The sequence below is a fragment of the Pseudomonas sp. BN607 genome, from assembly GCF_029871175.1.
Lineage (GTDB): Bacteria > Pseudomonadota > Gammaproteobacteria > Pseudomonadales > Pseudomonadaceae > Aquipseudomonas.
In genome coordinates, this window is sequence record NZ_SSOE01000066.1 from 218,256 (window position 1) to 273,306 (window position 55,051).

Below are 55,051 nucleotides of genomic sequence, written 5' to 3' on the forward strand. Positions count from 1 at the left end.
TCACCTTTCCGCCCTTACGGCGGGTCACTTTTTGTCAAACGCGACAAAAAGTAACCAAAAAACGCTGGCTCCCATCATCCGGCCCCTACGCTACGCTCCGGGGTCCCCTCGCTACGGGCATGCTCCCGGGAGTACGCGCCGAAGGCCCCATCCATGGGGCCTCAGCGCTTGACGGGCATCCATGCCCGTCACCTCCCTCCGCATGCCCTTCGCTCGGCCTACTGAAGTCGCAATCTGTGTCGCCTGAACTATCGCGCGCTTAAAAGCAAAAGCAAAAGCAAAAGCAATAGCAGCGGCAGCGGCAGCGGCAGCGGCAAAGCAAAAACGGTCGCCAGACCTGGCGTTACTTACGTAGTGGGTCATCCCAGAAATGCCGGTCGGCTTCTTGCTGGATATCCGCCCGGCTCAATCCCAGATCGTGCAGGGTCGCATCACTGAGGCGGGCCAGTTCCTGCCGTTGGCGGTACAGCTGCAGCCAGCGCGCAAGGCGCTGCAGGGTCGCATGCCACAGGTGGTTCAGGGTAAAGGCAGGTTGCTGGATGCTGCTGACATGACCTTTCATCGTGAAGCCCTCCGTGTTGATGGCCTCAGTTTCACGCCAGGCTTAAGATCAATCCAACGAATGTTTCTGATGCGATGCATCTCGGAGATTGATGCAATGTCCCTTTATCAGAGCCTCGATGCGGACGTGCTGCGTACCTTCGTCGCCATCGCCGAGCAAGGTGGCTTTACCCGCGCCGGCGAAGTGGTCAACCGCACCCAGTCGGCGGTGAGCATGCAGATGAAACGGCTGGAAGAAGATATTCTGCAGCGCCGGCTGTTCGAACGCGACGGCCGCCAGGTCCGGCTGACGGCCGAAGGCCAGGTGCTGCTGGGCTATGCCAGGCGCATCCTCAAGCTGCATGGCGAAGTGTTCAATACCCTGCGCATGCCGCACATGGTCGGGCTGGTGCGCATCGGCACGCCAGACGACTATGCCATGCGCTTTCTGCCCAGCATCCTGTCGAGCTTTGCCCAGGCATACCCGCTGATACAGGTGGAAGTGCATTGCGACTCGTCCAAGCAGCTGATGCTGCGCCAGGACCTGGACTTGACCATCGTCACCCGCGAGCCTGGCAACGAAATCGGCCAGTTGCTGCGCCAGGAGCGCTTGGTGTGGGCTGCCGCCGAAGGCTTCTGCCCCCAGGAGCAACGGCCGATGCCGGTGGCACTGTTCAATACCGACTGTTTCTGCCGCGCCTGGACCTGCAATGCGCTGGAGGCTCAGGGCATCGACTACCGCATTGCCTACACCAGCCCCAGCCTGGCAGCGATCTTTGCCATCGTTACGGCGGGGTTGGCGGTGACGGCGCAGTTGCAGAGCCTGATTGGCGGGAACATTCGGATTCTGGGCGAAAGCGAAGGCTTGCCGCAGTTGCCCATGGCCAATGTGATGCTGGTGCGCAGTACGCATAACCCCTCGCCAATTACCGACTGCATGGCCGATTACATCATTGAAGGTTTCCAGTAGGCCAAACGCACCCCATCACCTGCAGGGGCAGCCTTGTGCTGCGAATGGGCCGCAAAGCGGCCCCACACATTCAAAGCTCAAAACCGAGCATGACCGCGCACACCACCAAAAACACGCAGAACATCGCGCGCAACACCTTCTCGGGCAACGCATGGGCCAATTTCACCCCCCAGCTGATACTGAGCAAGCCACCCACCGCCAAAGGCAGCCCTACACCCCAGTCAACACTGTGATGCGCCCCATACGTCACCAGGGTGACCAGCGTACTGGGTGCCGCCAGCGCCAACGAAAGGCCTTGCGCCACCACCTGCGTCGTGCCAAATACGCTGGTCAGGATCGGCGTAGCGACCACCGCCCCGCCCACCCCGAACAAGCCGCCCATAGTGCCGGCAAAGCTGCCAAGCACACCCAGCCACGGCCAGGCATAGCGCATCTCGGCACTGGCCGGCGCCGCCTTCATGAACATGCGCGCCACATTCCACACCGCCAGGGCTACCAGGAAGCCGACAAAGCCCAGGCGCATGGAATGCGCATCCAGCCCCACCGCCCAGATAGACCCCAGCCAGGCAAACACAAAGCTGCACAGCGACAGCGGCACGGCATGGCGCAGCTCGATGCGGTTGCGCTGGTGATAGCGCCACAGCGCCAGCAGCACATTCGGCACCACCATCACCAGCGCCGTACCCTGCGCCAATTGCTGGTCCAGACCAAAAAGCACGCCCAACGCCGGAATCGCGATCAGCCCACCGCCAATGCCGAACAAGCCCCCCATGGTGCCCAGGGCTGCGCCCAGCACGATATACAACAACCACTCGATCATCAGGGCCTCGTCCGCCTGTACAAATAATGCGAGCATGCTAACGATTGTACGCTGGCGGGGAAACGCACAGCAGCGCACAATGGCTATGCGTTTTTCGCAAAAGCCAGGCAGCCATGAGCCCCGATACCCTGACCGATCAGTTGAGCCTGTTCCTCGACGTGCTGGAAACCGGCAGTTTTTCTGCCGCCGCCCGCCGCCATCCGCTGACGCCCTCTGCCGTGGCCCGGCGCATCGACAACCTGGAAAGCGCAGTCGGCAGCCGGCTGTTCACCCGCAGTACCCATGCCGTGCGTGCCACACCGGCAGGCAACGCCTTTGCCGAGCGGGCCAGGCGCATCATCGAGGAACTGCGCCTGGCGCGCGCCGAGGCGGTATCGTTGAGCAATGCCCCGGAGGGGTTGATCCGCATCGACGCGCCCGCCGCGTTCGGCCGCCGCCACCTGGCCCCGGCCATCGCCGACTTTCTGGTGGCCTACCCGGGCCTGGACGTGCAACTGCGCCTGATCGACAGCTTCGTCGACCTGCATGGCAGCCACCTCGGCGAGGTCGATCTGGTGCTGCGCGCTGGCCCGTTGGCAGATACCCGCCTGGTCGCTACGCCGCTGGCCTACATGGTGCGCATCGCCTGCGCCAGCCCGGCCTACCTGGCCAGCCGTGGCATCCCCACCTGCCCCAGCGAATTGCCCGGGCACGATGGGCTGGACTGGGATGGCCTGGCGCCACCGTTCGCCTGGCGCTTCAACGTGGCCGGGCAAACCCGGCTGTACCGACCCACGCGCATGCGCATGGCCGCCAACAACGCCGAAACCTTGCTGTTCGGCGCTCTCGCCGGCCTGGGTATAGCTCACCTGCCCACCTGGCTGATCAGCGAATACCTGCTACGTGGCGAGCTGGTGCCGTTGTTTTGCGACGGCGGCCTGCCCAAAGCCGAGACCAGTGGCATCTATGCACTACGCCTGGAACATGAAACGAACTCTCGCAGCCGTTTGCTGCTCGAATTCCTCAAGAGCCGCTTCAGCCCGATTCCACCTTGGGACCTGGCCTTGCGCAATGAACTGCGTGAGCTACACACGCACTAATGATCAGCATGCCAGAATTTCCCTTTGATCACTTTCAAGGACCTGCATGAACGCCGACACCCAAGTTTCCTGTGACGAGCTGCTGCTGGACAACCAGGTCTGCTTTGCCCTGCATTCCACCTCGTTGCTGATGACCAAGGTCTACAAACCGCTGTTGCAGGCACTGGGGCTGACTTACCCCCAGTACTTGGCCATGCTCGTGCTCTGGGAGCGCGACGGCCTGACTGTGGGTGAGATCAGCCAACACCTGCTGACTGACCCGGGCTCGCTCACCCCGCTGCTCAAACGCCTGGAAAGCGAAGGCCTGCTGCAACGCAACCGCAGCCGCGAAGACGAACGGGTGGTGCTGGTGCAACTGACCGACAAGGGCCGTGCGCTGCAGCAACAAGCCAGGGAAGTGCCGCAATGCATCCTCAAGGCCAGCGGACGCAGCCTTGAACAGTTGCAGCAATTGCAGGCCGACTTGCTGAAGCTGCGCGAAAGCCTGCAAAAAAACCTCTGATGACTATGCTGGGCAATGGCCGCTCGGCCAGAAGGTGAAAATTTATCTTGCGCGCTAACTAATTGCGCGCTAATTTAAATCCCACACCAACCCGCGCCTCCCTGCAGACGGGAGCGCACAGCACATTAGCGAGGCTCAAGATGCAAAAGGTGACTCCGCTGTACATCGCAGAAGCTACCTCCACCGGTGGGCGCGACGGTAAATCCCGCTCCAGCGACGGCAAGCTGGAAGTCAAGCTCAGCACCCCCAAAGAGCTGGGCGGTGCAGGCGGTGACGGCACCAACCCCGAGCAGCTGTTCGCCGCCGGTTACTCGGCCTGCTTCATCGGCGCCTTGAAGTTCGTGGCCGGGCAAGAGAAGAAAGCCCTGCCGGCAGATGCCTCGATCACCGCCAAGGTCGGCATCGGCCAGATCCCGGGCGGTTTCAGCCTGGACATCGACCTGCACATCAGCCTGCCGGGCCTGGTCGAGGCCGATGCCAAAGGGCTGGTGGAAAAGGCGCATCAGGTTTGCCCGTATTCCAATGCCACCCGCGGTAATGTGGATGTGCGCCTGCACGTAACCGTTTAAGCCGCGAAGGCTTGCGCTTGCTTGAGTGGGAGCGTTGAGTATTGGCTTCACCTCAGGCACAAAAAAACCCGGCGAGGCCGGGTTTTTTTGTGGGCATTGCAAGAAGAATTACTTCTTGGAACGGCCTTTGAAGCTGTTGTCGCGAGTGTCGATGTCGATCCACTCGTCGATCTGGATGAAGTCGGCAACCGAAATCTCGGTACCGTTCGCCAGCTTGGCAGGCTTCATGACTTTGCCGGAGGTGTCACCGCGAGCAGCGTTCTCGGTGTAGACAACTTTACGGCTGATGGTGGTCGGCAGTTCAACCGATACCAGGCGGCCTTCGAAGAACACGGCTTCGCAGACGTCTTCCATGCCTTCTTCGATGTACGGCAGAACGGCTTCGATGTCTTCGGCGTTCAGCTCGTACATGGTGTAGTCGGTGGTGTCCATGAAGGTGTACTCGTCACCATTGATGAACGACAGGGTCGCTTCTTTGCGATCCAGGATCACGTCGTCCAGCTTGTCGTCCGCACCGTATACGGTTTCGGTCTTGTAGCCGGTCAGCAGGTTCTTCAGCTTGGTCTTCATGATCGCGCTGTTACGGCCCGACTTGGTGAACTCAGCTTTTTGAACCAGCCACGGGTCGTTGTCGATCCGCAGTACGGTACCGGGTTTCAGTTCTTTACCAGTTTTCATTACGAAGTATCCGAATCTGGATGGATTTATAAAAATCGAGGCCGCATATCATAGCCAATTTCGGTAAAACTGTACCAGCGTCATGGCAAGGTCCGGCTGAGCGGCCTGTCGCGCGGCCCAAAGCCGGGCATGTTGCTGCAGTTGCGGCCAATGCTGGCGGGCCGCCTGCCAGGCCTGGGCCATGTCCGAATCCATGTTCCAGGCGCGCCACAGGCCCATGAGTGCGGCGTCGGCATCGCCTGACAAACCCCGTCGATAATGCGCCAGGAACGCTTCGAGCTTTTCCCAGTGGGCGTTCTCGTCCTGCACGTAGATATGCCACAGCATCGGCTGCGCGGCCCATTGCGCACGCACAAAGGAGTCTTCGCCACGCACCGCGTTGAAATCGCAGCTCCACAGCAACCGGTCGAAGTCATCCTGGCTGACGAAAGGCAGCACCTGTACGGTCAGGGTACCGCGCTTGCGCACATCCCCCACTTGCAATGGCGCCTCGCCAAGCCACTGGCTGAGGCCGGCGACGATACGGCCTTGCGGCACCAGGAGGTGACAAGGTTGATCCCCTGAGGCCAAGGCATCGAGCCAGTTGGCCAATTGTGGGTTTTCATAAGCGAACAACGAAATCAGCAATGCCCCGTGCTCGGGGCTTACGCCCAAGCCTTGCAGAAACGCCTGCCGTGCATCGGCCGAGTGCTGGAACGCGTCACGCCGGGCCAGCAGCTCACCCTCACGCAGCAGGCCACCGGTTTTATCGGTAAAGCCGGGGAAGAAAAACACCTTGCGCAGGCCATTGGGCTGCGGCGAAGGCAGGCCATGGCAGCCTTCCACCCAGTCCTCGGCACTGAGGTATTCAAGGTTGAGCCACAGCGGCGGCCGCGGGCAGGCACGCATGGCCTCGACATAGGCGTTGGGCAACTGGCAGGCAAAGGCACCGATCACCACGTCGGCAGGCGCCACCGGCAGCCACGCCGCCGGCCACTGCCGCACCTCCACACCTTGCTGCCATTGCTGCGCGGCAGCGGCATCGGCGCCGGGGCACATGGGCGTGAAGGCGTTCAGGTCATCCACCCACAGGCGCACCGCCAGGCCATGCTCGGCCACCAGCTGGCGGGCCAGGCGCCAGGTAACGCCGATATCGCCGTAGTTGTCGACGACGCTGCAGAAGATGTCCCAGGTGGCTTTCATGCGCCGCTCCCCTTTACCTGCGGAAAAACGCGGATTCTGCCCGACAGCATGCGACAATGCACCCTGCCCCACCCTGCCAAGGAGGTTGCCATGCGCCGCACCCGTGAACTGAAGATCACCCTGAAGCCGCTGCAGTTGGTCCTGTGTGTTGCCTTCGGCCTCTGGCTTGGCGCCGTGGCCATCGCCCTGAGCCTGTGGCTGGCCCTGCAACTGTGGCCCGCCCAGGTAGCGCCCATTGCCCAGGCTGTGGCGCCAGCCCTGGTAAAACCGGCAACGCCAGTGGCGCAGCCGCAGGATGCGCAAGCGGAGATGTTCGAACGCTACCAACACATCCTGCACAAACAGGAACAGCAGCAAGCCGCCGAGGCAGCCCAAGGCAACCCGCGCAACCTCAACAACCCCAAGTGCCAGTTCTGGCTGCAACAGAACCGCACTGCACCCACTGACAAAAGCCAGGCCAACGTGCTGGAGTTCTGTTACTGACCATGGACAAGCCCCACCTGCTGGCGCAGATCGTCGCCACCCTCGAGCATGACCTGGACGTGCTGACCCGGGCGGCGCAAACCGCCTACGAAGCTGCCACCGCGGAAGAAAACATCGCCGAGAACAAATACGACACCCTGGGCCTGGAAGCCTCCTACCTGGCCACCGGCCAGGCGCGGCGCAGTGCCGAGATACGCCAGGCGGTGCTGATTTACCAGCAACTGCTGCTGCGCGCCTACGACCCTGCGCGCGGGGTGCAGGTGAGCAACCTGGTGACGCTGGAGGATGAAGCTGGCGAGCGACGCCGAGTGTTCCTGGGGCCCGAGGCAGCGGGGTTGAAGATTGGTGACGGCGACGAGCTGGTCACGGTAATTACCCCTCGTTCACCGCTGGGGCAGCTGTTGCTGGGCAAGCGGGTCGACGACGAGGTGAGCCTCGGGATGCAGATACTGTTCATTGTTGATGCTGCCTGAACCGGCCTCTTCGCGGGCACGCCCGCTCCCACAAGGCCCCCACTGTCTTCAGGGCTGTGATATCCCTGTGGAAGCGGGCGGGCCCGCGAAAGGGTCGGCACTGGCAATAATTCGCTAAAGGGCCTGCAAGGCATCGAACCGCCCCGCCAGCCCCTGCTCGGCAAACTGCTCCACCACAAAATCGATAAACGCCCGGGTCTTGCCGGGCATCAGCTTGTGCTCGGCGAAATACAGGCTGATATGCCCATCGTCCACATACCAGTCCGGCAGTACCCGCTGGAGCCGCCCGCCCTGCAAATAGGGCACTGCAAACGGCAGGCTCACCAGCGCAATCCCCAGCCCCTGCTCGGCCACCGCACACGCGGCATCCGAATCGCTCATGGTCATCGCCTGGCGTAACTGTAGCGGCTGCTGCGCCTGCCAGCGGCTGGTCAACGGCCACGAACGCACCCGCCCGGTCTGGGGTGAGCGAATCAGGATGCCGTCATGCCGCTGCAACACCTGCGGGTCTTCAATCTGCGCATGCCGCTGCAGGTACGACGGTGCCGCCACCAATACCCGGTGGGCCGGTGTCAGCTTGCGCGCGACGACCCCCGGCGGCAGCTCGAAACCACCCCCGATCGCCGCATCGAAGCCTTGGCCGATCAGGTCGACCTGGCGGTTGTCAAAATGCCAGTCCGGGGTAATCGCCGGGTAGCGGCGCAAGAACTCACCCAGCAGAGGCAACACATACAAACGCCCGAACACCGTGCCCATACTCACCCGCAGCAGCCCGGCCGGCTGCCCTTCGGCGCTGGCCAGGTTGGCCACGGCGTACTGGATGGTGCGGAAGCTGTCACTGACTTCACCCAGAAAACGCTGCCCCGCCTCGGTCAAGGTCAGCTTGCGCGTACTACGCTGGAACAACCGCACGCCCAGGCGCGACTCCAACTGGGCAACATGCTTGCCCACGGCGGCGGGGGTAATGCGCAAGCGCCTGGCAGCCTCGGCGAAGCTGCCGACCTCGGCACTGCGGATGAAGCATTCCAACGCGTTGAACGATTCCATGGCCATGATTGGCAACCAAAGGTTTACTCTGCTGATAGTGATTGCCATCTTATCAGCAGGTAATCGAGCGCCGATACTGCGCCCATCCAAGGCATTTCGGCCTGGCTTCCAGCAGGAGATCAGCATGTCCAAGCAACTTACACTCGAAGGCAAAGTGGCCCTGGTACAGGGCGGTTCCCGCGGTATTGGTGCGGCCATCGTGCGGCGCCTGGCACGCGAAGGCGCACAGGTGGGCTTCACCTATGTCAGTTCTGCCGGTCCGGCAGAGGAGCTGGCACGGGAAATCAACGAAAACGGCGGCAAGGCCCTGGCCCTGCGCGCCGACAGCGCCGACGCCGCCGCCGTACAACTGGCCGTGGATGACACCGTAAAGGCCTTCGGCCGGCTGGATATCCTGGTCAACAACGCTGGCGTACTGGCGGTGGCACCACTGACCGAATTCGACCTCGCCGATTTCGACCGTACCCTGGCGGTGAACGTGCGCAGCGTGTTCGTCGCCAGCCAGGCCGCTGCACGCTACATGGGCCAAGGCGGGCGCATCATCAACATTGGCAGCACCAACGCCGAGCGCATGCCGTTCGCCGGTGGCGCGCCTTATGCCATGAGCAAGTCGGCGCTGGTTGGCCTGACCCGCGGCATGGCGCGTGACCTGGGGCCGCAGGGCATTACCGTGAACAACGTGCAGCCAGGGCCGGTGGACACCGACATGAACCCGGCCAGCGGCGAGTTTGCCGAAAGCCTGATTCCGCTGATGGCGATCGGGCGGTATGGCGAGGCGGATGAGATCGCCAGCTTTGTGGCTTACCTGGCGGGGCCGGAGGCTGGCTATATCACAGGGGCCAGCCTGACTGTGGATGGTGGGTTTGCAGCCTGATTGACGGGCTGCCTGTACCGGCCCTTTCGCGGGCAAGCCCGCTCCCACAGGCCCCCACAGGTCCAGGGCTGCAGTGAGCCTGTGGGGCGGGTTTACCCGAGACGCTTGCGCGGGCTCACCCGTTACCTCACTCAGAAAGGCCCTGGCAGCCGGCGCGCCACCATCGATCTATCCGCTTTCAAGAGGGATAAATTGAAAACGCTACATTGGCGTCATCCCTGACACTTCCTGATAATTACCCCCCACTCACTCCTGCCGCCACGAGAACCTAATGAACACCCCCCTCAGCCGCGCCCTGATCCTGCTGATGGCAACCGCCACCGGCCTGGCGGTGGCCAGCAACTACTACGCCCAACCGCTGTTGCACAGCATCGCCCAACAGTTCGGCCTGAGCACCGCCAGCGCCGGCAGCATCGTGATTGCCGCGCAGCTCAGCTACGGCGCCGGCCTGTTGCTGCTGGCACCGCTAGGCGATCTGTTCGAGCAGCGCCGGCTGATCACCGTGATGACCGTCATTTCCACCGTTGGCCTGGTCATCAGCGCCTGCGCACCCAGCCTGCCCTGGCTGATCCTTGGCACGGCGCTGACCGGGCTGTTCTCGGTGGTGGCGCAAATTCTCGTGCCGATGGCCGCGACCCTGAGTGAACCGCATCAGCGCGGGCGGGCGGTTGGCACGCTGATGAGCGGCCTGCTGCTGGGTATCCTGCTGGCGCGCACCGCTGCCGGCTTCATGGCCGAGCTGGGCGGCTGGCGCAGCATCTACGTGCTGGCCGCTGTGCTGATGGGGATCACTGCCGTGGCGCTGTACCGCAGCCTGCCGCAGCACCACAGCCATGCCGGGCTGAAGTATCCGGCCCTGATCGGCTCGGTGTTTCGGCTGTTCCTCGAAGAGCCGGTACTGCGCCTGCGCTCGCTGCTGGGGCTGCTGGCGTTCAGCCTGTTCGCGTTGTTCTGGACACCGCTGGCATTCCTGCTGGCAAAGGGCCCCTACCACTACTCGGATGCCGTGATCGGCCTGTTTGGCCTGGCCGGTGCCGCGGGTGCGCTGTCGGCCAACTGGGCCGGGCGCCTGGCCGACCGCGGCAAGGGTTCACTGGGCACCACCGTTGGCCTGGTGGTATTGCTGCTGTCGTGGGTGCCGCTGGGGTTTGCCGAACAGTCGCTGCTGGCCTTGCTGCTGGGCGTGCTGATGCTCGACCTGGCGGTGCAACTGGTGCATGTGAGCAACCAGAATGCGGTGATTGCCTTACGACCAGAAGCACGTACGCGACTGAATGCCGGGTATATCACCTGCTACTTCATTGGCGGGGCGCTGGGGTCGCTGCTGGGCACGCAGCTGTTCCAGCGCCAGGGCTGGATGGGCATTGTGGTGGCGGGATTGGTGATTGGAGCCTTGGCGTTGCTGGCCTGGGGGTTGGCCGAGCGCAAGCGCAAGAACGCCTTGCAGGTAGCCTGAAAGTCGTCGCCGTGATTCGCGAGCGCGCCCGCATCAGCCAGGGTGACAACATACCGCACTACCCTCCGTCGCCTTGGCGTTGACTTGCCTGCCCCGGCAGCGCTCAGTAGGCCCTGGTCAAATGCCAATACCTGACAGGACGATTTTATGACAAGACTCACGGTTCAATCCGGCGATTTCTTGCAAGGTGAAGGCGAGTATCGCAATGGATCGCTCACACTCAAGACCCCGCGCAGCCCGTCCCCGGGCGAGCGGATTTCCCTGGCACGTATCAGCGACCTGCGCCTGGCCAGCCTGGAATCCAACCGCAGCCTGGGCACTGCCCTGGGCTGGGGCGTGGCTGGCGCACTGGTGGCCGGGCCGGTAGGGTTGCTGGCCGGGCTGTGGCTGGGCGGCAAGGAAGAAGAAGCGACCTTCCTGGCCACCTTCAAGGACGGCCGCAAGCTGATGGCCGTTACTGATGGCAAGACCTGGTCGAAGATCGATGACAACTGGCGCCAGCATAAGCGGCCAGTCAGGGCAGGCTGACTGAATATCGCCAGGCCTGGATCGTTTTATGTTGAAGGCGGCTGGTAAGATGCCGCCTTTTTTCATGGCCTGTGCCGCGCCTCCAGGAGCCCCACCGCATGCCCCCGGTTCACCCCCGCCTGCCCCTGAGCCTGCTCAGCCTGGGCCTGGCCCTGCATTGCCCCCATGTGCTTGCCGAAGACAGCGTGCTCCTTGACCCGGTGCAGGTTTCCGACACCTACGCCAACGACGGTTACCAGGCGCGCCAGGCCACAGTGGCCGGTTTCCAGCCCGCGCCGCTGCTCGACACCCCGGCCTCGGTCAGCGTGTTCGGCCAGCAACTGCTGGAAGACCGCCAGGTACGCAAGCTCAGCGAAGTGCTGCAAAGCGACGCCTCGGTCGGCGAAAGCTATGCACCCATCGGCTACTACGAAAACTTCAACGTGCGCGGTTTCGAGCTGAACGCTGCCAGCAGCTACCGCATCAACGGCCAGACTATCGCCGGCGAGCAGAATGTTGCCCTGGAAAACAAGCAGCAGGTGGAACTGCTCAAGGGCCTGTCCGGGCTGCAGAGCGGTGTGTCAGAGCCGGGCGGCCTGATCAACTACGTGACCAAGCGCGCCGAAGACGTGCGCAGCATCACCCTATCGACCAACGAACAGGGCGAACGCTACCTGGCCACCGACCTGGGTGGCTGGTTCGGTAGCGAAAGGCAGTTTGGCCTGCGCGCCAACCTGGCCCATGAGGACATCCGCTCTTATGTGGACCATGCAGACGGCAAGCGCGACTTCGCCTCGCTGGCCTTCGACTGGCAGATCAGTGCGGACGCCACCTTGCAACTGGACGCCGAATACCAGCACCGCGAACAAGGCTCGGTGCCAGGTTACCAACTGCTCGGCGGCACCGAACTGCCCCATGGCATCGACCCCAGTGACCGTCTGGCCTATCAGCATTGGGCCAAGCCGGTGCAGAACGACTCGCTGAACCTGGGTGGGCGCTTCGAGTACCGCTTCAACGAGGCCTGGACCGGCACCCTGAGCGCGTCGCGCAGCAAGGTGGTGATCGATGACTACAGTTCGTTCGCCTGGGGTTCGAGCGAAGGCGCGTTCTTCGGCAGCAATGGCGACTACGACATCTACGATTTCCGCAGCCCTGACGACACCCGCCGCACCGACGAGGCACAGGCCATGCTCAACGGGCGCTTCGATGCGCTGGGGGTGGGCCATGAACTGACCGTGGGCAGCAGTGCGCAGCGCCGCACGCTGGACCAGCGCCCGTACTACAACGAATGGCTAGGCACCGGCAACATCTACACCGGGGCCCCGCCCCTCGCCCCGTCTGACAAGCCGGTCGGCGCCAGCGAGCGACGCCTGGACAGCCGGCAGTATGGCCTGTTCGTCAGTGATCGCATCAGCCTCAACGAGCACTGGCAGACCGTGCTGGGCGCCCGTGAAGTGCGCCTGGACGAAAAGACCTGGGACGAGAACGGTGTTGCTGGCCGCCATACCCGTCAGTACGAATTGCTGCCCAATGCTGCGCTCATCTACAAGCCGCAGGCGGATACCACCGTGTATGCCAGCTACTCCAAAGGGCTGTCGGCTGGCGGCACTGCGCCCTGGTTCGCCAGCAATGCTGCGCAGATCCTCGCGCCTACCACTTCACACCAGCTGGAACTGGGCATCAAGCACGACTGGCAGGGCCTGACCCTGAGCGCCGCGTTGTTTCAGATTCGCCAGGCTTACCAGTACGCGCGGCCAGAGGGTGCCGGCACCTTCACCTACGTGCAGCAAGGCCAGCAAAAGAACACCGGGCTGGAACTGGGCGCCAGCGGCTGGGTGACCCCGAAGCTGCAGGTACAGGCCAGTGCGGCAGCCATTCGGGCGCGGGTGCAGAACAGCGGTACCGATGACTATGAAGGCCACCAGGCAATCAATGTGCCCCGGTTCCGCGCGGCGTTGCACGCCGAATACAGCTTGCCAGTAACGGGCCTGGCGCTGCTGGGCGGAGTGCGGTACAGCGCCAGCAAGTATGCGAGCCAAGCGGGTAATGTGGAGGTTGGCGGGTATACCGTGTTCGATCTGGGTAGCCGCTACCGCACGCGGGTCGGTGGTTATGACACGGTGCTGCGGCTGACGGTGGATAACGTGTTCGACAAGCGTTACTGGCGCGATGTAGGGGATTACCTGGGGGATAACTACCTGTTCCAGGGTGCACCGCGTACCGCTCGGCTTTCGGCTTCGGTCAGCTTCTAGATCGCCGGGGCCGCCCCCACAGGAAATCGACCATCCTGTGGGGCACCTGTCTTACTCAATTTCTAGAATCTAGCGCAATCCCTGTGGGAGCGGCTTTAGCCGCGAACACCGGCGCAGCCGGTGCCATCCACCGTGTTGGATGCTTCGCGGGGCAAGCCCGCTCCCACAGGTCCAACCCCGCAGGCTTGAGGCTGATGCAGTACCTGGGGAAACAACTGGCCTGCTCAATTTCTAGAATCTAGCGCAATTGGACTGTGGGAGCGGGCTTGTCCCGCGAACACGGGCGAAGCCCGTGCCATGCACCGTGTTGGATGCTTCGCGGGGCAAGCCCGCTCCCACAGGTACCCCGCAGGCTTGAGGCTGATGCAGTACCTGGGAAACAACTGGCTTGCTCAATACCTCAAAACTGGCGCGATAGGCTGCACAGCAGCCCCCAATGGCACTTGAAAACAAAAAGCCCCCGAGCTTTTCAGCGCGGGGGCTTTTCGTAGAATGTGGCGGTGAAGAAGGGATTTGAACCCTTGATACGATTTCTCGTATACACACTTTCCAGGCGTGCTCCTTCGACCACTCGGACACTTCACCGTTTCTCTTCAAGCCTTGCAGCCTGTCGAGGTGCGCTAATTTAGTGAAAGAGCTTTCCTTTGGCAAGCATTTTTTTCAAATTTTTCATGTATTTGCACCTGGACCCGACTGGACGCTGACCGACCAGTCAGCCTTGCTGCTTTACCTCGCCCATTGCGCTGGGTAACGTCTTCGCCACGCCAACAAAAGGACTCTGCCATGAGCGAGCTGATTACCTACCACGCCGAAGACGGCATCGCCACCCTGACCCTGAACAACGGCAAGGTCAACGCCATCTCGCCGGACGTCATCACGGCCTTCAATGCCGCGCTGGACCGCGCCGCCGAAGAACGGGCGGTGGTGATCATCACGGGGCAGCCGGGCATCCTCTCGGGTGGTTACGACCTGAAAGTGATGACCAGCGGGCCCAAAGAAGCCATCAGCCTGGTCACCGCTGGCTCCACCCTCGCGCGCCGCCTGCTGTCGCATCCGTTCCCGGTCGTGGTCGCCTGCCCGGGCAATGCCGTGGCCAAGGGTGCCTTCCTGCTGCTGTCGGCCGACTACCGCATTGGTGTCGAAGGGCCGTACAAGGTGTGCCTGAACGAAGTGCAGATCGGCATGACCATGCACCACGCAGGCATCGAACTGGCCCGCGACCGCCTGCGCCGCTCGGCCTTCCATCGTTCGGTGATCAATGCCGAGGTGTTCGACCCGCAAGCAGCGGTGGATGCCGGCTTCCTTGACAAGGTGGTGCCGGCCGAGCGGTTGCAGGAAGCGGCGCTGACCGTGGCGCGGGAATTGAAGAAGCTGAACATGCTGGCGCACAAGAACACCAAGCTGAAAGTACGCAAGGGGTTGCTCGAAGCGCTGGACAAGGCGATCGAACTCGACCAGCACCACATGGGTTGACCGCTCGAGCCCTTTCGCGGGCAAGCTCGCGAAAGGGCGCGAGCAGTCTCACACACAGGTTTGCTCCAACCAGTGCACACCCGTACACTGCCTGGCGACTGTCTGGTGTGAGTCGTACCATGCTTTATTCGTTGCGCATGTTTCTGCTGGCGCTGCATTTTCTGGCCGTCGGCGCCATCGGCCTGCTCATTGGCCTGTGCCGGCCCTTCAACCCCGACAACAGCCGCGTATTCGCGCGCCTCTATAGCCGCCCGGCCACCTGGCTGATGCGCATCAGGGTCAAGGCCGAAGTCGGCCCGCTGTGGGACCAGCCGCCAGGCTGCGTGATCGTCGCCAACCACCAATCCAACTTTGACCTCTTCGTGCTGGGCCAGGTCGTGCCACAACGCACGGTGGCCATCGGCAAGAAAAGCCTGGGCTGGATCCCGCTGTTCGGCCAACTGTTCTGGTTGGGTGGCAACGTGCTGATCGACCGCAAGAATGCCTACCAGGCGCGCAAGGCCCTGCAGAAAACCACCCGGGTGCTGCAGGACGATACGTCGATCTGGATTTTCCCCGAGGGCACGCGCAACCCCGGCGAGCATCTGTTGGCATTCAAGAAAGGCGCGTTCCACATGGCCATCGAGGCCGGTGTACCGATCGTGCCTGTGTGCGTCAGCCGCTATGCCGGGCGCATGCGCCTGAACAGCTGGCGTCAGCGCACGGTCATCGTGCGCTCGCTGCCGCCGATAGCCACGGCGGGCCTGACCCAGCAGGACCTGCCGGCGCTGATCGAGCAGTGCCGGGGGCAGATGCAGCAGTGCATTGACCGGATGGAAACCGAGCTGGCCTGATCCGGGTTGCTCTTGAGCCGGGTACAGCCCAAGCTGTACACCGTGTTCAACCGGAATAAGCGGGCAACCATGGGTCGAGTCGTGGCGTCAGCGGTGTACAGCGCCGGCAGGAAAGTCACCAACATCAGCATCGACGAAGGCAGCGAGTGGGCGCGCAAGCCGGGGCATTTCGTGTGGATCGGCCTTGAAGAGCCCAACGCCGAGGAACTGGCCAACCTGCAGTGCCAGTTCAACCTGCACGAGCTGGCCATCGAAGACGCGCTGGAAAAACACAGCCGGCCGAAGCTGGAAACCTTCGGCGATGCGCTGTTCATCGTCACTTACTCACCGGTACGCCACGAAGGCAAGCTGGAGTTCATCGAAACCCACATCTTCGCTGGCAACGGCTACATCATCACCTGCCGCAACGGCCACTCCAAATCCTACGCCATGGTGCGCCAGCGCTGCGAGGCGCGGCCTTTGCTGCTGGAGCACGGCGAAGACTTCGTGCTGTACGCCTTGCTCGACTTCGTTACCGAGAACTACCAGCCGGTCAGCGAAGCCATTCATGGCGAGATCGAAGCGCTGGAGCAGAGCGTGCTGGGTGGTTCACTGCAAGAAGACGACATCCGCCGCCTGCACAGCCTGCGCCGCGACATCCTGCGCCTGCGCCGCTACGTGGCACCAATGGTGGAGATCAGCGAGGAACTGCAGCGCCTGAGTTTCCCGTTCATCGACAAGAACATGCGCCCGTATTTTCGTGATGTGCAGATTCACGTGACCCGGCAGATGGAAGACCTGGCGGGCATCCGCGACATCGCCAGCCAGACCATCGAAATCGGCATGTTGCTGGAGTCGTCACGGCAAAGCATCGTGCAGCGCAAGTTTGCGGCATGGGCGGCGATTCTGGCGTTCCCTACGGCGATTGCCGGGGTGTACGGGATGAACTTCCAGAACATGCCGGAGCTCAGCTGGCATTACGGATATTTTGCAGTGCTGGGGGTGATTGCGGCGGGATGTACGGGGCTGTATGCCAGCTTCAAGAAATCGGGTTGGTTGTAAGACTTTTGGGGCCGCCTTGCGGCCCCCTAGCCATTATGCCGCGTCGTGCTTGTTCACAGGCTGCTGGATAAACCGCAACATCCACTCCCCTACCAGATCGCCCTGGTGCTCGGTGGCCAGGCTGGCCACGGCCTTGTGGTACACCTCGTCGCCCAGGTGTTCCTGACGGGCATCGAGCAGAGCCCTGGAATAGTCGTGGACGAACTCCGGGTGGCCCTGGAAGCACAGCACCTGGTCGCGAATATGGTACGCCGCGTTCGGGCAGAAATCGCTCGAGGCAATCACAGTGGCACCTTCCGGCAATTCGGTCACCTGGTCCTGATGGCTGATCAGCAAGGTCAGCTCCGACACTTCCGGGTCCATCCACGGCGCATGCGCCGCCAGCGAATAGCGATGAATGCCCACGCCCCAGCCCTTTTCGGCGCGCTCGGCCTTGCCACCCAGGGTCAATGCCAGCAACTGGTGGCCAAAACACACGCCCAGCAACTTCTCGCCACGCTCGTACAACTTCAGCAGGTAGGCCTTGAGCGTCTGGATCCACGCATCGGTGCCAAACGAATCGGCCTTGCTGCCGGTGACCAGATAGGCGTCGAACACTTCATGCTCGGCGGGGTAGTCGCCGTTCATCACGTTGTACACACAAAATTCGGCGGCGATCGGCTGACGCGAGAACAGCTGCTCGAACATCCTGCCGTAGCCCTGGTATTGCGCCGTCAACTCCGGACGCAGGACATCGGTCTCAAGGATGCAGATGCGTAACGACATAGGAATAGTCCTGAACGACATGGGTGGGAATCTGCTATAGAGACTGACGCGAAAGGCACGTACAAGCAAGTAGGCTGCACTGACGAACGGTCACATTTCGTCGGCGACCCGCTAGCAGCACTGCCAGTGTCTAACGAGAGCCTGCCAGCGGGCTGGCACATGGCCTCATAACTATAATGAATCAAGAGATCATGCAAATAGAACAAAGGGTTCTCAAATATGGATCCCGCACACCCTACTGTTGGTTGTATATCGAATTACTAGAGGCATGCAGTTCTGGCGTGATGCAACGCCGCTGCGATCGACCCGAAGCGCGACAAGGAAGCCAACGGGTATTCAGGAATAACAACAAGAAGGCGGTCCGCCATGTTCAGACAATCGAAAATTCGCCAAGCTGGGCTCATTTTATTCGCCACCACATTACTGCTGATACTGCCGAACCTGACCCGTTTGTTCGGCTGAGGCGGCGGTGGCGCCGGGGGTAGCGCACAGGTAACCTGCTGGCCTTGATGGTCGGAGAACGCCTATGCGCCGCTGCCTTACCCTGTTTGCATTGCTTTTGAGCCTGCCGCTGTCGGCGGCGCAACTGCAGCTTGAGCTTGGTGCCCAGGCGCGCCAATGGAGCAGCGCCGAACTGCTCAGCCACCCGCAGGCTCGGGTAATCAGCATTGAACAGGATGTTTCCTACAAACGGCCCATGCATTACCGCGCCGTGCCGTTGGCTGCGCTGTTACCCGGCGTAAGTGCCAGCGACCACCTGCAGGCCGTGGCGCTGGATGGCTTTGCGGCAGAGATGCCGGCTGCGCCGCTGCTGCAGCAAGGGCCGGCACGTGCGTGGCTGGCCGTGGAAGACCCGGGCAAACCGTGGCCACCACTGGGCCCTGGCAAACCAGGGGCCGGGCCATTCTACCTGGTGTGGACAGCCCCCCAGGCCAGCGGCATTCGCCCCGAGCAGTGGCCGTTTCAGATTTCGACGATTCGCAAACTCACGCCCGTAGCACAGCGTTTTCCAGCGCTACTGCCGGACCCGAAGTTGACGGCCAGCAGCCCGGTGCACCAGGGTTTTGCGCTGTTCCAGCAGAACTGCCTGGCCTGCCACCGGCTGAATGGGGCCGGGGACGCGCAGGTGGGGCCGGATTTGAATCTGCCACATAACCCGACCGAGTACTTTCAGCCGGCTTACCTGCGCAAATTGATACGAAACCCGCAAAGCTTGCGGCAGTGGCCGCAGGCAAAGATGCCGGGGTTTGACGAGCGCGTGTTGAGCGAGCAGGAGCTGGACAGTTTATTGGCCTATCTAAGCCATATGGCTGGGCGCAGGCCCTGAAGAAATGTGCGTTTCTTCGCGGGCGAGCCCGCGAAGAAAGCAGGGTGTAACGGTCAGGCTATGGGTCGCTCGTGCTTGACCCCCCATCCTTCCACCTCCCCCCCATAAGGTGTCACCAACTGCTCGAAGGTCTCTTCAAAATCGCCAATCCCGCCATGGGTGGCGTACATGACTTTGCTCAACTCCAGGTGCCAGGCGCCATCGCCCAGCTCCTTGACCTGGGCATTCAACGATTCCCCGCGAAACTGACCGGCCGCGCGGCGCGCCCCTGCTTCGTCCGGGAAAATGGCATAGAACTCGATGGGGTGGATCTGGGTGAAGTCGAAACCGCCTGCTTTCATCTGGCGCAGGACGTTGCTGCTGATGTCGTCGTTCTGGCTGCTCATGAAACGTCCTCCTGAATAATGCTATGGATAGACTTTCCGTGCACTACGCACCTGCCAGCATTTGCCGGGCAGTTCGAGCTGATGCAAGACGCGAATTGAAGCGGTGCCAACCCGCAGAATAGGCAGGCACCTTCCCTCATCCTAGCGCCTGAACAGACGCCACGCAAACGTGTGGGTCAGGGCGCTTCGTCAATGCGGGTGATGGTCACCCCGCTATGCTCCTTGAGCCAGCGGGCGGTCGGGGAAATGGTGCGGTCCTGGAAGTCGTTGAGGTCCAGCTCGTCCATTACCGGGAACAGTTGCGAACGGATGGCCCGCGCGGCTTCCTCTTCGCTGGGACGGTGCTCAGCCCGCAGCATCATGGTGGACGGTTCGCCTTTTTGATCGGCATAGGTGACTTCCCACTCTTTCATTGAACAAGTCCTCCACATCCAGGGACACCAAGGTGTGATGCCTGATCAACTGACCTTGGGGCGGGGAGAATGTTCAGTCTGTGAGGGCCTCTCGCGGGGCAAGCCCGCTTCCACAGCGATATCACCGGCCGGACTGCGATGATAACCCTGTGGGAGCCGGGCTTGCCCCGAGGAATGGGCCGCCAAGCGGCCCTTTTGCAGCCTTACTTCGGCGTGCCGTGCACCACCCCAGCCGTGTTGTCCAGCAGGCTCTTGGTCGCCGTCTGGATATACGCTTCGAGCTTCTTGAGCATTTCCGGCTGGTCCGGGCTTTCGATCAGCTCGGCCTTGAACTCGCTGCCCAGCTGGTAGCGGTACATGCGAGGGGTCATGTCCTTGGACTCGATCAGGATGCGGTCACCCTGCACCAGGCCGACGATCTGCTCGCTGCCAGACGGCTTGATCATGCCCACGCCCTGGTCGCCCTCAGGCAGGTTGAGCAGGTCGCGGCCCCAGCACTGGTGACGCGCCTGGCCACCCAGGCGGCCCATGATGGTCGGCACGATGTCGACCTGGGTGCCCACGGTGTGGTTTACCGCACCGAACTTCTCCTGGATGCCCGGGGCAATCAGCAGCAGCGGTACGTTGAAGCGGCCCAGGTCCAGCTCGGTGACCTGCTGGTGGTTGCCGAAGCCATGGTCGCCCACGATGACGAACAGGGTGTCCTTGAAGTACGGCTCTTTACGTGCCTTCTCGAAGAACTGGCCCAGCGCCCAGTCCGAGTAACGCATGGCGGTCAGGTGCTCATCCAGGCGGCCCTGGCCGGTAACCTTCTCGACCGGCAGGTCTTTCGGCAGCGCATACGGAGTGTGGTTGGACAGGGTCTGCAGCAGCGCGTAGATCGGCTTCTTGCCGTCGTGCTTGGCCAACTCCTCGTTGCCGCGGTCGAACATGTCCTGGTCGGACACGCCCCAGGTCGGGTCGGAGAACACCGGGTTGACGAAGTCGTTACGGCCGATGAAGGTGGTCATGCCCTGGTTGCCGAAGAACCCGGACTGGTTGTCCCAGGCAAAGTCGCCGTTGTAGACGTAAACGTCATCGTAATCACGGGCGCTGAGCAGCGCCGGCAGGCCCGACAGCTTGTGGCCACCTTCCGGGGTCTGCATCAGGTATTCGAAACCTGGCAGGTTGGGGAAGCAGGCCATGGTGGCGAACATGCCTTGGTGGGTATGGGTGCCATTGGAGAAGAAGCGGTCGAACAGCAGGCCTTCCTTGGCCAGCTTGTCGAAGTACGGGGTGATGTTGTTCGGGCTGCCCAGTGCACCGACCGAGTGGCCAGCGAAGCTTTCCATCAGGATCACCACCACGTTCTTGATCGGCAGGGTGCGCTCGGCCGGCGGCAGGAAGTCGCGGCGGATGGCAGCCTCGTCGGCGTCGACCAGGGTGTCATTCGGGGTGAGCAACTGCTTGCGTACGGTTTCGGTCGCCACGCCCTGCTCCAGCACCGGCTTCCAGATGTTGGCGCGGTCCTCGCCGAAGCGGCTCTTGGCAGCGTCGATCAGGGTCAGGGTGCCGTTCAGGCCCAGCTGGTTGACGAAGTTGGAGTCGGTGGTAAAGGCGTCACCCCAGCGCATCGGCGGGCCTTGGCGCAGGGTGCCACGGGCGGCAACCACGGCCACCAGCAGGATCACCATGAACACCGCCAGGCGGTTGTACCACGGCGCAACGCGCTGTTCGCCCTGGCCCCGGGTGATACGGTCGATGCCTTTGAACAGCAGGCTCAACAGCCAGGTGCCGAAGGCCCAGGCCAGCAGATAGCGCACCACCGGGAAGCCGTACCAGAGCATGCTCATGACGGTTTTCGGGTCTTCCTTGATGTACTGGAACACCAGGCCGTTGAGGCGCTGGTGGAACTCGCGGTAGAAGTCCATCTCCATCAAGCCGAGGAACATCACCACGCTCGAAGCGAGGGTCAGCCAGAAACGGAACACACCACGCCGGGCCATGGCCCAGGGGCTGAGGATGGCCAGCAGCAGCGGAATGCTGAGGTACACCACTACCCGCAGGTCGAATCGCAAGCCGTTGAGGAAGCCCTCGGCGACGGTCGAATAGGGCGTATCGCCGATCATGTCGCTGTTGTAGACCAGCAGTGCCAGGCGCACGAGGCTGAGCATCAGCATGATCACAAGGGCGCTTAGCAGCGTGTAGGCCAGGTGGGATTTCAGGGTCGGCGAGAACGATGCTCGCGCGCCCCGTTGCTTCAGGGCGTCCGTGTTAGCCATGAATGGGAAGGTCCTAGGATTGCGGTTTGCGGAGATGGCGGTGGCGCTAGACCAACGCAGCATTGTGCGGGTGCGGATTCTGTTTAAACCAATGTGAAAATTTTGTCACGGCCCCATTACCGCTTATGTCTGTGACAGCGGTTCGTGGAAGCGGGCTTGCCCCCCGAAACTGACGCCGTGGAGGATGGCACGGGCTTCGCCCGTGTTCGCGGGACAAGCCCGCTCCCACAGGGATTGCGCTAGATTCTGGAAATTGAGCAAGCCAGTTGTTTCCCCCAGGCACTGCATCAGCCTCAAGCCCACAGGGATTGCGCCAGATTCTAGAAACTGAGCAAACCAGTTGTTTCCCCAGGTACTGCATCAGCCTCAAGCCACAGGGATTGCACTAGATTCTAGAAACTGAGCAAACCAGTTGTTTCCCCAGATACCGCACCAGCCTCAAGCCTGCGCGGTACCTGTGGGAGCGGGCTTGTCCCGCGAAGAATCCAACACGGTGGATGGCACCGGCTCCGCCGGTGTTCGCGGGACAAGCCCGCTCCCACAAGGTGAACCGCGCTAGATTCTGGAAATTGAGCAAGCCAGTCGCTCCCGAAAGCACTGCACCGGGCTCAGATCCGCACATTGCCCCGCGGCCCGGCGATCGCCCAGATCACCAGCCCCACCACCGGTAGCAGTGCGATCAGCAATATCCACAACACTTTGATGCCCACCTCGCTGCTGCTTTTGATCACATTGAGGATGGCCCAGATATCCAGCGCCAGAATGATCAGCCCGACCAGGCTGTTGAATGTCGACCCCATGCCTAAACTCCTGTCCAGAGGCTTTGCTGCACAGCATAGTCAGCTATCGCGGCAATAGAAGGGAATCCTTGGCGGTTGGTGCAGGTCCCTGAGTAGACTGCCTGCATACATTGATTCGAGGTTCGCATGCCCCCGGCCCACACCCAAAGCGCCCACACCCCCTCACTGCTGAACGCCTGGCGCCAGCAGGTCGTGAACACCCCCTGGCTCAGCGCGGGCCTGGGGCTGAGCCTGTTGGCAGTGATCGTGCTGCTGGCGGCCAGCTTCTGGAACGCTGTGAACGGCGACCATGCCGACAACCTGCACCTGGCCGTGCTGGGCGGCTTGTCCGGCTTTGGCGCTACCGCCCTGGGCGCAGTCCTGGCGGTGGTGCTGCGCGATGTCAGCGCACGCACCCAGGACGTGATGCTCGGTTTTGCCGCTGGGATGATGCTGGCGGCCAGTTCGTTTTCGCTGATTCTGCCTGGCCTGGACGCCGCCCGCGAAATCACCGGCAACGGCCCGGCCGCGGCGTTTACCGTGGTACTGGGCATGGGCCTGGGCGTGCTGCTGATGCTCGGCCTCGACCGCTTCACCCCGCACGAGCACGAAAGTACCGGCCCATGCGGGCCCGAGGCCGAGCGCATCAGCCGGGTGTGGCTGTTCGTTCTGGCGATTACCCTGCACAACTTGCCTGAAGGCATGGCCATTGGCGTGAGCTTCGCCAATGGCGACATGAACATCGGCCTGCCGTTGACCAGTGCCATTGCCATCCAGGACATCCCCGAAGGGCTGGCCGTGGCGCTGGCCCTGCGCGCTACCGGGCTGTCGAACCTGAAGGCGGCGCTGGTGGCGATCGGCTCCGGGCTGATGGAACCGCTGGGCGCGGTGATCGGGCTGGGGATCTCCACCGGCTTCGCCCTCGCCTACCCGATCAGCATGGGCCTGGCGGCGGGGGCGATGATCTTTGTGGTGAGCCACGAGGTAATCCCCGAAACCCACCGCAACGGCCACCAGACAGCGGCGACACTGGGCTTGATGGGTGGGTTTGCGGTGATGATGTTCCTCGACACCGCACTGGGCTGAGGCTGAACACCGGCCCCTGCCACAAGGGCCCTGACAGGCGTTAGATGTGTACAGCGACTTTCAGGGCTTCCAGGGCCGGCTCCACCTTGATGCCCACCTCTGCGCCCAACTCCAGCACCCGCGCCAGGTCATGCTGCCCCACCATCACCATCTGCAGTTCGTCATCCAGCAACTGGCTGAAATTCAGCAGCACATACCCCCCGGCCTCTTTGTTCAGCGCGCCCATCTGTACCTGGATGCGGTTCAGCGCAGTCAGCGGCTCGGTGCGGGCAAGTTGCTTGGGCTTGAGGGTAAACGGCACGCTGTTGTCGAACGACTCGCTGATTTGCTGGAACAGGTCCTGGTAGCTGTCGGCCTGGAACACCACGGTGTCCGGCAGGCTGCCCAGCACCACCCACTCGCCCAGCGGGATAGGGAAGCTGTCGTCGTAGTAGATATCGGGGTTGGCGGCCAGGAAGGCGGCCGGGTCGGCGTAGGCCTGGGCGGCCTCGTCGGCGATGCGCTCGATGTCGGCCTCGCGCATGCAGCCAGCGCCAATGAGGCTGATGAATTCGAGCAACTGAGTTTTCATGAAGGGGGCCTGCGACGGGTGAAAAGTCGCCAAGGATAGCCGCAAATGCCCCCTGGCGGTTAGCCGGCCAGCACTTGCAGCCGCGCGGCAGCATCCACTGCACCCATGGTCTGCGCCGCCATCAGCGCAGTGGCGCCGCGGGCATCCTGGCGCGCCGGGTCGGCCCCCTGGTCCACCAGGTAGTCGAGGATTTCGCAGCGGTTGAACATGGCCGCCAGCATCAGCGCAGTTCGCCCGTCCTGTGCGGCAGCGTCCACCGGCACGCCGTGCTCCAGCAGCAGGCGGATCATCGCCAGGTCACCCTTGAACGCCGCACCGGCAATCGGTAGTTGGCCGTTGTCATTGGCAATCAGTGGGTCGGCGCCTTGCGCCAGCAGTACCCTGACCGCTTCATGGTGGCCGTGGTAGCTGGCCAACATCAGCAGGGTGTCGCCCTTGTGGTTACGCAAATTGGCTGGCAGGCCGCTGGCAAGCAGGCGCCCGAGCATTTCGGCATCGCCCTGGCGGGCACGTTCGAACACTTGCTCGGCAAAGGCGGCGGTCTCGTCATTGGTCATGGTGGCGGGCGCGGTTTGGCTGGACATCGGGAACCTCCTGGCAGAAATGATTGCCCAAGTGTTTGTCAGGCACGCCGATGCGGTCAAAGGTTCAGATTCTATTGCATCGATAGGTAAAGCCCCCCACCGTGCAAAATGCACTGTGCAAAATGCACGACCATGCAGCCTGCACGATACCGCTTCTGAAAAAAACACTTAAACCCCTGATTTTTCTGGAGTTTTAAGACCGCAAGGTTCTGGCACGGTCGCTGCAATATTCAACTCACGTCTGCCACATTACAGCCAGGAGTTGATATGGACCTCATTCAGCAAAAGTTCGTCTCGGTATTTTCGGCCTACCAGGTAAATACCCAAGCCCGCCCCGATGGCGGCGTGCTGCTGACCCTGCGCGCTGCTGATGGCAAGGTTACCCGCCGGGTGCTGACCTATGGCCAACTGCACAGTGCCGAGCAGCTGTCGTGGGCGATCAGTGCGATCCGCCGCGACCTGGCCGAGGAGGCCAGTGAACTGCCGGTGATCAACATGCTGCAAAGCCAGCAGCGCTTTGCCCTGCCGACTTACCGCTGAGCTTTATAGTGGCTGAACTGGCCTCCTTGCGGGTGAGCCCGCGAAGAGGCCGGCAATGCCATTACAACTCGTCGATTCCCAGAAACGCCCGTGAAGTCACATCCCCGGTAAACCGGGCCTGCACGCCCTGCTCGCTGCCATACAGGCGCAACGCCAGGCAAAACGGCGTCTGACCCAGTTCCACCCAGCGCCGGATCCCGGCCGGCACTGCCAGCTGGTCCCCTTTCTCGCACAGCACCGAATACACCCCATCCCCCAGACGCAGGCCTAGCTGCGCCCGGCCACTGACCACGGCAAACACCTCGTCGGCGTCATGCACATGCTCATCACGCACATCGACCTGCGTCGGGTCTTCACCGTCACGGTTGAGCAGCACGAAGGCCTGGCTGCCATGCGCCGTCATCAACTGGTCCAGATAAACACGGCAAGCCTCCAGCACTTCTTCCTGGGCAGTGCCCGGGCGAACCCGCAGCCCATGCTCGGCATGCGCCAGGCGCACGCCGTGCTCGGCGAGGGTGGCGGCAATGTCATCGTGGTGGGTCAGCACCTTGTTCGGCAGGTCCGGGCTGGCGGGGTGGAAAACGCAGAGAATGCTCATCAGGGGCGGGTCCTGGTCGGTTGCGCACAAAGGCCTATGATAACGGCTGCAGCCAAGGCTGCGGCACTGGCCATACCAAAGGTGAAGGTGGGCCCCAGCAGTTTCCAGCTGTAGCCCGAATACAATGCGCCCAGCGCGCCGCCGGTACCCGACAACGCAGCGTACAGGGCCTGGCCCTGGCCTTGCTGGCGGGCGCCGAAACTGGCCTGCACGAAGGCGATGCTGGCTGCGTGGAAGCAGCCGAAGGTGGCCGCGTGCAGCAGCTGGGCGAAGATCAGCACCGCCGGCTCACCGGCCAGGTTGCCCAGCAGCAGCCAGCGCCCGGCCGCCAGCAGGAAACTGGCCAGCAACACCCGCTGCACGCTGAAGCGGGCGAACAGGCGGCTCATCAGCATGAACATCAGCACTTCGGCCACCACGCCCAGGGCCCACAGCAGGCCAATGGCGCCACGGCTGTAGCCCAGGTGCTCCAGGTGCAGGGTGAGAAAGGTGTAATACGGCCCGTGGCTCAGTTGCATCAGCGCCACGCAGGCATAGAAGGCGACTACCCCGGGTGCCCGCAACTGCTGCAGGAAACCACCCGTATTGCTGCGCTCGCCCTGCTCCACCGGCTGGGCATTGGGCACCCACAGGCTGGCAGCGACGATACCGGCCATGATCGTGACCAGCGCCACAGGGTAGATGTCCAGGCTCAGCCACTCGAACAGCCGGCCCAGGCCGACCACCGTAAGGATGAAACCGATCGAGCCCCACAGCCGAACCTGGCTGTACCGGGAGGTCTGCCCGTGCAGGTGGGCCAAGGTAATGACCTCGAACTGGGGCAACACGGCATGCCAGAAAAACGCATGCAGGGCCATCACCAACGCTAGCCAGGCGTAGCTCTTGCCGAAGAAAATCAGCGAAAAGGTGGCCAGGGTACACAGCGCGCCCAGGCGCACGATCAGTAGGCGCTGACCGCTGCGGTCGCCCAGCCAGCCCCACAGGTTGGGGGCAATGCAGCGCATCAGCATAGGGATGGCCACCAGCTCGCCAATGCGCGCCGGGGAGAAGCCCAGGTGGTCGAAGTACAGCGCCAGGAAGGGGGCGGTGGAGCCCAACAGGGCGAAGTAGAAGAGGTAGAAACTGGACAGGCGCCAGTAGGGGATTGCGGGCATGGGTTCAGCCAATCAGGTTGTTTCCTGCACCGGCCTGTTCGCGAACTTGCACGCGAACAGGCCGGTGCAGACGAATCAGAGCTGGCCCAGCACCGGGGTATTCACGTGCACATCGGCATTCTGCGCACGGTGGCGCAGCAGGTGGTCCATCAGCGCAATAGCCATCATCGCCTCGGCGATTGGCGTGGCGCGGATGCCCACGCACGGGTCGTGGCGGCCTTTGGTGATGACGTCCACCGGGTTGCCATCGACGTCGATGGAACGGCCCGGGGTGGTGATGCTGGACGTCGGTTTCAGCGCCAAATGGGCAACGATCGGCTGCCCCGAGGAGATCCCCCCCAGGATGCCGCCGGCATTGTTGCTGAGGAAGCCTTCCGGGGTCAGTTCGTCACGGTGTTCGGTACCGCGCTGGGCGACACTGGCGAACCCTGCGCCGATTTCAACACCCTTCACGGCGTTGATGCTCATCAGCGCATGGGCCAGTTCGGCATCCAGGCGGTCGAAAATCGGCTCGCCAAGACCAGGCATGACGCCTTCGGCGACCACGGTGATCTTGGCACCTACCGAATCCTGGTCACGGCGCAGCTGGTCCATGTAGGCCTCCAGCTCCGGTACTTTGTCCGGGTCGGGGCTGAAGAAGGCGTTCTGCTCCACCGACTCCCAGGTTTTGAACGGGATTTCGATCGGGCCCAGCTGGCTCATGTAGCCACGCACGGTGATGCCCTGGCTGGCCAGGTACTTCTTGGCGATGGCGCCCGCGGCTACGCGCATGGCGGTTTCGCGGGCCGAGCTGCGGCCGCCGCCGCGGTAGTCGCGGATGCCGTACTTGTGGTGGTAGGTGTAGTCGGCGTGGGCCGGGCGGAACAGGTCCTTGATCGCCGAATAGTCCTTGGACTTCTGGTCGGTGTTGCGGATCAGCAAGCCGATCGAGCAGCCGGTGGTGCGGCCTTCGAACACGCCGGAGAGGATTTCAACCTCGTCAGCCTCCTGGCGCTGGGTGGTGTGCCGGCTGGTGCCGGGCTTGCGCCGGTCAAGGTCGTGCTGCAGGTCGGCGAGGGAAATTTCCAGGCCCGGAGGGCATCCATCGACAATGGCGACCAACGCCGGGCCATGGCTTTCGCCAGCGGTGGTGACAGTGAACAGCTTGCCGTAGGTATTGCCGGACATGGACGCTCCGCGAGATCTGCCTGAAATGGACGAAAGCGGCAGTATACAGATGCTTTGCTCGCCTGTGCTGGCTCTTGACGTGTGCCCGCTCTCACAGCACCGCCACCCGCTGCACAGCCCCAGAACCTTCCCGCAAACATTGGGTCAAATCTCCATCTCCCCATGTAGTAACCACATGATGTCGCGCCTCGTCGCCTTTCTCCTCCTGCTGTGCACCGGCCTGGCCCAGGCAGCAGCCCCTACCGTGCTGCAACGCCCGATCGACCTCGACACCGGCCAAGGCGTGCTGCACGGCAGTTTGCTGCTGCCACAACAAGCCACCCCGCCCCCCGTGGTGCTGATTATCGCCGGCTCCGGCCCTACCGACCGCGACGGCAACAACCCGGCGTCCGGCAGGGTCGACAACCTCAAGCGCCTGGCCCTGCTGCTGGCCGGCGAACACATCGCCAGCGTGCGCTACGACAAGCGCGGTGTGGCCGCCAGCCAGCCGGCGACACCCGACGAGCGTGATCTGACCGTGGAGCGCTACGTGGCCGATGTGGTCGCCTGGAGCCACAAGCTCAAGGCTGACCCGCGCTTCGGCCCGCTGATCCTGATCGGCCACAGCGAAGGCGCGCTGATCGCCAGCCTGGCCGCCGAACAGGCCGGCGCCAGCGCTGTGATCACGCTGGCCGGCAGTGGCCGACCCATGGCCGATGTACTGCGCGAACAGCTGGCCCAACGCCTGCCACCCGCGCAGCTGGCCAGTGGCAGCGCCCTGCTCGACCGCCTGCAGGCCGGGCAGACCAGCCTGGAGGTACCGGCACCACTGCGCCAAGTGTTCCGCCCCAGCGTGCAGCCGTACCTGATATCGCTGTTCCAGCAAAACCCGGCAGCCGCCTTTGCCCGCCTGCCTATGCCGGCGCTGATCGTGCAGGGGCGCAACGACGTGCAGGTGGACGTGGCCGATGCCGAGCACCTGAAAACGGCCAAGCCGGATGCGCAACTGGTACTGATCGACGGCATGAACCATATGCTGCGCATCAGCCCCAAGGACATGAGCCAACAACGCGACAGTTACCTCAACCCCGAATTGCCGCTGGCGCGCGAGTTGGGTGAGCAGATTGTGACGTTCATCCAACATTTGCCATCGGCCTGACCCTCAGGTCTTGGCCAGGACGGCCGATAATTGCGGTATTAGCGGCGCGTTGGGCCTGCTCACGCAGCCCCTGCCGCCTGCCCGTATCCAAGGACAAGCCCTGATGACCACCGCCCCCGTCGCCGCAGAACCGGCCGAAGAACCTCAGCAAAGCCCTGCCCTGCCCTGGGCCGAGCTAACCGCCGAACACTTCCAGTTGCTGCGCCTCGCCGCCCTGCCCATCGACCGCAGTACTGGTGCGCGGCCGCTGCGCTTTGTGCAGTTTGGCTACGCCGAGCGCCACGACAAGGCGCACAGCCTGCTGCGCATGGAAATCACCCTGCCTGGGCAGAAGGTACACAAAGAGCAGAACCGCCTCGACATCCGCGTCGACCATGCCGAACGCCGGGTACGCATTGGCAGCGAACACGGCCTGCAAATTGAGCCGGTCAACCGTGGCATCGGCCGCTTCATGCTGGCCCAGGCCGCGCAATGGTTGCAGCGCAAGTGGTCGCACTACCAGGTAGAGGGCATGGCGCTGCCGAGCAAGGATGCGCTGAACGAGGATTCACGCCTGCGTCGTGACAACTGCCTGCGCGGGGTGGGGATCGAGGTGGAGTACGAGGACAACCAGCACTTGAAGGGCCGCACCGTGGACATGCCGGCAGGCCAGTTGAAGGCGGCCTGGAACAGTGAGCGCTTGCAACGGGTAGAGATCCTGGATGCCGCCCACCTTCTGCAGCAGGCGGACCAGCAGCTGCAGGAAATGGAAGGGCAGCTGCGCGAGCGGGATGAGCGAGTGGCCAAGTACCGTCGCGAGGATGGCGGCTTGCGCTTCACCATTACCTGCCTGGTGGCGTTTGCAATGTTCCAGGCGGGGTTGCTGATCTGGATTGCCACCCGCTGACACCGCGTCGCCTGCTTGCGGGCAAGCTCGCGAATGGGCTGCAAAGCAGCCCCCCTTCGCAATCAGACCCGGGCTTTGAACAACTCCTGATGCCGGCGGCACTGCTCGGCCGTCAGCATGAACACCCCATGCCCGCCGCGCTCGAATTCCAGCCAGGCAAAGTCCACCTCAGGGTATAGCGCCTCGACATGGACCTGGCTGTTGCCCACCTCGACAATCAGCAAGCCCTTGTCCGTCAGGTGGTCGGCCGCTTCGGCCAGCATGCGCCGTACCAGGTCCAGGCCATCATTGCCGCAGGCCAGGCCAAGCTCTGGCTCGTGATGGTATTCGGCCGGCATGTCGTCGAAGTCTTCGGCATCGACATACGGCGGGTTGGAAAGGATCAGGTCGAAACGCTGCCCCGGCAAGCCGGCAAAGCCATCGCCCTGCACGGTGTACACGCGGGTGTCCAGGCCGTGGCGCTCGATGTTCTGGTTGGCCACTTCCAGGGCCTGGAACGACAGGTCGGCCAGCACGACTTCGGCCTCGGGGAACACGTCGGCAGCCACGATGCCGATGCAGCCCGAGCCGGTACACAGGTCGAGGATGCGCGCCGGCTCGCTGGCCAACCAGGGTTCGAAGCGCTTTTCGATCAGCTCGCCAATCGGTGAGCGCGGCACCAGCACCCGCTCGTCGACAATGAACGACATGCCGCAGAACCACGCCTCACCCAGCAGGTAGGCCGCTGGCACGCGTTCTTCGATACGGCGCTTGAGCAGGTGCTGCAGGCGTACCCGCTCGTCGTCCTCGAGCATGCAGTCCAGGTAGCTGTCGGCCACCTCCCATGGCAGGTGCACCGCGCCCAGCACCAGCAGGCGGGCCTCGTCCCAGGCGTTGTCGGCACCGTGGCCGAAGAACAGGTCGTGCTCGTGGAAGCGGCTGACCGCCCAGCGGATATAGTCGCGCAGCGTGCGCAGACGGGATGTGATCACGGGGTACTCCTAATTCAGACCGGACAAAAGTCTAACAGCCCGGGGCTCACATTTGTTCCATCGGATCGTCTGCGGGCTAGCCACAGGCCAGTAACCATGCCGCTTGCGTTGTCAACCATTCCCATTGGCGCCAATGCAAGGGAGAATAGGTGTACAAAAGCCCTTCCAAGGAGCCCTTGATGTCCGTTCCAACCACGATGTTCCGCCTCACTGGCCGCGACTACCCGCCGGCCAAGCTGAGCCACGCCAGCCTGATCATCATCGATGCGCAAAAGGAGTACCTCAGTGGTCCCCTGCAGCTGTCGGGCATGGACGAGGCCGTGGCCAACATCGCCAGGTTGCTCGACGCCGCGCGCAAAAGCGGCCGTCCGATCATCCATGTTCGCCACCTGGGCACGGTGGGTGGCCGCTTCGACCCACAGGGGCCGGCTGGCCAGTTCATTCCAGGGCTGGAGCCACTGGAAGGCGAAATTGTCATCGAAAAGCGCATGCCCAACGCATTCAAGAACACCAAGCTGCACGAAACGCTGCAGGAGCTGGGCCACCTGGACCTGATTGTCTGCGGTTTCATGAGCCACTCCAGTGTCAGCACTACCGTTCGCCGCGCCAAGGACTATGGTTACCGGTGCACGCTGGTGGAAGACGCTTCGGCAACCCGCGACCTGGCGTTCAAGGACGGGGTGATCCCGGCCGCGCAGATTCACCAGTGCGAAATGGCCGTGATGGCCGACAACTTCGCTTGCGTGGCCCCTACCTCCAGCCTGATCTGAGGCGCTGGCACGACCGCCCGGCAGCCGGGCGGAACCCGATGGGCGGCAGCAGGTCGAATTCCGGATATCCACAGAGGAGAGCGGAATGAAGCTCAAAGGCAGTTTCGACGCCAAGCGCCTGCGCCCGCGCCAACCGCGTAACTGGGGCGCGCGCCTGGCAGCCGGCCTGTCGGCCCTGCTGGCGACCCTGGGCGTGCTGCTGGCCATGGCCGGCGTCGCCGGGCTGCTGGGCAACTACCCTGCCCTGCAGGAACTCAATGCCAACAAACCGTTGTCCGGCATCCTGACCGTGGCCGGCCTGCTGCTGCTGTGGCTGGGCGTACGTTTCTGGCGGCGCAGCCGCATTCGCCTGCGCCGCGGGCGCGAGCTGAACCTGTCCCCCCACCTGATGAAAAAACACGACTGAAACGCTGCTTGCGCGGTGGTTGTGGGGGTAGGTTCACCCGCGAAAGGGCCAGCACAGGCTGCACACCGCCCCACAGTCGCGTAAACTACGCCGCCCACGTGGAGGCACCATGCAAGACGACGATTTTTCCCTGTTCAAGGCCGAAGTGCGCGGCGTGAAGCCGATCCGCCACGACCGCGCCGAAGTCGGCAAGCCCAAGGCCGACCGCCAGCAGCTGGCCGGCCTGCGCCAGGCCGCGACCGTACGCAGTGACAAGGCCCTGGTCATCGACGGCATGTCCGACCAGTTTGTCATCGACGTGGGCGCCGAAGACGAACTGATGTGGCGCCGCGACGGCGTGCAGGAAACCCAGCTGCGCAAGCTCAAGCTGGGGCAGATCCCGTTCGAAGGCAGCCTCGACCTGCACGGCATGACCGTGGAAAAGGCCCGTGAAACCCTGTGGGACTTCATCGCCGAAGCCACCAAGCTCGAAGTCCGCTGCGTGCGCGTGACCCATGGCAAGGCTGCGCGCCTTGATGGCAAGCGCCCGATGATCAAGAGCCACGTCAACACTTGGCTGCGCCAGCACCCGCAAGTGCTCGGTTTTGCCTCGTGCAGCGCCCGCCACGGCGGCACTGGTGCGGTCTATGTGATGCTCAAGCGAACCATGCTCGAAGGCCGCGACGAGTAACGCCGTGCTTGCAGCGCCGCGCGCAGCGCCGTACCCTTCGTTTTTGCGTTTTTTTCCCCACAGGTAGATCCATGTCCCTGGAACAGAACTACACCGAGATCCTCAGCCAGCTGGGCGAGGACGTCTCCCGTGAGGGCCTGCTCGACACGCCCAAGCGGGCTGCAAAGGCGATGAAGTACCTTTGCCGCGGTTATGAGCAAACCCTGGAAGAAGTCACCAACAACGCGTTGTTCAGCTCTGACAACAGCGAAATGGTACTGGTCCGGGACATCGAGCTGTATTCGATGTGCGAACACCACATGCTGCCGTTCATCGGCAAGGCGCACGTGGCCTACCTGCCCAAGGGCAAGGTACTGGGCCTGTCGAAGGTGGCGCGCATCGTCGACATGTTCGCCCGTCGCCTGCAAATTCAGGAAAACCTAAGCCGCCAGGTGGCCGAGGCGATCCAGCAGGTTACCGGTGCCGCCGGCGTGGCCGTGGTCATCGAAGCCAAGCACATGTGCATGATGATGCGCGGCGTCGAAAAACAGAACTCGACCATGATCACTTCGGTGATGCTGGGTGAGTTCCGCGAAAATGCTGCCACTCGTAGCGAGTTCCTCAGCCTGATCAAGTGATTGGCTGTTGACCCCGAGCCGACCCCTGCGGGTCGGCTTTTGCATTTCAGGAGTTGCCCATGATCGTCAAAGCCCTGCGGGTTGGCCTCGGCCAGCTCATCGTGTTCGGTGACTGGATCAGCCGCCCGGCCAAACGCAAGCGCGACGCCGCCGCCCAGGCCCGCGTCGAGCAAGCGGCCAAGGGCCTGGCGCTGTACCAGTTCCATGCCTGCCCATTCTGCGTCAAGACCCGCCGCACCCTGCACCGCCTGAACGTGCCAGTGGCGCTGCGCGATGCCAAGAACGACCCGCTGCACCGTCAGGCTCTGGAAGAAGGCGGCGGTCGGGTGAAAGTGCCGTGCCTGCGTATCGAAGACGCTGGCAAGGTGACCTGGATGTACGAGTCCAAGGCCATCATTGCTTACCTGGATGAGCGGTTTGCGTCGGCCTGACGGTTTGTAGGCATCCTGTTCTGGCCCTTTCGCGGGTAAACCCGCTCCCACAGGCACCCACAGTATTGAGCCCTGTGGTACCCGTGTGGGAGCGGGTTTACCCGCGAAGAAGCCAGTACAGGCTGAAGATAAACCTGGACTATCCCACCATCGGCACATGCCGGGGGTGGCTGCTGACCCGCTCCAGCCAGGCCCTTACCGCCGGGTACTCTGCCAGGTCGAACCCGCCCTGCTGCGCCACATGGGTGTAGGCGTACAACGCCACATCAGCAATCGAATACTGCTCGCCGACCAGATACGGCGTCATCTGCAACTGCCGCTCCATCACCTTCAGCGCCTTGTAGCCACCCTTGTGCAGCTTGCGGTATTCCTCCAGGCGCTCGTCCGGCAAGCCCAGGTAAAACTGGATGAAGCGCGCCACGGCAATGTAGGGCTCGTGGCTGTACTGCTCGAAGAACTGCCACTGCAACACCTGCGTACGCAGCCGCGGCTCGGCGGGCAGGAACTCGCTCCCATCGGCCAGGTAGTTGAGAATGGCATTGGACTCCCACAGGTAGCTGCCGTCTTCCAGCTCCAGCACCGGTACCTTGCCGTTAGGGTTCATCGCCAGAAACTCGGGCGTTTCGGTTTCACCCTTGAGAATGTCCACCGGGTGCCATTCATACGGCCGGCCCAGCAGGCTGAGCATCAGCTTGACCTTGTAGCAGTTGCCCGACTGGTAGTCGCCATAGACCTTGTACATCGCCCCTCCACTGCCAAGCAGTTTTGCAATTGCGCCCAATAGTTGGTGACTGTACGGCTAAATGCAATGGCCGCTGTATGGCAAGGATCAACCTTGCCCGCTGTAGTCTGAAAAAACTGCTTACACCTTTACAAGGATTTTGTTCATGACCGATGCCACTTCCGCACGCCTGCGGCCCTTGGCAGACACCTCCCCGTCGGCGGTGGTCGCCGGCTTTATCGCCATGCTCACCGGCTACACCAGTTCGCTGGTGCTGATGTTCCAGGCCGGCCAGGCGGCCGGGCTGACCACTGCGCAGATTTCGTCGTGGATCTGGGCGCTGTCGATCGGCATGGCGGTGTGCAGCATCGGCCTGTCCCTGCGTTACCGCACGCCGATCACCATTGCCTGGTCCACCCCCGGCGCGGCCCTGCTGATCACCAGCCTGGGTGGGGTCAGCTACGGCGAGGCCATTGGTGCCTACATTACCTGTGCGGTGCTGGTGCTGGTGTGCGGCCTGACCGGCAGTTTCGAACGCCTGGTCAAGCGTATTCCGGCCTCGCTGGCCTCGGCACTGCTGGCGGGCATCCTGTTCAAGATCGGTAGCGAAATCTTCGTGGCCGCGCAGCACCGTACCCTGCTGGTGCTGGGGATGTTCTTCAGCTACCTGCTGGTCAAACGCCTGTCGCCGCGTTACTGCGTGCTGGCCGCGCTGTTGGTGGGTACGGCGTTGTCCGGTGCGTTGGGCCTGCTGGACTTCAGCGGCTTCCACCTGGAAGTGGCCAAGCCGGTGTGGACCACGCCTAGCTTCTCGCTGGCGGCAACCATCAGTATCGGCATTCCGCTGTTCGTGGTGGCGATGACCTCGCAGAACATGCCCGGCGTGGCCGTGCTGCGCGCTGACGGCTATCAGGTGCCGGCCTCGCCGCTGATTTCGGCGACCGGCTTTGCCTCGCTGCTGCTGGCGCCGTTCGGCTCGCACGGGGTCAACCTTGCAGCGATCAGCGCGGCGATCTGCACCGGCCCGCATGCCCATGAAGACCCCGGCAAACGCTACACCGCGGCAGTATGGTGCGGGATTTTCTACGGCATTGCCGGGGTGTTCGGCGCCACGTTGGCGGCACTGTTTGCGGCGTTGCCGAAAGAGCTGGTGCTATCGATTGCGGCATTGGCACTGTTCGGTTCGATCATGAACGGGTTGACCGTGGCCATGAGCGAGGCGCGTGAGCGTGAGGCGGCGGTGATTACCTTTATGGTGACCGCTTCGGGGCTGACCTTGTTCTCGATTGGTTCGGCGTTCTGGGGGATTGTGGCGGGGGTGTTGGCTTTGGTGATTCTGGGGCCGCGTAGGGTATGACGGTAGAGTGGTGTCGAGGGTGAGACCGAGCGCCACCCGCGCGGCGCGCGATCTCAAAACCAACACACATCCCCCGCCAGGCCACCTAAAGCCTGAAATGCCCCACCATCCCCTTCAGGTCAGTACCCAGTTGCGCCAGTTCGATGCTGGAGCGGGCATTGTCCTGCATCGCCAGCGCCGCCTGGTCGGCACTGCCGCGGATCTGCGTGACACTGCGGCTGATCTCTTCCGCCACCGAGCTCTGCTGCTCTGCCGCCGCAGCAATCTGCTGGTTCATCTGCTGAATCAATGACACCGCCGCCGCAATGCTGCCCAGCGCACTTTCGGTCTGCAGCGCATCGGCCACGGCCAGGCGCACCAGCTCGGTACTGCCGCGGATCTGCGCCACCGACTGCTGCGCGTTACCGCGCAGGCTGGCCACGAGGGTTTCGATCTGCTCGGTAGACTGCCGGGTACGCCGGGCCAATGCACGCACCTCGTCGGCCACCACGGCAAAGCCACGCCCCTGCTCGCCAGCGCGGGCGGCTTCGATGGCAGCGTTCAGCGCCAGCAGGTTGGTTTGCTCGGCCACGCTCTTGATCACGGCCAGCACGTCACCAATGGTGTGGATCTCGGCGCTGAGGCTGTCGATGCCCGCACTGGCGGTTTCCGCCGCAGCCGCCAGCTGCTCGATGCGCTGCATGCTCTGGCGTACCACCTGCTGGCCAGCGTCTACCTTGTCATCGGCTGCCTGCGCCGCCTGCGCGGCCTCTTCGGCATTACGCGCCACATCGTGCACAGTGGCAGTCATCTGCTGCATGGCTGTCGCCACCTGCTCGGTTTCTTCTTTCTGGCTGCCAACCTCGCGGTTGGTCTGCTCGGTCACCGTCGACAACGCCTCGGCATTCCCGGCCAACTGCTCGATGCCCTGCTGCAAACCGCTGACAATGCCGGAAAGCCCGGCAGCCATCTGCTGCATGGCCTGCATCAGCTGCCCCACTTCGTCGCGGCGCGGCGCCTGGGCATCAAAGCTCAGCTCGCCAGCAGCAATGCGCTGGGCACGGGCAATCACGTGCTTGAGCGGGCCCACCACCGCACGGGTAATCAGCCAGGCCGCCAGCACACCTGCGACCAGCGCCAGCACCGTGGCCAGGCCGATGGCAACGGCATTGCGCTGCAGTTCACCCTGCAGGGCCTGCTGCTGGCCGAGATAGGCCTGGTCGACCCGCCCGGTGGCTTGTTCGGCGCTGGCTTGCAACTCTGCCTTCAGGCCCTGCTCGCGGGCCAGCTGGTCGGTGTATTCGTTGAGTTTTTCCGAGAAGCTACCAATGTGCCCGGCCACTTCGCCCAGCACGCTCTGGTAGCCGGCATCGCCGACCGCCCCCTGTAGCTGGCCAACCAGGCTGGCAGCTTCGACGGTTTGGGCAATGCGTTCCTGGCTGACGCCGTCCTCGCCCTTGCGGCTTTTCTCCAGGCGTACCCGGGCTTCATCCATGGCTTGCAGCATCAGCCGCGATACCTGGGCCACCTGCGCGGCCTGTTCCAGAAACTCGCCGCCCTGCTGCCCCTGTGACTGCTTGAGCGTGTAAACGCCATCATCGGCCAAACCGGCTTGCAGCACATCAAGGTTGTTGGCCACGCTGGAAACAGACCAGCTGGCCATGTCCAGCGCCAGCTCCTTGGCCTGCACGGCCTCGACAAACGCCTCGAAGGCCTGGCCGTAGGCAGCAAGGTCGGTTTGTGCCGCCGCCAGCGCTGGCAAGCCCTGGGCGCGGTCGACCAAGCCCTGCAGGCCAGTGCGCAAGGCCTCGACCTGCTGGGGGTCGGAGCGCAGGGCAAACGCCTGCTCGTGCTGGCGCAGGCGCAGCAGGTCGGTATTGAACTGGGCCAGCTGACGCAGACCTTCAAAACGCTGACTTACGCTGTGCAGCGCGGCAATGCCAATGGCCGCCACCGCCAGCGTCAGCAGCAGCACCAGGGCAAAGCCCAGGCCGAGTTTGCGGGCCATGCCCAGGTTGGCCAGCACGCCGTGCTTGGTTGCGCCCATCGCCAATTCCCCTTCTGCCTGCCAGGTTATCCCGAAGACCAAGGGTGGCAACGTTGCCAGCCAGTGAACAAGGGGCTGACGTCAGAATAGTGTCAAATAGCTATGTGCGTGTCGCTATCAGCTTGGTCGAGGTCGCCTCGTGTACTGGAGGACGGGCTGGGCGGGGGAAGTCTATCCGTACGCGACAGTGCCGACCGCGCACGGAGAGGGTAAGCTGCGAAGCCGGCGGCGCGTTCCCCTCAGATTGCCGTCGCGCCACCATCCACCGTCAGGCAATGCCCGGTGGTGAACGCCGCCCCGTCGCTGCACAGGTACAGCACGGCGCTGGCAATTTCCTCAACCTTGCCAATGCGGCCCACCGGGTGCATGGCGGCAGCGAATTCGGCCTTGCGCGGGTCGGCCTGGTAGGCCCGGCGGAACATGTCGGTGTCGATCACCGCCGGGCACACGGCATTTACCCGGATGCCCTTTTTGGCGTACTCGATCGCCGCCGACTTGGTCAGGCCGATCACCGCATGCTTGGAGGCGCTATAAATGCTCATCTTCGGCGCCGCCCCCAGCCCCGCTACCGACGCGGTATTGACGATCGCCCCACCCCCCTGGGCCATCAGCAATGGCAACTGGTACTTCATGCACAACCAGACACCCTTCACGTTCACGCCCATGATCGCATCGAACTCGGCCTCGCTGCCTTCGGCCAGGCGACTCTGTTCTATCTCGATACCCGCGTTGTTGTAGGCATAGTCCAGCCGGCCATACGCCGCAATCAGCCGCTCGTGCAGCTGGCGCACCTCAGCGTCGCGGGTAACATCACAGGCAATGAACGACGCTTCACCGCCCGCTGCCCGGATCTGCTCCACGGTCGCCTCGCCACCCACCGGGTCAAGGTCGGCCACCACCACGTTCAAGCCCTCGCGGGCGAACGCCAAGGCGGTCGCCCGGCCAATGCCGGCGGCAGCACCGGTAACCAGGGCTACCTGGCCAGAAAAGGTCATGCTCATCGCGTGCTCCAGTGACGGTAGGGTGGGGTGCTGAGCATAGTCAGCCGCCGCCTGGCCGGGCAGCATCATCACACCAACGGTTGGGCTACCATGCTTGTCAGTGATGTTAAGGACCTGCCTACATCAACAAGGTAGATTGAACGCCTGACTCCCTCCACTGCCCACAAGGACCCGCCATGACCCAGACCAACCGCCGCTTCCTGCTGGCCAAGCGCCCCGTCGGCGCCGTGCGCCGTGACGACTTCACGTTCGAGCACGTACCTGCCGAACAGCCCGGCGAAGGCCAGGTGCTAGTGCGCAACCTGTACCTGTCACTGGATCCGGCCATGCGCGGCTGGATGAACGAAGGCAAGTCGTACATCCCGCCCGTGGCCCTGGGCCAGGTGATGCGAGCCCTTGGCGTGGGCGAAGTGGTTGCCTCCAACCACCCCGCCTACAAGCCGGGCGACCATGTCAGCGGCGCCCTTGGGGTGCAGGACTACTTCACCGGCGAGCCCCAGGGCCTGCACAAGATCGACCCCAACCTGGCACCGCTGCCGCGCTACCTGTCGGCGCTGGGCATGACCGGCATGACTGCCTACTTCGCCCTGCTTGACGTCGGCCAGCCCAAGGCCGGCGACACCGTGGTGGTTTCCGGCGCGGCCGGTGCAGTGGGCAGCATTGTCGGGCAGATTGCCAAGCTCAAGGGCTGCCGCGTGGTCGGCATTGCCGGCGGGGCCGAGAAGTGCCAGTACCTGGTGGACGAACTGGGCTTTGACGGGGTGATCGACTACAAGGCCGAAGACGTGCTGGCCGGCTTGAAGCGCGAATGCCCGAAAGGCGTGGACGTGTACTTCGACAACGTCGGCGGCGACATCCTCGATGCGGTGCTGACCCGCATCAACTTCAAGGCACGCATTGTGATTTGCGGCGCAATCAGCCAGTACAACAACAAGGAAGCGGTGAAAGGCCCCGCCAACTACCTGTCGCTGCTGGTTAACCGCGCGCGCATGGAAGGCTTTGTGGTGATGGATTACACCAAGGACTACGGCAAGGCCGCGCTGGAAATTGCCGGCTGGCTGGCCAGCGGGCAGGTGAAGAGCAAGGAGGATGTGGTGGACGGGCTGGAGACGTTCCCCGAGACGTTGTTGAAGCTGTTCAGTGGGGAGAACTTTGGCAAGTTGGTGTTGAAGGTTTGATTGGGGGGTGGGTTTGAGGGTGCATGCCTTACGAGGTGTGGCGCCTGGGCGACCGAGCGCCGCCCGCGCGGCGCATCGCGAGCTGCGCTCGCTCCTACGGTTGTTTCGGGCCAGTTATTTCTGGGGGATTTGCGCGCGTACGCCTGGGCGCATGGCGCGATATTGCGTCGTACAAACAAGGCGGTCGCGCGCGCCTGTCACAGGCGTGACTGGCCAGAAAAAAACGTAGGAGCGAGCGCAGCTCGCGATGCGCCGCGCGGGCGGCGCTCGATTTACGCACCACCTCATACCCCAAGACGGCACCTGATAGCCTTGATCCCATTTCCCGACGCGCACATCCAACCCTTGCTCTGGTAGCATCCGGCGCGCATCAACATCTTCTTCGCCGGCTCAACCGGCAATCATCGGTAAATCAAGAACATGGGCCTTGCAAGCAGCAAAGGTCTAACGGGGGATTAATGGACTTATGGACTGCCTTCCAGGCAATCATCCTGGGAGTAGTTGAAGGGCTCACGGAGTTTCTGCCAATCTCCAGTACCGGGCACCAGATCATCGTTGCCGACTTGATAGATTTCGGCGGTGAACGCGCAATAGCATTCAACATCATCATCCAGTTGGCGGCGATCCTGGCGGTAGTGTGGGAGTTTCGCGGCAAGATACTGGAAGTGGTGTTCGGCCTGACCAGCCAGCCCACTGCACGGCGCTTCACGGGCAACCTGCTATTGGCGTTCCTGCCTGCGGTGGTGTTGGGCGTGCTGTTCGCCGACCTGATCCACCACTACCTGTTCAACCCGATCACCGTGGCAACCGCCTTGGTGGTTGGCGGGGTAATCATGCTCTGGGCCGAACGCCGCACCCACCGCGTGGCGGTGGACCACGTCGATGACATGCGCTGGACCCATGCCTTGAAGATCGGCTTTGTCCAATGCCTGGCGATGATCCCAGGCACATCGCGTTCCGGGTCCACCATCATCGGCGGCCTGCTGTTCGGCCTGTCGCGCAAAGCGGCCACCGAGTTCTCGTTCTTCCTGGCGATGCCGACCATGGTCGGCGCAGCAGTGTATTCGGGTTACAAGTACCGTGACCTGTTCCAACCCGGCGACCTGCCGGTATTCGCCATCGGCTTCGTGACCTCGTTCATCTTCGCCATGATCGCCGTACGTGCGCTGCTCAAGTTCATCGCCAACCACAGCTACGCGACGTTTGCCTGGTATCGCATCGCCTTCGGTCTATTCATCCTGGCTACCTGGCAGTTCGGCTGGATCGACTGGTCGACAGCTCAGGGCTGATAGCACGACACAAAAATGAAAAAGGGCTGCATCCGCAGCCCTTTTCATTGGTCAGGTTCAGCCGCGTATTTCAGCGACGACCGCAGCCAGCGCTTGCGCCGGGTTGGCGGCCTGGCTGATCGGGCGGCCGATCACCAGGTAGTCCGAACCGGCATCCAGTGCCTGGCGCGGGGTGAGGATACGGCGCTGGTCATCCTGCGCACTGCCCGCGGGGCGAATACCCGGGGTCACCAGCTGCAGCGACGGATGCGCCGCCTTCAGTGCCGGGGCTTCCAGCGCCGAACACACCAAACCGTCCATGCCAGCCTTCTCGGCCAGTGCCGCCAAACGCAGCACCTGCTCTTGCGGGTCAACATCCAGGCCGATACCGGCCAGGTCTTCGCGCTCCATGCTGGTCAAGACCGTCACGCCAATCAGCAACGGCTGCGGGCCGCTGCGCTTGGCCAACTCTTCACGGCAGGCCGCCATCATGCGCAGGCCACCGGAGCAATGCACGTTGACCATCCACACACCCATCTCGGCTGCAGCCTTCACGGCCATGGCGGTGGTATTGGGGATGTCGTGGAACTTGAGGTCCAGGAACACTTCGAAACCCTTGTCGCACAGGGTTTCGACAATACCCGAAGCGCTGCTGGTGAACAGCTCCTTGCCCACCTTTACCCGGCACAGCGCAGGGTCAAGCTGGTCAGCCAGCTTCAGGGCGGCCTCACGGGTAGGGAAATCCAGGGCGACGATCAGGGGCGTCTGGCAGGCGGACATGGCAGGGTCTCTTTGCAAGTCGAAAACGGCGCGCATTGTAAACGATGTGACGCAGGCTTTGGGGCCCGCGGGTCACGGAATTGGCCCGGCACGGGCTGGCTCCTATAATTGAACCATTGGAACGGGCAATTGCTCAAAATTCATACAAGCGCCGCCCATCACCCCGTAAAGGAGAACGACAATGCCCTGGTATGCCTGGCTGATCCTCATCATAGCCCTCGGGTCCATCGTCGGAGGCTTGATGATGCTGCGCGACACGGCAAAAAAACTGCCGCTGACTGAAGAGCAATTGCGCAAGGTGCATGAGCGCAATGCGGAGGCGGATGCCAAGGATGCGCAGGACCGGTAATGATTACTGCAGCACGCCGCTTGGAGTGCTCATTAAGCCAAGGTGCCGGCGACTCACCGGCACTTGGAGTAGGGTGCGACCACGGTTTGACGTTAATGGTCAGCCCGTGACATCGGATTCATCGATCCAGTCCCAACCAACGTTCCTCTAGTCGCGCCAAGGCAGTAATGGGTTGGCCTTGCCCCACTGCTAACTTGAAGTCTCCAGGCCATTCGCCCGCGACGCCAACACGCTCCACCTCCAGACGGCGGATGTATTGCAAACGCCCGTAATCCGTAAGGAGTTCCCCCATTACGCGGGCAATTTCCGAGCGCACAACCTGGGCAGCAAGTACTTGTTTTGCAACCATTTTTCGGTCACTCAACATCAGCCAGCCCTGTTTGCCCAAGCGGGCAAGGTTAATCGCAGCTAGTAGCGACATCCCTACACCGACTGCCGCAAAAATGTATTTTTCGTACGCGGCAAGCCAGTAAATCGCCAGGCCAACCACTGCGGCAATCACAGCTATGAAGCCAGCTGCGACGCATACGAAAATCCAAAAGTCTCTTTGAGCGACCTGACGTATCAGGGAGCGTACGGCACGGGTGACAGAAAAGTAGTCGAGCACCAGAACCGACAAGGCCAGACATATCATTAGGTAGTCTAATGGATGATCCGAGCACAAAGAATACAAACAGGCTGGCGACGCTTTATTCACCGGGGTTAATCCAAGAACACTCATAAGCGCCATGACTAGCAATACGATGAATATTATATTTCGTGTCACGAACGGCAAGCTTGCCCAGTACCCGGACCGGAACAAAGACCTGACAATACCTGCGCCATATTTTTCTCCGGCACTTGGGTCAGAAGTGCGAATGATGGTGCCGAGGTCCGCGATTGAAGATATTCGGCCTGCCAGGCAAATGGCCAACGCGTATACGACTGAAGAAGCAAAAACCATAGGTGAAAGCACAAACAACACGGTGGCGGCAACGACCGATACCTGTAGGTTGATGACCCTCCTCCGGGCAATTGCATGTACCCCCTTCAACGCCTCCGACAACGATAAGCCAAGCAGGATACCCTTGCGCGCACGCCAGAACCTCAGATCGGGTATGGCGAACAGATAAGATACGATCACCTTCTCCAGTTCCGGCGCTACACGTGGCAGATGTCGACACGCCCTGAAGGCAGTCTCTTGCAACCAATCATTGCCGCCCGTAAGGGCCAGTGAAAGCATGGGTACTGTTTTGGTCTCGGGCAACAAGCCGGTCGCTTCCAGGCAGATTTTGGCCAGAATCAGGTTGTCACCGCGCTCGACGTGTTCACCGACAAATTGGTGTAACTCAGCCTCAAAAGACTTCACCGCGGCACGTCTGGAACAAAAAGCATCAACCAGGAAACGCAAGCAGTGAATTGCACGCATCCGCTGCGTTTCCACATCGAAGCTAGCTTTGATGTCATACCAACACAATTGGGCGATCCGCTCAGCTTCGTCGGGCTCGCAGATTTGTGCATAGAGCACCAAGGCGTCGCGCCCTCTCGAGTCTGTAGGAATATCTGAAATCGGCGCTTCGTCCGGGTTTTCAAGCAACCTTCGGGTTACGAAGTATTCAAGAAAGCGCCGGTGAACAAATGCGAAAGACTGCTCATCGCCCGTAGTAACCCTGGCAATCCGAATGCCCCGCAAGGTAGCGAGCACGACTTCGACCTTTTCTGACGCGAAGTGGCTGCTGATATCCTTTACAGGTGCTTCGAGGCCATACGAAGAAGTAGAGAATACAAACCAGGCGATTTCTGTAGCAAGGCTCATGAACTCGGCGATGGTTACCCCCGCCTCTTCGAGCCGTTGTTCGCGCCGCTTAAGCCGTTTTAAAATGTAGCCCTCATAGATCTGCGCCTGATTGTCCGGCAGACCAGCGTTGTCTTTGACCCAGTCGCCAAGCAACGCCATCATGAATGGGTTGCGAACCAGTGGGACGAGATCACGACGTTCACTGAAAAGCTTCACGCCCTTATCCCGTGTGAAGCTGGCAAACCGCGACAAGCCATTCAGCACACTGGCCTCGGAAAGCGGGCGAATTTCCAGGACTTTTTGCGCAAGGAATGACTGCGTAGGACGGCGAAATACGCGAGAAGCCAAAATGCCTTTGGATTCTGGGCGATCCGATATGAATCTGGAAATCACCCGCGACAACGCATCTACCACTTCTTCATCCTGACCCGTGTCGAGCAACTCGGAAATTTCGTCGAATGAGTCGAAAATGAAGAACAACCTGCCCGAGTGCCACAGCCGCACGAAGTAGTCGTTCACGAACCCTTCGAGAAAGTCGTCGTCTTTGGTGATTCTCGCCAGTACAAAGGCCTTCAGATCGCGAAAATCGAAGCTGACCCGCCCGTTGTCATCCACGCGCTTCGGTACCCATTCCCTCAGGTTGATATAGATGGGGATGCGGTTCGTGGCACTCACCTCATCCATCATATCCAGGGCAAGTTTGCGCAACGCCACACTTTTGCCAGCCCCTGGCACACCCAGCAGCAAGAATGACTGCAGCTTTTTGTCGACCTGAATCGCCTCCTGTAGGTCCAGCACTTTCTTGCGGGTCGCGACGCCGTGGCTGGAAAGTACTTCCACCTCTGCTTCCAGCTCCGCATAGTATTCTGGGTTCCAATTGCTTTGCCTATCGAGTGTGACGAGGTCATTGCGCAGAATCGAACAGAACGCCTTCAGCTTTTTCTCAAAGTTTTCCTCGGGAAAGTCGTCTTTCAGTGGGGATGAATCGCTCCCTGCGATCGTCTTGTCACGCGTAAAAAAGAACACCGTCAGTACGACAAGATAGAAAAACACCAGCACCGAAATTGGCGTCGTCACATCAAAGTTGAGATTTTTGACCCATTCCGGCAACCATTCAGGCTGCCGAGAGGCCACCACTGAGGCAACCGCCGAACCCAGTGCAGTCGCCCAACCACCTACGCTTGCAGTCAACGCGATCGCGCCAAGCAAGCAGGCCATGCGAATTTTGTTGATACCGTAGCCTGGGGGCATTACCAACGGCCGAAGGAGCCATATCAGGATGCTAATGAAAATGGCCAAGCCTATGGCTAACGTGCCTGATGCAAAAACCGCCGTGCATACGACGACAATGGATATAACCAGGATCCAGATGACAAATTTATGGCTCTGCGACATCAGAGGTAAGCGTCCTATGCTTGTGGGTCAGTAATCGGACGCGACTATACCGGTGGCCGCGGCGTTGGTCACTTCGCGCAGCCAGGGGCCAGATTATTAGTAATCCGGCCCCTCCCCTGTTACTCCACCATCACCTTGTCCCGGTTACGCTCCAGCAGTGCGTTCCCAATCCCCTTGATCTCCAGCAACTCATCCACCGAAGCAAACGGCCCATTGGCCTCGCGGTAAGCGACGATGGCCTCGGCCTTAGCCTTGCCTATCCCATTCAGCTCCTTCTGCAAAGTCAGCGCATCCGCTTTGTTCAGATCCAGCCGCGGCGCCTCCGCTGCAGGCGCCTGGGCCACTATCGGCACCGGTTCGACCACGGCAGTGGTGCTGGCAGGCGCCGCGCTAAGGGAGAACGACAGGCTGGCGAACAGCGGCAGCAGCAGGTACGACAGAACGTTGTTGCGCATGGGTGAACACTCCTTGGGTTGGTCGTTTTTCAGCAGCCGGTTTCCCTCGGCTGCGTCATCAACCCTAGCGGGGAAACCCTCAGTAAAAAAGCCACCATGTGCGGGCAACGGTAACCAAATAAGTACATAAACATGACAACATCGATGACCCAAAATCTTTGAACATCGGACTTCCCGAGGACCAGCCTGTTGATAATCGCGCCCCAGGATATGGCCGGCAGGATTTCTCCGAACCGCCAATCGTCTATTCACGCCCACGGCCGTCCACATTCCCACATCCCTTGCCGAATATGTCGCAGGTCGAGATTGGGGTTGGGCTGACAGGCGCATGCCTTGGAATGTTTGTCGTTTGTGAGATCGAGCGCCGCCCGCGCGGCGCATCGCGAGCTGCGCTCGCTCCTACGTTTTTTTCGGGCCAATTATTCCTGGGGCATTTGCGCGCGAACGCCTTGGCGCATGGCGCGATATCACGTCGTACAAACAAGGCGGTCGCGCGCGCCTGTCACAGGCGTTACTGGCCCGAAACAAACGTAGGAGCGAGCGCAGCTCGCGATGCGCCGCGCGGGCGGCGCTCGATCTCACAGGCACAGAGCCCGAAAGCCCTTGAGATAACCAGGCCTACACCTGGGAAGGTCCATGATATAGCGCAGGTCAAAATACCTTAACTTCAAGCAAGTTTCTCAAGTACTGCCCGTAACCATTCTTCAGCAGCGGCTGGGCAAGCCGCTCAAGTTGCTCAGCATCGATCCAGCCCGCGCGATAGCAAATCTCTTCAGGGCAAGCCACCTTGAGACCCTGGCGCCGCTCCATGGTGGCGATGTATTGGCTGGCATCCAGCAGGCTGTCGTGGGTACCGGTATCCAGCCATGCATAACCACGCCCCATGATCTCGACCTGCAGTTGCTGTTGCTGCAGGTACAAGTTATTGAGGTCGGTGATTTCCAATTCGCCGCGTGCCGACGGTTTAAGCTGCCTGGCCAAGTCGACGACTTGGTTGTCGTAGAAATAAAGACCGGTGATCGCATAGTTGGACTTCGGGGCTTTCGGCTTTTCTTCAATCGACAGTACGCGCCCGCTGCCATCGAACTCCGCGACACCGTAACGCTCCGGGTCCTGGACGTGATAAGCAAACACGCTGGCCCCCGACTGCCGCTGGCCAGCACTCAGCAGCAGCGACTGGAAGTCGTGGCCATAGAAAATATTGTCACCCAGCACCAACGCCGACAGGGCGTTGCCAATAAAGTCTGCCCCGATCGTGAATGCTTGGGCCAAGCCGTCCGGGCTAGGCTGCACGGCATAAGAGAGGTTGATGCCCCAACGGCTACCATCACCCAGCAGTTGCTCGAAACGCGGCGTGTCCTGGGGCGTGGAGATGATCAGAATGTCACGAATGCCGGCCAGCAGCAGCGTGCTGAGCGGGTAGTAGATCATCGGCTTGTCGTACACCGGCAACAGCTGCTTCGATACAGACAGCGTGGCGGGGTGCAGGCGAGTGCCAGAGCCACCGGCCAGAATGAGTCCTTTACGTGCCATAACTATTCCTAACGCCGGATTTCGTCCAGCATGCGTTGCACACCTTGTTGCCAAAGCGGCATCTTGAGATTGAAGGTCTCTTCCAGCTTAGCCAATGCCAGCCGAGAATTTAGCGGGCGCGGAGCCGGCGCCGGATAAGCTTGGGTACTGATTGCACCCACCTGTTCCGCGGACACCTTCAAGGCCATGCCATTGCGCCGCGCCTGCGCCAGTACGAACTGGGCATACCCGTGCCAGCTGGTTTCTCCGGCTGCCGCAAGATGGTAGGTGCCGAGCAAAGGGCTCGCATCCTGCACACTGAAGAGCTGCCGCACGATATGGGCGGTAACATCGGCGATCAACTCTGCGCCAGTGGGGGCGCCATACTGGTCTGCCACCACATTGAGCGCGTCGCGCTCGGCCGCCAGGCGCAACATGGTTTTGGCAAAATTGTGGCCGCGCGCGGCATACACCCAACTGGTCCGCAGCACTACGGCAGAGGCACCGCTGGCCTCAATGGCGAGCTCGCCATCGAGCTTGGTACGGCCATAGACAGACAGCGGGCCGGTGGGGGCATCCTCTTGCCACGGCGCCAGGCCACTGCCATCGAACACATAGTCTGTGGAGTAGTGGATCAGCCGTGCCCCCAGCCTGGCGGCCTCACAGGCCAAAAGGCCCGGCGCATCGGCATTGATGCGGGCAGCCAGCTCTGGCTCGCTCTCAGCTTTGTCCACCGCCGTGTAAGCCGCAGCGTTGACGATCACATCCGGGGCCAGCGAGCGCACCGTCGCCGCCAGACCATCGAGATTACTCAGGTCCCCGCACAACTCACCCTCGCCCTGGCGGTCAAGCGCAATCACCTGGCCTAGGGGTGCGAGCGCGCGCTGCAACTCCCACCCCACTTGTCCGTTCTTCCCCAACAGCAAGATTTTCAAACTTTGTCAGCCCCATATTGCTGCGCGACCCAGTCGCGGTAGCTGCCGTCCATGACGCCTTTGACCCAATCCTCGTTATCCAGGTACCAGGTAACCGTCTTGCGAATGCCGGTTTCGAAGGTTTCGGCAGGCTTCCAGCCGAGTTCGCGCTCAAGCTTGCGAGCATCGATGGCATAACGGCGGTCGTGGCCTGGGCGGTCGGTGACGAAGCTGATCTGGCTGGCGTAAGGCTGCCCGTCAGCCCGCGGACGAAGTTCATCGAGCAGCGCACATACACGGTGGACGATGCCCAGGTTGGGCATTTCGTTCCAGCCGCCGACGTTGTACACCTCACCCACCTGCCCTGCATCAAGCACTCGGCGGATGGCGCTGCAGTGGTCCTTGACGTATAGCCAGTCACGAATCTGCTGCCCATCGCCATACACCGGCAGCGGCTTGCCAGCCAAGGCATTGACGATCATCAGCGGGATCAGCTTTTCGGGAAAATGCAGCGGCCCGTAGTTGTTCGAGCAATTGGTGGTGAGCACCGGCAAGCCATAGGTGTGGTGATAGGAACGCACCAGATGGTCGCTGGCCGCCTTGCTGGCAGAGTACGGGCTGTTTGGCTGGTATTGGTGGGTTTCGGTGAACGCAGGTTCGCCGGCTTTCAGCGAGCCATAAACCTCGTCGGTAGAAACATGCAGGAAGCGGAACGCCACCCGCGCTGCCTCATCCAGGCCATGCCAGTAACCCCGCACGGCCTCCAGCAACTGGAAGGTACCCATCACATTGGTGTCAACGAAAGCCCGAGGCCCGTGAATGGAGCGGTCGACGTGCGACTCGGCGGCGAAATTGAGCACAGCGCGGGGGCGATGCTCTGCCAACAGCCTTTGCACCAACCGCCCATCGCCTATATCCCCATGCACGAAGACATGCTGCGGATTACCCTCTAGGCTAGCGAGGCTCCGCAGGTTGCCGGCGTAGGTCAGCTTGTCCAGGTTGACGATGGGTTCGCCGGACTGGCTTACCCAATCCAGCACAAAATTCGCGCCGATGAAGCCGGCGCCGCCAGTTATCAGGATTGTCATAGGCTTGACGCTTCTCGAGTGGATGTCGATGGATGTCATTGGCGCAATTCTAGACGGGAACGCTGACGCGTGTGGCGGTAAGACACCGTTCACGCATTTGACGGTTGTTCTGTCATTGACCGCGAGGCAAAATACGAAACTTTCTCAAGAACGCCATCTGGGCTCACAGGGATGTTTATGCCTTCTATATTTCCTTCGGTCGCTGTTGCGGCCTTGTTCGCTTCCACGCCTGTCTGGGCACAGTCCACGCAGCTTGCTCACCAGGTGATCACGCCCAGTGCTTTCCTGGGGGTGGATCTGCAAGGGGATTTTTTGACCCAGGTGCCGGAGTGTGCAACGGGGGATATACGCCCTACCGAGCCTTGCCGCGTTGCGACGGAGAAAGCGGGACGCTTTGAAGTGCGGGGGTTGCCGTATCTGCCTATTTCGCCGGGGTATAAGTTGTTTGCAACGGTGGAGGGTGGAGCTGTTAGTCAGTTGGTGTTGACGGGTAATGCTAATAATTTGTACCTGGTCAAAGAAATGCTGACTGATAAGCTGGGGCAGCCAGCGGCTAGTGGGACTCATTGGGTGAAGTTGAAGTCCGGGGCTTCGTATGAGGCTGAGGTTTATAAGTGGAACGCTGATGGAGTAGCCATTGATTTTGGCCGAAACCTTAGTGATCTGGGGCGGTATTCGGTAACTTTCTCGACTTCGATGGTCGGGACGGACGTTGGTCAGTTTAATACAGTGCCTGTGGCAGAACGCCCCAGCTTGTAAGCTGATTAGGGAAAGGAGCTTGCAGCGGCGAAACAATCAGGGTGTGAGCTATACGCAGCAGTTCCTTAAACCACGTCTACCGCAAAGTAGACCTCTGGCTTACCGTAGCATCTCAGGTAAGCAGCTCGATGACAGTAACGCCTCCTAGTCGGCCACCGATTAGGCTTTCGGCGGCCTTTCCAGTACGTGGTACAGCTACGTATAGTGCTCCTGGCCGTTGACATTCGTGTTCTCGACCAAGCTATAGATCCGCGCGTGGTCATACCGCCCTTGGGCGTGTCGCTGAACAGCCACGCCTTGCGCCCGATGACAAACGGCATGATCGAACGGTCCGCACGATAGTTGTCGATCGAAAGAGGCCGGCCTCAACATACCGTTCCAACCGGCTCCAGTAGTTCGCCAGATATTTACACCGCCTTGACCAGTACACTTTGCGTTGTGACCGGCGACTGGGTTTTATTCAGCTAACTTCAGTTGCTGCAAGATTGGCAGGCTGCTGTGCTGGCTGCCGACAGAGCCTTGGTCGGTCAGAACGATAGCCTCGTCAATGGCGTCCGGCAGGGTTCGAAACGCTCGACGTCGAGCCAACGGCAGAAGCCTTTGCGCTGGTGAATAGGCCGTAGGAGTTTCACCTTCAGCCTCTCGCAGAACCGTACGTGAGCCTCCCTACTCAGACGCCAGCTACCCCTCGCAACCCTAAGCAATGTGTCAAGTAGCATCTAGAGATCATATGAAAAATAAAAACAGGGCTATATCCGTATAGAGGAATATCATAGAAATTAGCCGTCGCCGAATGGCAAACAGGGAACATGCTTACACATCAAGGCGCCGCTGCTGATACACCCAATCAACGATCTCACCTTCAGGGGAGTAGCCGCTTACAAGCTCTCTTAGTATCTGCCTAACGCGATTGAAATCTTCATCCTCGAGAGCCTTGGTCAATGAGCTCAGAGATTCTTTAAGCACCTCCCATGAGAGGTAGTCTTCGCTAGCAGACATAATCATGGGGTGCTGGGTAGGTAATACATTGTCACCGATCAACAATTCTTCATAGAGCTTCTCTCCAGGGCGTAGTCCAGTAAACTCAATCGCAACATCGCCGTGAGGATTACTTTCAGACCTTACACTCAGACCTGACAAGTGAATCATTTTCTCCGCCAAACTGGCGATTTTAACCGGTTCCCCCATGTCCAATACAAACACATCGCCGCCCTGCCCCATCGAACCAGCCTGGATAACCAACTGGGCCGCCTCAGGAATGGTCATGAAATAGCGCGTGATCTTAGGATGGGTCACAGTCAGGGGGCCACCCATTTTTATTTGCTTATGAAACAATGGGATTACTGATCCCGACGAGCCTAGAACGTTACCAAAGCGAACCATTGTAAAACGAGTTCTGTTGACACTGGCCACATTAGCTGAGTCGCCAAACAATACAGCCGCAACTTCTTTGCTCAACGCCTGAAGGACCATCTCCGCCAAACGCTTTGTACTGCCCATAACATTTGTTGGGCGAACTGCTTTATCTGTAGAGATCAGCACAAAATTAGAAACATTAGCTTGCAAAGCAGCCTGCGCTGTATTCAGCGTACCAATAACATTGTTGAGAATCCCTTCTGCAATGTTATGCTCAACCATTGGCACATGCTTATATGCTGCAGCATGGTATACAGTATCGACACGCCACATCGTCATAACATCAAATAAATGTTTCTGGTTCCGGATAGTCCCCAAAAAAGGCAGCAAGCGTACGGGTAGCGATTTCCTTAATATAGCCTGCTCCAACTCGCCATGAATATTGTAAAGATTGAATTCGCTGTGCTCGAAAAGCAGAAGTGCTTTTGGCTTCAACAACAAAATCTGCCGGCAGAGCTCAGAGCCTATTGACCCCCCGGCCCCAGTCACCATTACTACTTGATCAGTAATGCAATGCGCCAGAAGATCTTTCTGTGCAGGAACAGCATCGCGCCCTAAAAGATCAGCGATATCAACCTCTTGAATATCGTCAACTTTTACTCTTCCGCTGGCCAGATCCATGATTCCTGGAATACTTCTTACGTGAAGTGGAAACCCCTCTAGTGCGCCAAGAATTTCTCTGCGCCTGGCTCTGGTAGCAGATGGTACAGCCAGAAGCACCTCTTCAGCACCAGTTACGTCGATCATTCTCTGAATGTCTTTACCTCTGAAGACTGTAAGCCCCGAGATTACTCTGTCTGCAACGCCTTCATCATCGTCAATGAAAGCTACCGGACGCATAACACGCCCCATACGTAGGGCAGCCACTAATTGATTTCCCGCTGCGCCCGCACCATACACAGCCACTTTAGGAAGGCCATTGTCGCGATTAGCAAAAGGTACATGTTGCGTCGTAGCGAACCAGTCCCCCAAAAAATATTGGCGCATGATCAGACGCAGCCCACCAATCATTACCAGGCTCAGCCACCAATAGTTAAAAATGATCGATCGAGGAACAATATACTTATGGTTGGCATACCAATAGACAATAAGAGCAAGAGTCAACGAGGACAGGCTCACCGCTTTGATGATTGCAATTAGTGCGTCATTCCCAAAGTAGCGCATTACTGCACGATACATACCAAAGCGAATAAAAATGGGGACTGCCACCGCTGGCGCGGCCACAAATAACCATGGATGAGTAACTAGCGGATTGTTCATTTCGTCAATACCCAAGCGTACGGCAAAAGCCAACCACAGGGCCAAGACCACCAGCAGTACATCCATTGCGACCTGCAGCGCACGTTTGTAACGACGTGGCAGCGCAAGCATGCGCATCCTTATACTTTTCATCTTTTACAAGCCCTCGCTCTCAAAAGGTCATCCGAGCCTTTTGTAGTGGAACCGCATGACTGCGCGCTAATTCCTAAAAAACATTATTCCGCATATCGAAAATATGGGCCGTCTCTTTAATCATCGTAGCTCTAGGTCACCGGCCCGATATTTCACCGCAAGACCAATTAATGGCGCGTACGCAATGAGCACACCAAGAGGGCCAGGTACCCAGTTCAGCGCAACCATTACTGCTATGGGGGCAAGCCACACAAGATTTATGAAGGCAACCGCGGCGGTCACCGGCAGATGCCTACCGTAAAGGCGTGATGCATACTGATACGCATGGCTACGATGCGCTTCGTAAACTTTATCTCCTCGAGCAAGTCGGCGTGCGAGAGTATACGTCGCATCAACGACAAAAACCCCCAGGAGTATGAGCCAACACCAAAACATCACCGGTGACGCCCAAGCTCCTTGAATGGAAAGAGCGCCTAATGTGATACCAAGAAAACCACTCCCAGCATCACCCATAAAAATCTTGGCAGGAGGGAAGTTCCAAACAACAAACCCCCCTACCGAAAACGCAAGCAATAAGGGCAAAACAGCCAGACCATCAAAGCCAGACACCCAATAGATGAAGGACATAACCAAAGTCGCGATGACAGCCTCGATACTTGCGAGCCCATCAATACCATCCATAAAATTATAAAGATTGAGCAACCATACCAAATAAAAAGTTGCAAACAGAATGAGCAGCGGTGCGAAATCTAAGCTATAGCCAAAAATATATAAACTGGGGAAACCACCTAGCCAGCAGAGCAACCAAACTGCGCTGAGAAAATGACCAAGCAGTCGCCATCTAGCAGCAATGTGACCATGATCATCCATGAATCCGATGATCGCAATGATCAACCCAGCCCCGCCGATCCCAACGACCGCTTGCCAGGTTGTCAGCTCAAAAATCAGGCAAAAAGGTAATCCAAGAAGGAATGCGATTACAATGGCAACCCCGCCGCCCCGCGGAGTTGGCACGTTATGTGAACTTCGTGAATTCGGAATGTCAATAATGCTGCGAGCTATAGCATAGCGTCGTAACATTCCTGTCAAGGCAAGAGAGGCAAAAAAAGCCGAGATCAAGAAAAAAATAATGCCCATTATCCTTGCCCCTTAAAGGTATCAGAATTCGTCTTTATAAAATCTCGACCGGCGATCACCAACGCTTGCTCTGGCTCTACCGGTGGCTTCCACCCAAGCAGCATCTTAGCCTTTCTGCTATCTAATACTAAAGACCTGCATAATTGGTTGTACATATTCCTTCGGCCAATTAACGTCAGACCAGCACTCAGTAAGATGCTAGGACACGCGAAAAGCTTCGGTGATTT

At 61.0% G+C, this 55,051-nt stretch carries 56 protein-coding genes, 1 tRNA gene and 1 pseudogene (1 of these 58 running past the window's edge); 28 read left to right on the forward strand and 30 right to left on the reverse strand.

Features of this window, described 5'->3' with window-relative positions; all coding sequences use genetic code 11:
* Positions 1 to 343 precede the first annotated feature (343 nt).
* Positions 344 to 562 (reverse strand): DUF1127 domain-containing protein, encoded by a 219-nt coding sequence (locus E8E68_RS24015; protein WP_110748384.1) that lies wholly within the window; start codon positions 560 to 562, stop codon positions 344 to 346.
* Between the two features lie 96 nt (positions 563 to 658).
* Between E8E68_RS24015 and E8E68_RS24020 the strand changes: the two genes are divergently transcribed.
* Positions 659 to 1,510, forward strand: a complete 852-nt coding sequence (locus E8E68_RS24020; RefSeq protein WP_110748387.1) for a LysR substrate-binding domain-containing protein — start codon at positions 659 to 661, stop codon at positions 1,508 to 1,510.
* Between the two features lie 70 nt (positions 1,511 to 1,580).
* Here the strand turns inward: E8E68_RS24020 and E8E68_RS24025 are convergent, their stop codons facing one another.
* Positions 1,581 to 2,330, reverse strand: coding sequence for a sulfite exporter TauE/SafE family protein (locus E8E68_RS24025; protein WP_110748391.1), 750 nt, complete (start codon positions 2,328 to 2,330; stop codon positions 1,581 to 1,583).
* A gap of 113 nt (positions 2,331 to 2,443) precedes the next feature.
* Between E8E68_RS24025 and E8E68_RS24030 the strand changes: the two genes are divergently transcribed.
* The 3 genes from E8E68_RS24030 to E8E68_RS24040 all read left to right on the forward strand — a co-directional run bounded on the left by E8E68_RS24030 (position 2,444) and on the right by E8E68_RS24040 (position 4,480).
* The gene (locus tag E8E68_RS24030) at positions 2,444 to 3,409 is read left to right on the forward strand and encodes a LysR family transcriptional regulator (protein WP_266032766.1); all 966 of its coding nucleotides are present in this window, start codon (positions 2,444 to 2,446) and stop codon (positions 3,407 to 3,409) included.
* A 46-nt stretch (positions 3,410 to 3,455) separates the two neighbouring features.
* Positions 3,456 to 3,911 carry a MarR family transcriptional regulator gene (locus E8E68_RS24035; protein ID WP_110748399.1) on the forward strand — a complete coding sequence of 152 codons (456 nt, stop codon included), beginning with the start codon at positions 3,456 to 3,458 and terminating at the stop codon, positions 3,909 to 3,911.
* A 140-nt stretch (positions 3,912 to 4,051) separates the two neighbouring features.
* Positions 4,052 to 4,480, forward strand: coding sequence for an organic hydroperoxide resistance protein (locus tag E8E68_RS24040; RefSeq protein ID WP_280345547.1), 429 nt, complete (start codon positions 4,052 to 4,054; stop codon positions 4,478 to 4,480).
* A 108-nt stretch (positions 4,481 to 4,588) separates the two neighbouring features.
* Here E8E68_RS24040 and efp read toward each other — a convergent pair whose 3' ends face one another.
* Both efp and earP read right to left on the reverse strand, forming a co-directional pair.
* Positions 4,589 to 5,158: an elongation factor P gene (gene efp / locus E8E68_RS24045; protein WP_003252871.1), complete on the reverse strand. Its 570-nt coding sequence runs from the start codon at positions 5,156 to 5,158 to the stop codon at positions 4,589 to 4,591.
* A gap of 48 nt (positions 5,159 to 5,206) precedes the next feature.
* A complete protein-coding gene (gene earP / locus E8E68_RS24050; protein WP_280345552.1) occupies positions 5,207 to 6,340 on the reverse strand; it encodes an elongation factor P maturation arginine rhamnosyltransferase EarP in 1,134 nt (377 codons plus the stop codon).
* A gap of 90 nt (positions 6,341 to 6,430) precedes the next feature.
* Here earP and E8E68_RS24055 point away from each other — a divergent pair, with 90 nt between their 5' ends.
* Together E8E68_RS24055 and E8E68_RS24060 are read left to right on the forward strand one after the other, a co-directional pair.
* Entirely contained in the window at positions 6,431 to 6,823 is a 393-nt protein-coding gene (locus tag E8E68_RS24055) for a hypothetical protein (protein WP_280345555.1), read from the forward strand.
* A gap of 2 nt (positions 6,824 to 6,825) precedes the next feature.
* Positions 6,826 to 7,296: a transcription elongation factor GreAB gene (locus tag E8E68_RS24060; RefSeq protein ID WP_266032759.1), complete on the forward strand. Its 471-nt coding sequence runs from the start codon at positions 6,826 to 6,828 to the stop codon at positions 7,294 to 7,296.
* Positions 7,297 to 7,410: 114 nt separating this feature from the next.
* Here the strand turns inward: E8E68_RS24060 and E8E68_RS24065 are convergent, their stop codons facing one another.
* Positions 7,411 to 8,349: a LysR family transcriptional regulator gene (locus E8E68_RS24065; RefSeq protein WP_266032756.1), complete on the reverse strand. Its 939-nt coding sequence runs from the start codon at positions 8,347 to 8,349 to the stop codon at positions 7,411 to 7,413.
* Positions 8,350 to 8,467: 118 nt separating this feature from the next.
* On the opposite strand from E8E68_RS24065, the gene E8E68_RS24070 reads away from it, so the two are divergent.
* The 4 genes from E8E68_RS24070 to E8E68_RS24085 all read left to right on the forward strand — a co-directional run bounded on the left by E8E68_RS24070 (position 8,468) and on the right by E8E68_RS24085 (position 13,432).
* Positions 8,468 to 9,217 carry a 3-oxoacyl-ACP reductase family protein gene (locus tag E8E68_RS24070; protein ID WP_266032753.1) on the forward strand — a complete coding sequence of 250 codons (750 nt, stop codon included), beginning with the start codon at positions 8,468 to 8,470 and terminating at the stop codon, positions 9,215 to 9,217.
* 271 nt (positions 9,218 to 9,488) lie between these two features.
* On the forward strand, positions 9,489 to 10,673 hold the full coding sequence (locus E8E68_RS24075; RefSeq protein WP_266032750.1) for an MFS transporter: 1,185 nt from the start codon (positions 9,489 to 9,491) through the stop codon (positions 10,671 to 10,673).
* 147 nt (positions 10,674 to 10,820) lie between these two features.
* The gene (locus tag E8E68_RS24080) at positions 10,821 to 11,201 is read left to right on the forward strand and encodes a hypothetical protein (protein WP_110748421.1); all 381 of its coding nucleotides are present in this window, start codon (positions 10,821 to 10,823) and stop codon (positions 11,199 to 11,201) included.
* 98 nt (positions 11,202 to 11,299) lie between these two features.
* Entirely contained in the window at positions 11,300 to 13,432 is a 2,133-nt protein-coding gene (locus E8E68_RS24085; RefSeq protein ID WP_280345562.1) for a TonB-dependent siderophore receptor, read from the forward strand.
* 495 nt (positions 13,433 to 13,927) lie between these two features.
* On the opposite strand, the gene E8E68_RS24090 is transcribed toward E8E68_RS24085, so the two are convergent.
* Positions 13,928 to 14,017, reverse strand: a tRNA-Ser gene (locus tag E8E68_RS24090).
* 198 nt (positions 14,018 to 14,215) lie between these two features.
* Between E8E68_RS24090 and E8E68_RS24095 the strand changes: the two genes are divergently transcribed.
* From E8E68_RS24095 to E8E68_RS24105, 3 genes are all read left to right on the forward strand, one after another.
* The gene (locus E8E68_RS24095) at positions 14,216 to 14,905 is read left to right on the forward strand and encodes a crotonase/enoyl-CoA hydratase family protein (protein ID WP_266032744.1); all 690 of its coding nucleotides are present in this window, start codon (positions 14,216 to 14,218) and stop codon (positions 14,903 to 14,905) included.
* Positions 14,906 to 15,024: 119 nt separating this feature from the next.
* Complete coding sequence (locus E8E68_RS24100) at positions 15,025 to 15,738, forward strand: 1-acylglycerol-3-phosphate O-acyltransferase (RefSeq protein WP_110747861.1); 714 nt, start codon at positions 15,025 to 15,027, stop codon at positions 15,736 to 15,738.
* 69 nt (positions 15,739 to 15,807) lie between these two features.
* Complete coding sequence (locus E8E68_RS24105; protein ID WP_110747948.1) at positions 15,808 to 16,779, forward strand: magnesium and cobalt transport protein CorA; 972 nt, start codon at positions 15,808 to 15,810, stop codon at positions 16,777 to 16,779.
* Positions 16,780 to 16,812: 33 nt separating this feature from the next.
* On the opposite strand, the gene E8E68_RS24110 is transcribed toward E8E68_RS24105, so the two are convergent.
* Positions 16,813 to 17,544, reverse strand: coding sequence for an amidotransferase (locus E8E68_RS24110; RefSeq protein ID WP_280345569.1), 732 nt, complete (start codon positions 17,542 to 17,544; stop codon positions 16,813 to 16,815).
* Between the two features lie 526 nt (positions 17,545 to 18,070).
* On the opposite strand from E8E68_RS24110, the gene E8E68_RS24115 reads away from it, so the two are divergent.
* The gene (locus E8E68_RS24115) at positions 18,071 to 18,871 is read left to right on the forward strand and encodes a cytochrome c (protein ID WP_266032739.1); all 801 of its coding nucleotides are present in this window, start codon (positions 18,071 to 18,073) and stop codon (positions 18,869 to 18,871) included.
* A gap of 53 nt (positions 18,872 to 18,924) precedes the next feature.
* Here E8E68_RS24115 and E8E68_RS24120 read toward each other — a convergent pair whose 3' ends face one another.
* The 4 genes from E8E68_RS24120 to E8E68_RS24135 all read right to left on the reverse strand — a co-directional run bounded on the left by E8E68_RS24120 (position 18,925) and on the right by E8E68_RS24135 (position 22,731).
* Entirely contained in the window at positions 18,925 to 19,257 is a 333-nt protein-coding gene (locus E8E68_RS24120) for a ribonuclease E inhibitor RraB (protein ID WP_110747870.1), read from the reverse strand.
* Positions 19,258 to 19,433: 176 nt separating this feature from the next.
* Positions 19,434 to 19,670 carry a hypothetical protein gene (locus E8E68_RS24125; protein WP_110747873.1) on the reverse strand — a complete coding sequence of 79 codons (237 nt, stop codon included), beginning with the start codon at positions 19,668 to 19,670 and terminating at the stop codon, positions 19,434 to 19,436.
* A gap of 203 nt (positions 19,671 to 19,873) precedes the next feature.
* On the reverse strand, positions 19,874 to 21,931 hold the full coding sequence (locus E8E68_RS24130; protein ID WP_266032731.1) for an LTA synthase family protein: 2,058 nt from the start codon (positions 21,929 to 21,931) through the stop codon (positions 19,874 to 19,876).
* A 608-nt stretch (positions 21,932 to 22,539) separates the two neighbouring features.
* Entirely contained in the window at positions 22,540 to 22,731 is a 192-nt protein-coding gene (locus E8E68_RS24135; protein WP_110747879.1) for a PLD nuclease N-terminal domain-containing protein, read from the reverse strand.
* A gap of 126 nt (positions 22,732 to 22,857) precedes the next feature.
* On the opposite strand from E8E68_RS24135, the gene E8E68_RS24140 reads away from it, so the two are divergent.
* Positions 22,858 to 23,796, forward strand: coding sequence for a ZIP family metal transporter (locus E8E68_RS24140; protein ID WP_110747882.1), 939 nt, complete (start codon positions 22,858 to 22,860; stop codon positions 23,794 to 23,796).
* A 40-nt stretch (positions 23,797 to 23,836) separates the two neighbouring features.
* Here the strand turns inward: E8E68_RS24140 and E8E68_RS24145 are convergent, their stop codons facing one another.
* Positions 23,837 to 24,367: a hypothetical protein gene (locus E8E68_RS24145; RefSeq protein WP_280345582.1), complete on the reverse strand. Its 531-nt coding sequence runs from the start codon at positions 24,365 to 24,367 to the stop codon at positions 23,837 to 23,839.
* A gap of 59 nt (positions 24,368 to 24,426) precedes the next feature.
* Complete coding sequence (locus E8E68_RS24150) at positions 24,427 to 24,951, reverse strand: ankyrin repeat domain-containing protein (RefSeq protein WP_266032723.1); 525 nt, start codon at positions 24,949 to 24,951, stop codon at positions 24,427 to 24,429.
* Between the two features lie 267 nt (positions 24,952 to 25,218).
* Here E8E68_RS24150 and E8E68_RS24155 point away from each other — a divergent pair, with 267 nt between their 5' ends.
* Entirely contained in the window at positions 25,219 to 25,491 is a 273-nt protein-coding gene (locus E8E68_RS24155) for a DUF3509 domain-containing protein (RefSeq protein WP_110747893.1), read from the forward strand.
* Positions 25,492 to 25,552: 61 nt separating this feature from the next.
* Here E8E68_RS24155 and E8E68_RS24160 read toward each other — a convergent pair whose 3' ends face one another.
* The 3 genes from E8E68_RS24160 to aroC form a co-directional block, all read right to left on the reverse strand.
* Entirely contained in the window at positions 25,553 to 26,089 is a 537-nt protein-coding gene (locus tag E8E68_RS24160; RefSeq protein ID WP_280345586.1) for an oxidase, read from the reverse strand.
* Positions 26,089 to 27,243 carry an MFS transporter gene (locus E8E68_RS24165; protein ID WP_266032717.1) on the reverse strand — a complete coding sequence of 385 codons (1,155 nt, stop codon included), beginning with the start codon at positions 27,241 to 27,243 and terminating at the stop codon, positions 26,089 to 26,091. Before E8E68_RS24165 ends, E8E68_RS24160 begins: the two co-directional genes overlap by 1 nt.
* Before the next feature lie 75 nt (positions 27,244 to 27,318).
* Positions 27,319 to 28,410: a chorismate synthase gene (gene aroC, locus E8E68_RS24170; RefSeq protein ID WP_110747903.1), complete on the reverse strand. Its 1,092-nt coding sequence runs from the start codon at positions 28,408 to 28,410 to the stop codon at positions 27,319 to 27,321.
* A 175-nt stretch (positions 28,411 to 28,585) separates the two neighbouring features.
* Between aroC and E8E68_RS24175 the strand changes: the two genes are divergently transcribed.
* Entirely contained in the window at positions 28,586 to 29,548 is a 963-nt protein-coding gene (locus tag E8E68_RS24175; protein WP_280345592.1) for an alpha/beta fold hydrolase, read from the forward strand.
* A 103-nt stretch (positions 29,549 to 29,651) separates the two neighbouring features.
* Positions 29,652 to 30,434 (forward strand): hypothetical protein, encoded by a 783-nt coding sequence (locus E8E68_RS24180; RefSeq protein ID WP_110747910.1) that lies wholly within the window; start codon positions 29,652 to 29,654, stop codon positions 30,432 to 30,434.
* A gap of 62 nt (positions 30,435 to 30,496) precedes the next feature.
* Here E8E68_RS24180 and prmB read toward each other — a convergent pair whose 3' ends face one another.
* Positions 30,497 to 31,405, reverse strand: coding sequence for a 50S ribosomal protein L3 N(5)-glutamine methyltransferase (gene prmB, locus E8E68_RS24185; RefSeq protein WP_110747914.1), 909 nt, complete (start codon positions 31,403 to 31,405; stop codon positions 30,497 to 30,499).
* A gap of 179 nt (positions 31,406 to 31,584) precedes the next feature.
* Here prmB and E8E68_RS24190 point away from each other — a divergent pair, with 179 nt between their 5' ends.
* From E8E68_RS24190 to E8E68_RS24210, 5 genes are all read left to right on the forward strand, one after another.
* Positions 31,585 to 32,175, forward strand: a complete 591-nt coding sequence (locus tag E8E68_RS24190; protein ID WP_110747917.1) for a cysteine hydrolase family protein — start codon at positions 31,585 to 31,587, stop codon at positions 32,173 to 32,175.
* Between the two features lie 85 nt (positions 32,176 to 32,260).
* Positions 32,261 to 32,581: a hypothetical protein gene (locus E8E68_RS24195; protein ID WP_266032707.1), complete on the forward strand. Its 321-nt coding sequence runs from the start codon at positions 32,261 to 32,263 to the stop codon at positions 32,579 to 32,581.
* A gap of 109 nt (positions 32,582 to 32,690) precedes the next feature.
* Positions 32,691 to 33,251: a Smr/MutS family protein gene (locus tag E8E68_RS24200; protein ID WP_110747924.1), complete on the forward strand. Its 561-nt coding sequence runs from the start codon at positions 32,691 to 32,693 to the stop codon at positions 33,249 to 33,251.
* 71 nt (positions 33,252 to 33,322) lie between these two features.
* Positions 33,323 to 33,868 carry a GTP cyclohydrolase I FolE gene (folE, locus tag E8E68_RS24205; protein WP_110747929.1) on the forward strand — a complete coding sequence of 182 codons (546 nt, stop codon included), beginning with the start codon at positions 33,323 to 33,325 and terminating at the stop codon, positions 33,866 to 33,868.
* A 59-nt stretch (positions 33,869 to 33,927) separates the two neighbouring features.
* Positions 33,928 to 34,299, forward strand: coding sequence for a glutaredoxin domain-containing protein (locus tag E8E68_RS24210; RefSeq protein WP_110747934.1), 372 nt, complete (start codon positions 33,928 to 33,930; stop codon positions 34,297 to 34,299).
* A gap of 139 nt (positions 34,300 to 34,438) precedes the next feature.
* Here E8E68_RS24210 and E8E68_RS24215 read toward each other — a convergent pair whose 3' ends face one another.
* Positions 34,439 to 35,041 (reverse strand): glutathione S-transferase family protein, encoded by a 603-nt coding sequence (locus E8E68_RS24215; RefSeq protein ID WP_110747939.1) that lies wholly within the window; start codon positions 35,039 to 35,041, stop codon positions 34,439 to 34,441.
* Between the two features lie 145 nt (positions 35,042 to 35,186).
* Between E8E68_RS24215 and E8E68_RS24220 the strand changes: the two genes are divergently transcribed.
* Positions 35,187 to 36,377 (forward strand): benzoate/H(+) symporter BenE family transporter, encoded by a 1,191-nt coding sequence (locus E8E68_RS24220; RefSeq protein WP_110747942.1) that lies wholly within the window; start codon positions 35,187 to 35,189, stop codon positions 36,375 to 36,377.
* Between the two features lie 85 nt (positions 36,378 to 36,462).
* Here the strand turns inward: E8E68_RS24220 and E8E68_RS24225 are convergent, their stop codons facing one another.
* Positions 36,463 to 38,403 (reverse strand): methyl-accepting chemotaxis protein, encoded by a 1,941-nt coding sequence (locus E8E68_RS24225; RefSeq protein ID WP_280345606.1) that lies wholly within the window; start codon positions 38,401 to 38,403, stop codon positions 36,463 to 36,465.
* 239 nt (positions 38,404 to 38,642) lie between these two features.
* A complete protein-coding gene (locus E8E68_RS24230) occupies positions 38,643 to 39,404 on the reverse strand; it encodes an SDR family oxidoreductase (RefSeq protein ID WP_280345608.1) in 762 nt (253 codons plus the stop codon).
* 176 nt (positions 39,405 to 39,580) lie between these two features.
* Between E8E68_RS24230 and E8E68_RS24235 the strand changes: the two genes are divergently transcribed.
* Both E8E68_RS24235 and E8E68_RS24240 read left to right on the forward strand, forming a co-directional pair.
* On the forward strand, positions 39,581 to 40,582 hold the full coding sequence (locus E8E68_RS24235; RefSeq protein ID WP_280345610.1) for an NADP-dependent oxidoreductase: 1,002 nt from the start codon (positions 39,581 to 39,583) through the stop codon (positions 40,580 to 40,582).
* A 458-nt stretch (positions 40,583 to 41,040) separates the two neighbouring features.
* Entirely contained in the window at positions 41,041 to 41,871 is an 831-nt protein-coding gene (locus E8E68_RS24240) for an undecaprenyl-diphosphate phosphatase (protein WP_280345613.1), read from the forward strand.
* Positions 41,872 to 41,928: 57 nt separating this feature from the next.
* Here the strand turns inward: E8E68_RS24240 and pyrF are convergent, their stop codons facing one another.
* Complete coding sequence (gene pyrF / locus E8E68_RS24245; RefSeq protein ID WP_021783074.1) at positions 41,929 to 42,630, reverse strand: orotidine-5'-phosphate decarboxylase; 702 nt, start codon at positions 42,628 to 42,630, stop codon at positions 41,929 to 41,931.
* Positions 42,631 to 42,811: 181 nt separating this feature from the next.
* On the opposite strand from pyrF, the gene E8E68_RS24250 reads away from it, so the two are divergent.
* Positions 42,812 to 42,979 carry a DUF2897 family protein gene (locus E8E68_RS24250; RefSeq protein ID WP_003252762.1) on the forward strand — a complete coding sequence of 56 codons (168 nt, stop codon included), beginning with the start codon at positions 42,812 to 42,814 and terminating at the stop codon, positions 42,977 to 42,979.
* Positions 42,980 to 43,097: 118 nt separating this feature from the next.
* Here E8E68_RS24250 and E8E68_RS24255 read toward each other — a convergent pair whose 3' ends face one another.
* The 5 genes from E8E68_RS24255 to rfbB form a co-directional block, all read right to left on the reverse strand.
* A complete protein-coding gene (locus tag E8E68_RS24255; RefSeq protein ID WP_280345621.1) occupies positions 43,098 to 46,151 on the reverse strand; it encodes an NACHT domain-containing protein in 3,054 nt (1,017 codons plus the stop codon).
* 119 nt (positions 46,152 to 46,270) lie between these two features.
* On the reverse strand, positions 46,271 to 46,606 hold the full coding sequence (locus E8E68_RS24260; RefSeq protein ID WP_280345624.1) for a ComEA family DNA-binding protein: 336 nt from the start codon (positions 46,604 to 46,606) through the stop codon (positions 46,271 to 46,273).
* 651 nt (positions 46,607 to 47,257) lie between these two features.
* Entirely contained in the window at positions 47,258 to 48,139 is an 882-nt protein-coding gene (rfbA, locus tag E8E68_RS24265) for a glucose-1-phosphate thymidylyltransferase RfbA (protein WP_266031532.1), read from the reverse strand.
* An 8-nt stretch (positions 48,140 to 48,147) separates the two neighbouring features.
* Positions 48,148 to 49,053 (reverse strand): dTDP-4-dehydrorhamnose reductase, encoded by a 906-nt coding sequence (gene rfbD / locus E8E68_RS24270; protein ID WP_266031530.1) that lies wholly within the window; start codon positions 49,051 to 49,053, stop codon positions 48,148 to 48,150.
* A complete protein-coding gene (gene rfbB / locus E8E68_RS24275; protein WP_280345628.1) occupies positions 49,050 to 50,120 on the reverse strand; it encodes a dTDP-glucose 4,6-dehydratase in 1,071 nt (356 codons plus the stop codon). Before rfbB ends, rfbD begins: the two co-directional genes overlap by 4 nt.
* A 177-nt stretch (positions 50,121 to 50,297) precedes the next feature.
* Between rfbB and E8E68_RS24280 the strand changes: the two genes are divergently transcribed.
* Complete coding sequence (locus E8E68_RS24280) at positions 50,298 to 50,879, forward strand: hypothetical protein (RefSeq protein ID WP_280345631.1); 582 nt, start codon at positions 50,298 to 50,300, stop codon at positions 50,877 to 50,879.
* A 159-nt stretch (positions 50,880 to 51,038) separates the two neighbouring features.
* Here E8E68_RS24280 and E8E68_RS24285 read toward each other — a convergent pair.
* The 4 genes and pseudogenes from E8E68_RS24285 to E8E68_RS24300 all read right to left on the reverse strand — a co-directional run.
* Positions 51,039 to 51,392 (reverse strand): annotated as a pseudogene (locus tag E8E68_RS24285) (transposase); the annotation flags it as partial.
* Positions 51,393 to 51,692: 300 nt separating this feature from the next.
* A complete protein-coding gene (locus E8E68_RS24290) occupies positions 51,693 to 53,687 on the reverse strand; it encodes a nucleoside-diphosphate sugar epimerase/dehydratase (protein WP_280345634.1) in 1,995 nt (664 codons plus the stop codon).
* Positions 53,688 to 53,807: 120 nt separating this feature from the next.
* On the reverse strand, positions 53,808 to 54,824 hold the full coding sequence (locus tag E8E68_RS24295; RefSeq protein ID WP_280345637.1) for a glycosyltransferase family 4 protein: 1,017 nt from the start codon (positions 54,822 to 54,824) through the stop codon (positions 53,808 to 53,810).
* A protein-coding gene (locus E8E68_RS24300) for an NAD-dependent epimerase/dehydratase family protein (protein WP_280345640.1) crosses the window boundary here: on the reverse strand, positions 54,824 to 55,051 show its end. 741 nt of this gene lie beyond the right edge of the window; only the last 228 of its 969 coding nucleotides appear in the window; its start codon lies beyond the right edge, outside the window; it ends in the stop codon at positions 54,824 to 54,826. The genes E8E68_RS24295 and E8E68_RS24300 overlap by 1 nt, the downstream gene beginning before the upstream one ends.

Coding starts and splice junctions, on each gene's coding strand:
- E8E68_RS24020 (WP_110748387.1), top strand. CDS start 659: ATGTCCCTTTATCAGAGCCTCGATGCGGACGTGCTGCGTACCTTCGTC.
- folE (WP_110747929.1), top strand. CDS start 33,323: ATGTCCCTGGAACAGAACTACACCGAGATCCTCAGCCAGCTGGGCGAG.
- E8E68_RS24255 (WP_280345621.1), bottom strand. CDS start 46,151: ATGTCGCAGAGCCATAAATTTGTCATCTGGATCCTGGTTATATCCATT.
- E8E68_RS24280 (WP_280345631.1), top strand. CDS start 50,298: ATGCCTTCTATATTTCCTTCGGTCGCTGTTGCGGCCTTGTTCGCTTCC.
- E8E68_RS24225 (WP_280345606.1), bottom strand. CDS start 38,403: ATGGGCGCAACCAAGCACGGCGTGCTGGCCAACCTGGGCATGGCCCGC.
- E8E68_RS24210 (WP_110747934.1), top strand. CDS start 33,928: ATGATCGTCAAAGCCCTGCGGGTTGGCCTCGGCCAGCTCATCGTGTTC.
- E8E68_RS24075 (WP_266032750.1), top strand. CDS start 9,489: ATGAACACCCCCCTCAGCCGCGCCCTGATCCTGCTGATGGCAACCGCC.
- efp (WP_003252871.1), bottom strand. CDS start 5,158: ATGAAAACTGGTAAAGAACTGAAACCCGGTACCGTACTGCGGATCGAC.
- E8E68_RS24015 (WP_110748384.1), bottom strand. CDS start 562: ATGAAAGGTCATGTCAGCAGCATCCAGCAACCTGCCTTTACCCTGAAC.
- E8E68_RS24235 (WP_280345610.1), top strand. CDS start 39,581: ATGACCCAGACCAACCGCCGCTTCCTGCTGGCCAAGCGCCCCGTCGGC.
- E8E68_RS24220 (WP_110747942.1), top strand. CDS start 35,187: ATGACCGATGCCACTTCCGCACGCCTGCGGCCCTTGGCAGACACCTCC.
- E8E68_RS24035 (WP_110748399.1), top strand. CDS start 3,456: ATGAACGCCGACACCCAAGTTTCCTGTGACGAGCTGCTGCTGGACAAC.
- E8E68_RS24110 (WP_280345569.1), bottom strand. CDS start 17,544: ATGTCGTTACGCATCTGCATCCTTGAGACCGATGTCCTGCGTCCGGAG.
- E8E68_RS24130 (WP_266032731.1), bottom strand. CDS start 21,931: ATGGCTAACACGGACGCCCTGAAGCAACGGGGCGCGCGAGCATCGTTC.
- E8E68_RS24215 (WP_110747939.1), bottom strand. CDS start 35,041: ATGTACAAGGTCTATGGCGACTACCAGTCGGGCAACTGCTACAAGGTC.
- E8E68_RS24095 (WP_266032744.1), top strand. CDS start 14,216: ATGAGCGAGCTGATTACCTACCACGCCGAAGACGGCATCGCCACCCTG.
- pyrF (WP_021783074.1), bottom strand. CDS start 42,630: ATGTCCGCCTGCCAGACGCCCCTGATCGTCGCCCTGGATTTCCCTACC.
- E8E68_RS24140 (WP_110747882.1), top strand. CDS start 22,858: ATGCCCCCGGCCCACACCCAAAGCGCCCACACCCCCTCACTGCTGAAC.
- E8E68_RS24260 (WP_280345624.1), bottom strand. CDS start 46,606: ATGCGCAACAACGTTCTGTCGTACCTGCTGCTGCCGCTGTTCGCCAGC.
- E8E68_RS24065 (WP_266032756.1), bottom strand. CDS start 8,349: ATGGCCATGGAATCGTTCAACGCGTTGGAATGCTTCATCCGCAGTGCC.
- E8E68_RS24080 (WP_110748421.1), top strand. CDS start 10,821: ATGACAAGACTCACGGTTCAATCCGGCGATTTCTTGCAAGGTGAAGGC.
- E8E68_RS24250 (WP_003252762.1), top strand. CDS start 42,812: ATGCCCTGGTATGCCTGGCTGATCCTCATCATAGCCCTCGGGTCCATC.
- E8E68_RS24230 (WP_280345608.1), bottom strand. CDS start 39,404: ATGAGCATGACCTTTTCTGGCCAGGTAGCCCTGGTTACCGGTGCTGCC.
- E8E68_RS24125 (WP_110747873.1), bottom strand. CDS start 19,670: ATGAAAGAGTGGGAAGTCACCTATGCCGATCAAAAAGGCGAACCGTCC.
- aroC (WP_110747903.1), bottom strand. CDS start 28,410: ATGTCCGGCAATACCTACGGCAAGCTGTTCACTGTCACCACCGCTGGC.
- E8E68_RS24025 (WP_110748391.1), bottom strand. CDS start 2,330: ATGATCGAGTGGTTGTTGTATATCGTGCTGGGCGCAGCCCTGGGCACC.
- E8E68_RS24100 (WP_110747861.1), top strand. CDS start 15,025: ATGCTTTATTCGTTGCGCATGTTTCTGCTGGCGCTGCATTTTCTGGCC.
- E8E68_RS24060 (WP_266032759.1), top strand. CDS start 6,826: ATGGACAAGCCCCACCTGCTGGCGCAGATCGTCGCCACCCTCGAGCAT.
- E8E68_RS24150 (WP_266032723.1), bottom strand. CDS start 24,951: ATGTCCAGCCAAACCGCGCCCGCCACCATGACCAATGACGAGACCGCC.
- E8E68_RS24290 (WP_280345634.1), bottom strand. CDS start 53,687: ATGAAAAGTATAAGGATGCGCATGCTTGCGCTGCCACGTCGTTACAAA.
- rfbA (WP_266031532.1), bottom strand. CDS start 48,139: ATGGCACGTAAAGGACTCATTCTGGCCGGTGGCTCTGGCACTCGCCTG.
- E8E68_RS24190 (WP_110747917.1), top strand. CDS start 31,585: ATGTCCGTTCCAACCACGATGTTCCGCCTCACTGGCCGCGACTACCCG.
- E8E68_RS24160 (WP_280345586.1), bottom strand. CDS start 26,089: ATGAGCATTCTCTGCGTTTTCCACCCCGCCAGCCCGGACCTGCCGAAC.
- E8E68_RS24115 (WP_266032739.1), top strand. CDS start 18,071: ATGCGCCGCTGCCTTACCCTGTTTGCATTGCTTTTGAGCCTGCCGCTG.
- E8E68_RS24175 (WP_280345592.1), top strand. CDS start 28,586: ATGATGTCGCGCCTCGTCGCCTTTCTCCTCCTGCTGTGCACCGGCCTG.
- E8E68_RS24195 (WP_266032707.1), top strand. CDS start 32,261: ATGAAGCTCAAAGGCAGTTTCGACGCCAAGCGCCTGCGCCCGCGCCAA.
- rfbB (WP_280345628.1), bottom strand. CDS start 50,120: ATGACAATCCTGATAACTGGCGGCGCCGGCTTCATCGGCGCGAATTTT.
- E8E68_RS24165 (WP_266032717.1), bottom strand. CDS start 27,243: ATGCCCGCAATCCCCTACTGGCGCCTGTCCAGTTTCTACCTCTTCTAC.
- E8E68_RS24040 (WP_280345547.1), top strand. CDS start 4,052: ATGCAAAAGGTGACTCCGCTGTACATCGCAGAAGCTACCTCCACCGGT.
- E8E68_RS24295 (WP_280345637.1), bottom strand. CDS start 54,824: ATGGGCATTATTTTTTTCTTGATCTCGGCTTTTTTTGCCTCTCTTGCC.
- earP (WP_280345552.1), bottom strand. CDS start 6,340: ATGAAAGCCACCTGGGACATCTTCTGCAGCGTCGTCGACAACTACGGC.
- E8E68_RS24070 (WP_266032753.1), top strand. CDS start 8,468: ATGTCCAAGCAACTTACACTCGAAGGCAAAGTGGCCCTGGTACAGGGC.
- E8E68_RS24030 (WP_266032766.1), top strand. CDS start 2,444: ATGAGCCCCGATACCCTGACCGATCAGTTGAGCCTGTTCCTCGACGTG.
- E8E68_RS24105 (WP_110747948.1), top strand. CDS start 15,808: ATGGGTCGAGTCGTGGCGTCAGCGGTGTACAGCGCCGGCAGGAAAGTC.
- E8E68_RS24200 (WP_110747924.1), top strand. CDS start 32,691: ATGCAAGACGACGATTTTTCCCTGTTCAAGGCCGAAGTGCGCGGCGTG.
- E8E68_RS24135 (WP_110747879.1), bottom strand. CDS start 22,731: ATGGGGTCGACATTCAACAGCCTGGTCGGGCTGATCATTCTGGCGCTG.
- E8E68_RS24055 (WP_280345555.1), top strand. CDS start 6,431: ATGCGCCGCACCCGTGAACTGAAGATCACCCTGAAGCCGCTGCAGTTG.
- E8E68_RS24120 (WP_110747870.1), bottom strand. CDS start 19,257: ATGAGCAGCCAGAACGACGACATCAGCAGCAACGTCCTGCGCCAGATG.
- E8E68_RS24240 (WP_280345613.1), top strand. CDS start 41,041: ATGGACTTATGGACTGCCTTCCAGGCAATCATCCTGGGAGTAGTTGAA.
- E8E68_RS24155 (WP_110747893.1), top strand. CDS start 25,219: ATGGACCTCATTCAGCAAAAGTTCGTCTCGGTATTTTCGGCCTACCAG.
- E8E68_RS24145 (WP_280345582.1), bottom strand. CDS start 24,367: ATGAAAACTCAGTTGCTCGAATTCATCAGCCTCATTGGCGCTGGCTGC.
- E8E68_RS24085 (WP_280345562.1), top strand. CDS start 11,300: ATGCCCCCGGTTCACCCCCGCCTGCCCCTGAGCCTGCTCAGCCTGGGC.
- E8E68_RS24180 (WP_110747910.1), top strand. CDS start 29,652: ATGACCACCGCCCCCGTCGCCGCAGAACCGGCCGAAGAACCTCAGCAA.